The 56,391-nt window shown below is 74.4% G+C and carries 51 protein-coding genes, 3 tRNA genes and 1 other RNA gene (1 of these 55 running past the window's edge); 29 read left to right on the top strand and 26 right to left on the bottom strand.

Translation table 11 applies throughout. The annotated features are described in order from the left end of the window. Positions 1-105: 105 nt before the first annotated feature. Entirely contained in the window at positions 106-690 is a 585-nt protein-coding gene (locus tag ACZ4K2_RS15800; protein WP_467468623.1) for an isochorismatase family protein, read from the bottom strand. A gap of 72 nt (positions 691-762) precedes the next feature. Then, complete coding sequence (locus ACZ4K2_RS15795) at positions 763-2,232, bottom strand: MFS transporter (protein ID WP_467468624.1); 1,470 nt, start codon at positions 2,230-2,232, stop codon at positions 763-765. A 733-nt stretch (positions 2,233-2,965) separates the two neighbouring features. Here ACZ4K2_RS15795 and ACZ4K2_RS15790 point away from each other — a divergent pair. From ACZ4K2_RS15790 to ACZ4K2_RS15745, 10 genes are all read left to right on the top strand, one after another. Next, entirely contained in the window at positions 2,966-4,228 is a 1,263-nt protein-coding gene (locus ACZ4K2_RS15790; RefSeq protein ID WP_467468626.1) for a nucleotide disphospho-sugar-binding domain-containing protein, read from the top strand. A gap of 6 nt (positions 4,229-4,234) precedes the next feature. Beyond that, on the top strand, positions 4,235-4,834 hold the full coding sequence (locus ACZ4K2_RS15785) for a dTDP-4-dehydrorhamnose 3,5-epimerase family protein (protein WP_467468628.1): 600 nt from the start codon (positions 4,235-4,237) through the stop codon (positions 4,832-4,834). Positions 4,835-4,842: 8 nt separating this feature from the next. Continuing rightward, complete coding sequence (gene rfbH / locus ACZ4K2_RS15780) at positions 4,843-6,168, top strand: lipopolysaccharide biosynthesis protein RfbH (RefSeq protein ID WP_467468630.1); 1,326 nt, start codon at positions 4,843-4,845, stop codon at positions 6,166-6,168. Between the two features lie 60 nt (positions 6,169-6,228). Next, positions 6,229-7,665, top strand: a complete 1,437-nt coding sequence (locus ACZ4K2_RS15775; RefSeq protein ID WP_467468632.1) for an NDP-hexose 2,3-dehydratase family protein — start codon at positions 6,229-6,231, stop codon at positions 7,663-7,665. Beyond that, a complete protein-coding gene (locus tag ACZ4K2_RS15770) occupies positions 7,632-8,669 on the top strand; it encodes a Gfo/Idh/MocA family protein (RefSeq protein WP_467468634.1) in 1,038 nt (345 codons plus the stop codon). The genes ACZ4K2_RS15775 and ACZ4K2_RS15770 overlap by 34 nt, the downstream gene beginning before the upstream one ends. A 55-nt stretch (positions 8,670-8,724) precedes the next feature. Further along, positions 8,725-10,314 (top strand): MFS transporter, encoded by a 1,590-nt coding sequence (locus ACZ4K2_RS15765; protein ID WP_467468636.1) that lies wholly within the window; start codon positions 8,725-8,727, stop codon positions 10,312-10,314. A 1-nt stretch (position 10,315) separates the two neighbouring features. After that, the gene (locus tag ACZ4K2_RS15760; RefSeq protein ID WP_467468638.1) at positions 10,316-12,106 is read left to right on the top strand and encodes an FAD-binding oxidoreductase; all 1,791 of its coding nucleotides are present in this window, start codon (positions 10,316-10,318) and stop codon (positions 12,104-12,106) included. A gap of 593 nt (positions 12,107-12,699) precedes the next feature. Continuing rightward, positions 12,700-13,770, top strand: a complete 1,071-nt coding sequence (locus tag ACZ4K2_RS15755) for a glucose-1-phosphate thymidylyltransferase (protein WP_467468640.1) — start codon at positions 12,700-12,702, stop codon at positions 13,768-13,770. Beyond that, a complete protein-coding gene (gene rfbB, locus ACZ4K2_RS15750; RefSeq protein ID WP_467468642.1) occupies positions 13,755-14,720 on the top strand; it encodes a dTDP-glucose 4,6-dehydratase in 966 nt (321 codons plus the stop codon). The genes ACZ4K2_RS15755 and rfbB overlap by 16 nt, the downstream gene beginning before the upstream one ends. A gap of 61 nt (positions 14,721-14,781) precedes the next feature. Further along, positions 14,782-15,723: an NAD-dependent epimerase/dehydratase family protein gene (locus ACZ4K2_RS15745; protein ID WP_467468644.1), complete on the top strand. Its 942-nt coding sequence runs from the start codon at positions 14,782-14,784 to the stop codon at positions 15,721-15,723. Between the two features lie 87 nt (positions 15,724-15,810). Here the strand turns inward: ACZ4K2_RS15745 and ACZ4K2_RS15740 are convergent, their stop codons facing one another. Further along, positions 15,811-16,302 carry a MarR family winged helix-turn-helix transcriptional regulator gene (locus ACZ4K2_RS15740; protein ID WP_467468646.1) on the bottom strand — a complete coding sequence of 164 codons (492 nt, stop codon included), beginning with the start codon at positions 16,300-16,302 and terminating at the stop codon, positions 15,811-15,813. 89 nt (positions 16,303-16,391) lie between these two features. Here ACZ4K2_RS15740 and ACZ4K2_RS15735 point away from each other — a divergent pair, with 89 nt between their 5' ends. The 7 genes from ACZ4K2_RS15735 to ACZ4K2_RS15705 all read left to right on the top strand — a co-directional run bounded on the left by ACZ4K2_RS15735 (position 16,392) and on the right by ACZ4K2_RS15705 (position 24,589). After that, a complete protein-coding gene (locus tag ACZ4K2_RS15735; protein WP_467468648.1) occupies positions 16,392-16,769 on the top strand; it encodes an HGxxPAAW family protein in 378 nt (125 codons plus the stop codon). A gap of 50 nt (positions 16,770-16,819) precedes the next feature. Beyond that, positions 16,820-17,692 (top strand): DUF2797 domain-containing protein, encoded by an 873-nt coding sequence (locus ACZ4K2_RS15730; RefSeq protein ID WP_467468650.1) that lies wholly within the window; start codon positions 16,820-16,822, stop codon positions 17,690-17,692. A gap of 94 nt (positions 17,693-17,786) precedes the next feature. Then, positions 17,787-18,527 (top strand): response regulator transcription factor, encoded by a 741-nt coding sequence (locus ACZ4K2_RS15725; protein ID WP_467468652.1) that lies wholly within the window; start codon positions 17,787-17,789, stop codon positions 18,525-18,527. Further along, positions 18,524-20,149: a sensor histidine kinase gene (locus ACZ4K2_RS15720; RefSeq protein WP_467468654.1), complete on the top strand. Its 1,626-nt coding sequence runs from the start codon at positions 18,524-18,526 to the stop codon at positions 20,147-20,149. The genes ACZ4K2_RS15725 and ACZ4K2_RS15720 overlap by 4 nt, the downstream gene beginning before the upstream one ends. Positions 20,150-20,163: 14 nt before the next feature. Then, complete coding sequence (locus tag ACZ4K2_RS15715; protein WP_467468656.1) at positions 20,164-21,534, top strand: bifunctional glycosyltransferase family 2/GtrA family protein; 1,371 nt, start codon at positions 20,164-20,166, stop codon at positions 21,532-21,534. Then, a complete protein-coding gene (locus ACZ4K2_RS15710; protein WP_467468658.1) occupies positions 21,531-23,669 on the top strand; it encodes a glycosyltransferase family 39 protein in 2,139 nt (712 codons plus the stop codon). Before ACZ4K2_RS15715 ends, ACZ4K2_RS15710 begins: the two co-directional genes overlap by 4 nt. Before the next feature lie 161 nt (positions 23,670-23,830). Then, positions 23,831-24,589 carry a TetR/AcrR family transcriptional regulator gene (locus ACZ4K2_RS15705; protein ID WP_467468659.1) on the top strand — a complete coding sequence of 253 codons (759 nt, stop codon included), beginning with the start codon at positions 23,831-23,833 and terminating at the stop codon, positions 24,587-24,589. 32 nt (positions 24,590-24,621) lie between these two features. Here the strand turns inward: ACZ4K2_RS15705 and ACZ4K2_RS15700 are convergent, their stop codons facing one another. The 4 genes from ACZ4K2_RS15700 to ACZ4K2_RS15685 all read right to left on the bottom strand — a co-directional run bounded on the left by ACZ4K2_RS15700 (position 24,622) and on the right by ACZ4K2_RS15685 (position 29,111). Beyond that, positions 24,622-25,092, bottom strand: a complete 471-nt coding sequence (locus tag ACZ4K2_RS15700; RefSeq protein WP_467468661.1) for a PPOX class F420-dependent oxidoreductase — start codon at positions 25,090-25,092, stop codon at positions 24,622-24,624. Between the two features lie 53 nt (positions 25,093-25,145). After that, positions 25,146-25,967 carry a YceI family protein gene (locus ACZ4K2_RS15695; RefSeq protein ID WP_467468663.1) on the bottom strand — a complete coding sequence of 274 codons (822 nt, stop codon included), beginning with the start codon at positions 25,965-25,967 and terminating at the stop codon, positions 25,146-25,148. Between the two features lie 104 nt (positions 25,968-26,071). After that, the gene (locus tag ACZ4K2_RS15690) at positions 26,072-28,522 is read right to left on the bottom strand and encodes an MFS transporter (protein WP_467468837.1); all 2,451 of its coding nucleotides are present in this window, start codon (positions 28,520-28,522) and stop codon (positions 26,072-26,074) included. Positions 28,523-28,607: 85 nt separating this feature from the next. Further along, the gene (locus tag ACZ4K2_RS15685) at positions 28,608-29,111 is read right to left on the bottom strand and encodes a MarR family winged helix-turn-helix transcriptional regulator (RefSeq protein ID WP_467468665.1); all 504 of its coding nucleotides are present in this window, start codon (positions 29,109-29,111) and stop codon (positions 28,608-28,610) included. 206 nt (positions 29,112-29,317) lie between these two features. Between ACZ4K2_RS15685 and ACZ4K2_RS15680 the strand changes: the two genes are divergently transcribed. Then, on the top strand, positions 29,318-29,512 hold the full coding sequence (locus ACZ4K2_RS15680; protein WP_467468667.1) for a hypothetical protein: 195 nt from the start codon (positions 29,318-29,320) through the stop codon (positions 29,510-29,512). A gap of 387 nt (positions 29,513-29,899) precedes the next feature. On the opposite strand, the gene ACZ4K2_RS15675 is transcribed toward ACZ4K2_RS15680, so the two are convergent. The 8 genes from ACZ4K2_RS15675 to ACZ4K2_RS15640 form a co-directional block, all read right to left on the bottom strand. Then, complete coding sequence (locus tag ACZ4K2_RS15675) at positions 29,900-30,844, bottom strand: RNA polymerase sigma factor SigF (RefSeq protein ID WP_467468668.1); 945 nt, start codon at positions 30,842-30,844, stop codon at positions 29,900-29,902. Between the two features lie 352 nt (positions 30,845-31,196). Continuing rightward, the gene (locus ACZ4K2_RS15670; RefSeq protein ID WP_467468838.1) at positions 31,197-32,039 is read right to left on the bottom strand and encodes an RNA polymerase sigma factor SigF; all 843 of its coding nucleotides are present in this window, start codon (positions 32,037-32,039) and stop codon (positions 31,197-31,199) included. A 169-nt stretch (positions 32,040-32,208) separates the two neighbouring features. Next, entirely contained in the window at positions 32,209-32,502 is a 294-nt protein-coding gene (locus ACZ4K2_RS15665; RefSeq protein ID WP_467468670.1) for a Dabb family protein, read from the bottom strand. 10 nt (positions 32,503-32,512) lie between these two features. Continuing rightward, complete coding sequence (locus ACZ4K2_RS15660; RefSeq protein WP_467468672.1) at positions 32,513-32,692, bottom strand: hypothetical protein; 180 nt, start codon at positions 32,690-32,692, stop codon at positions 32,513-32,515. A gap of 169 nt (positions 32,693-32,861) precedes the next feature. Next, a tRNA-Ser gene (locus ACZ4K2_RS15655) sits at positions 32,862-32,946 on the bottom strand. Between the two features lie 52 nt (positions 32,947-32,998). Then, positions 32,999-33,430: a tRNA adenosine(34) deaminase TadA gene (tadA, locus tag ACZ4K2_RS15650; RefSeq protein WP_467468674.1), complete on the bottom strand. Its 432-nt coding sequence runs from the start codon at positions 33,428-33,430 to the stop codon at positions 32,999-33,001. A 59-nt stretch (positions 33,431-33,489) separates the two neighbouring features. Next, on the bottom strand, positions 33,490-34,023 hold the full coding sequence (locus ACZ4K2_RS15645) for a tRNA adenosine deaminase-associated protein (RefSeq protein WP_467468676.1): 534 nt from the start codon (positions 34,021-34,023) through the stop codon (positions 33,490-33,492). 302 nt (positions 34,024-34,325) lie between these two features. Then, positions 34,326-34,571 carry a hypothetical protein gene (locus ACZ4K2_RS15640; protein ID WP_467468678.1) on the bottom strand — a complete coding sequence of 82 codons (246 nt, stop codon included), beginning with the start codon at positions 34,569-34,571 and terminating at the stop codon, positions 34,326-34,328. A gap of 95 nt (positions 34,572-34,666) precedes the next feature. Between ACZ4K2_RS15640 and upp the strand changes: the two genes are divergently transcribed. Next, positions 34,667-35,302, top strand: a complete 636-nt coding sequence (gene upp, locus ACZ4K2_RS15635; protein ID WP_467468680.1) for a uracil phosphoribosyltransferase — start codon at positions 34,667-34,669, stop codon at positions 35,300-35,302. Between the two features lie 108 nt (positions 35,303-35,410). Here upp and ACZ4K2_RS15630 read toward each other — a convergent pair whose 3' ends face one another. Both ACZ4K2_RS15630 and ACZ4K2_RS15625 read right to left on the bottom strand, forming a co-directional pair. Next, the gene (locus tag ACZ4K2_RS15630; RefSeq protein ID WP_467468682.1) at positions 35,411-36,046 is read right to left on the bottom strand and encodes a LytR C-terminal domain-containing protein; all 636 of its coding nucleotides are present in this window, start codon (positions 36,044-36,046) and stop codon (positions 35,411-35,413) included. A 98-nt stretch (positions 36,047-36,144) separates the two neighbouring features. Further along, complete coding sequence (locus tag ACZ4K2_RS15625) at positions 36,145-36,441, bottom strand: type II toxin-antitoxin system VapB family antitoxin (RefSeq protein WP_004943146.1); 297 nt, start codon at positions 36,439-36,441, stop codon at positions 36,145-36,147. A gap of 112 nt (positions 36,442-36,553) precedes the next feature. On the opposite strand from ACZ4K2_RS15625, the gene ACZ4K2_RS15620 reads away from it, so the two are divergent. Further along, a complete protein-coding gene (locus ACZ4K2_RS15620) occupies positions 36,554-38,119 on the top strand; it encodes a helicase HerA-like domain-containing protein (RefSeq protein WP_467468684.1) in 1,566 nt (521 codons plus the stop codon). A gap of 33 nt (positions 38,120-38,152) precedes the next feature. Here ACZ4K2_RS15620 and ACZ4K2_RS15615 read toward each other — a convergent pair whose 3' ends face one another. The 5 genes from ACZ4K2_RS15615 to ACZ4K2_RS15595 all read right to left on the bottom strand — a co-directional run bounded on the left by ACZ4K2_RS15615 (position 38,153) and on the right by ACZ4K2_RS15595 (position 41,100). Then, entirely contained in the window at positions 38,153-38,410 is a 258-nt protein-coding gene (locus tag ACZ4K2_RS15615; protein ID WP_467468686.1) for a hypothetical protein, read from the bottom strand. A gap of 53 nt (positions 38,411-38,463) precedes the next feature. Beyond that, complete coding sequence (locus ACZ4K2_RS15610; RefSeq protein ID WP_467468688.1) at positions 38,464-38,784, bottom strand: hypothetical protein; 321 nt, start codon at positions 38,782-38,784, stop codon at positions 38,464-38,466. Between the two features lie 95 nt (positions 38,785-38,879). Next, positions 38,880-39,575, bottom strand: a complete 696-nt coding sequence (locus ACZ4K2_RS15605; RefSeq protein ID WP_467468690.1) for an HdeD family acid-resistance protein — start codon at positions 39,573-39,575, stop codon at positions 38,880-38,882. Between the two features lie 82 nt (positions 39,576-39,657). Continuing rightward, the gene (locus tag ACZ4K2_RS15600; protein WP_467468692.1) at positions 39,658-40,251 is read right to left on the bottom strand and encodes an HhH-GPD-type base excision DNA repair protein; all 594 of its coding nucleotides are present in this window, start codon (positions 40,249-40,251) and stop codon (positions 39,658-39,660) included. 126 nt (positions 40,252-40,377) lie between these two features. Beyond that, positions 40,378-41,100, bottom strand: a complete 723-nt coding sequence (locus ACZ4K2_RS15595; RefSeq protein ID WP_467468694.1) for a siderophore-interacting protein — start codon at positions 41,098-41,100, stop codon at positions 40,378-40,380. 77 nt (positions 41,101-41,177) lie between these two features. On the opposite strand from ACZ4K2_RS15595, the gene ACZ4K2_RS15590 reads away from it, so the two are divergent. The 3 genes from ACZ4K2_RS15590 to ACZ4K2_RS15580 all read left to right on the top strand — a co-directional run bounded on the left by ACZ4K2_RS15590 (position 41,178) and on the right by ACZ4K2_RS15580 (position 44,856). Then, complete coding sequence (locus ACZ4K2_RS15590; protein ID WP_467468696.1) at positions 41,178-43,685, top strand: penicillin acylase family protein; 2,508 nt, start codon at positions 41,178-41,180, stop codon at positions 43,683-43,685. Then, a complete protein-coding gene (locus ACZ4K2_RS15585; RefSeq protein ID WP_467468698.1) occupies positions 43,675-44,265 on the top strand; it encodes a GNAT family N-acetyltransferase in 591 nt (196 codons plus the stop codon). The genes ACZ4K2_RS15590 and ACZ4K2_RS15585 overlap by 11 nt, the downstream gene beginning before the upstream one ends. A gap of 237 nt (positions 44,266-44,502) precedes the next feature. Then, entirely contained in the window at positions 44,503-44,856 is a 354-nt protein-coding gene (locus tag ACZ4K2_RS15580) for a hypothetical protein (protein WP_467468700.1), read from the top strand. Between the two features lie 123 nt (positions 44,857-44,979). Here ACZ4K2_RS15580 and ACZ4K2_RS15575 read toward each other — a convergent pair. Then, positions 44,980-45,067, bottom strand: a tRNA-Ser gene (locus ACZ4K2_RS15575). A 119-nt stretch (positions 45,068-45,186) separates the two neighbouring features. On the opposite strand from ACZ4K2_RS15575, the gene ffs reads away from it, so the two are divergent. The 6 genes from ffs (at position 45,187) to ACZ4K2_RS15545 (ending at position 54,816) form a co-directional block, all read left to right on the top strand. After that, positions 45,187-45,283: signal recognition particle sRNA small type (gene ffs, locus ACZ4K2_RS15570), an RNA gene on the top strand. 57 nt (positions 45,284-45,340) lie between these two features. Further along, the gene (locus ACZ4K2_RS15565; protein ID WP_467468702.1) at positions 45,341-47,623 is read left to right on the top strand and encodes a DNA polymerase III subunit gamma and tau; all 2,283 of its coding nucleotides are present in this window, start codon (positions 45,341-45,343) and stop codon (positions 47,621-47,623) included. Positions 47,624-48,630: 1,007 nt separating this feature from the next. Beyond that, positions 48,631-49,914, top strand: coding sequence for a phosphoribosylamine--glycine ligase (gene purD, locus ACZ4K2_RS15560; protein ID WP_467468704.1), 1,284 nt, complete (start codon positions 48,631-48,633; stop codon positions 49,912-49,914). Between the two features lie 317 nt (positions 49,915-50,231). Then, entirely contained in the window at positions 50,232-52,016 is a 1,785-nt protein-coding gene (locus ACZ4K2_RS15555) for a M48 family metalloprotease (RefSeq protein WP_467468706.1), read from the top strand. 329 nt (positions 52,017-52,345) lie between these two features. Then, positions 52,346-53,845: a N,N-dimethylformamidase beta subunit family domain-containing protein gene (locus tag ACZ4K2_RS15550; RefSeq protein WP_467468707.1), complete on the top strand. Its 1,500-nt coding sequence runs from the start codon at positions 52,346-52,348 to the stop codon at positions 53,843-53,845. 71 nt (positions 53,846-53,916) lie between these two features. Then, entirely contained in the window at positions 53,917-54,816 is a 900-nt protein-coding gene (locus ACZ4K2_RS15545; RefSeq protein WP_467468709.1) for a phosphoribosylaminoimidazolesuccinocarboxamide synthase, read from the top strand. A 68-nt stretch (positions 54,817-54,884) separates the two neighbouring features. Here ACZ4K2_RS15545 and ACZ4K2_RS15540 read toward each other — a convergent pair. The 3 genes from ACZ4K2_RS15540 to ACZ4K2_RS15530 all read right to left on the bottom strand — a co-directional run. After that, a tRNA-Gly gene (locus tag ACZ4K2_RS15540) sits at positions 54,885-54,960 on the bottom strand. A 23-nt stretch (positions 54,961-54,983) separates the two neighbouring features. Further along, entirely contained in the window at positions 54,984-55,598 is a 615-nt protein-coding gene (locus ACZ4K2_RS15535) for a response regulator (protein ID WP_467468711.1), read from the bottom strand. Further along, positions 55,595-56,391, bottom strand: the 3' portion of a protein-coding gene (locus ACZ4K2_RS15530; RefSeq protein WP_467468713.1) for a sensor histidine kinase. It continues 490 nt past the right edge of the window; the window shows 797 of its 1,287 coding nt (coding positions 491-1,287); the start codon falls outside the window, past its right edge — the gene reads right to left on this strand; its stop codon occupies positions 55,595-55,597. The genes ACZ4K2_RS15535 and ACZ4K2_RS15530 overlap by 4 nt, the downstream gene beginning before the upstream one ends.

Raw genomic sequence — 56,391 nt, 5'->3', positions numbered from 1 at the left:
TCATCCGTACTCCTCGGTTTCAAGATCGGATACATGCGCCTGTTGGTACGAACCGTACTGAAGGGGCCTACGGCTGCTCGGCTCGATCGGCGGCGCCGGGATCGATCAGCCGGGCGCCGCTCGGCGTTCCCGGCGGTCGCCCCCGTCCGGTGCCGGTGGGGTGAAGTCGATCTCTGTGGCGGGCAGGACCCGGACGGTGCGGGTGGGGAAGTCGATGTGGCGGTAGATCTCGTTGTGGTGGGCGATCGACCGGTCCGGCGGGGCGAAGTCCGTCGGCTCGGAGCGGACGGAGGTGGTGTGCCCGTCCGCCACCAGCACCAGGTCGTAGCCCTGGCTGAGGGCCCGGCGGGCGGTCGTCTCCACGCAGTTCTCCGTGGCGAAGCCGGTGATCAGGACCTCCGTCACGCCGAGGCGGCTCAGGGCCAGGTCGAGACCGGTGTCCAGGAAGGCGTCGGCGGAGGTCTTGGTCACCACCTGCTCCCCCTCCCGCGGCGCCAGTTCGGGCAGGGGGTCGCCGCATCCCTCCTGCCGGACCGTGATGACGGGGACGTCCGAGGCACGCGCCCGGCGGCTGAGACCCGCGATGGTCCGGACGGTCCGGTCGGGGCGGTGCATGAGGGGCAGCAGCGCGTCCTGCATGTCGATGACGAGGAGCGCGGCGCGGTGCGGTGCGGGCGGCGTCGGTGGCATCGGCCAACCGTAGCGGTGGTCGTCCCTCGGTGGCCGGGGCCCGACGTGGTCGGAGTTGGGTCCGTGCGTTCCTCAAACGCCCTCGTGGGCCCCGGTGTTGGGCGCCGGGGCGGGGCGTGCCGTGTCGCCGTGCGGGGGCGTGGACGCGACGCGTGTCCGGCCCGCCAGGCACGCGGCGCCGGTGATCGGGAGCAGCAGGAGCGCGAACGCCCCGGCGAACGCGGGCAACTGACTCGACGACGCCGCGGAGACCACCGTGAACAGGGCCGACGTCACGGCGAGCACCAGGGTCTGGCCGAGGTTCTGCGAGGTCTGCATCGCACCGCTCGCGTAGCCCTGCCGGTCGGCCGGGGTGTGCGCGAGCGAGAGCAGGGTGAGGGAGGGCGCCGCGAGGCCCATGCCGACCGCGGCCAGGACCATCGAGGAGACCGCCGCGGCCGGCGGCACGGCCGGGACGGTGCACAGCGCCGCCACCGCCACCGCGGCCGCCATGATCCCGGCGCCGACGGCGACCAGCCGGTGCCGTGGCACCCGGTTCCGCGGGCGGCCCTGGACCCAGGAGGCCCCGGCCCAGGCCAGGGCCGCCCCGGTGAACGCGGACCCCGTCACCGCGCCCGGCACGTGCCGCACCGTGCTGAGCATCAGCGGGACGAAGGCCTCCAGCGTGAAGTACGCCCCCGAGGTCAGCGCCCGCAGGAGCACGGTCGCGGGCAGCCCGCCCCCGGCCCGCCAGGTGCGCGGCGGCAGCAGCCTCGGCGCGAACACCACGAGCAGCACCACCCCCGTCAGCGCGCACGCCGCGTGCCACGCGTTCCAGACGGAAACGCCGTACTGGGTGAGGGCCGCGGCCACGCTCACCGCCGCCGCGGCCGGCAGGGAGGGCCGCCGTACGGACGCGCCGGGGCCCGGGGCGTCGCGCGGCACCCCCGGCGGCGCCGGCTGCCCGCGGAGCAGCAGGACCGCGGCCGCCGCGGGGACCAGGGTGAGCGCGGCGAGGCCGAAGAACACCGCCCGCCACGACCACGACGCGGCGACGAACCCGGCGAGCGGGGGACCGGCCAGGGACGGCACGATCCAGCAGGCACTCATCAGGGACAGGGCGCGGGCCCGCAGGTGCTCCGGGTACGACTGCCCGATGGCCGCGTTGACGGACACCGCCACCAGGCCCGCCGCGATCCCGTCGGTGAAGCGCCCCAGGCCCAGTTGCCAGATGGTGGAACTGGTCGCGGAGACGAGGAGCGTGACGACGGTCAGCAGCACCCCGGCTGTCAGCGGACGCCGGGCACCGGCGCGGTCCGCCCAGGTCCCGCCCAGCACCCCGCCGAGCAGGCTCGCCGCCACGAACGCCCCCGCCACCAGCGGGTAGAGACCGATGCCGTCGAGGTCCCGGGCGGCCACCGGGAGCACCGGCATCACCGCCAGTGCCGCGAACCCGGTCAGGAACATCACCGCGGCGAAACTCGCCGTGGTGGCCAGGTAGGTGCGAGAGAGGAGTCCGGGGGCGGGAGGCGCCTCGGCCGGTGCGCGGTGGTCGCTCGTCACCGGCAGCACCGTAGGGTCCGGCCGCCTGCTCGGCCACTGGTTTTCGGGCGGAGCCGCCGGGTACGGGGGAGCGCGTGCGGCGGGCGGGCACCGGGCCCCTCCGGCGTGCGGGGGAGAGCCGCGAACCGCGCGACGGGCTTCCGGGCCGCGGCGGGAGGGCGCGAGTTTTAGGCGGTATGGCCGTGACGAGCACCGGGTTCCTCACCGAGTTCACCTCGATCTGCGCGTCCGTGCCGTCGGCGGGGCCCGACCGCTTCGGCGGGCGTGCTTTTCACGCCAGGCCGTCGAAAGAATTCGGCCGTGATATCGGACCGTATCCGCGGGCGGTTCCACCGTGCACGAGCGGTCTCCGGTGCGTCCTGACGGGGCGGTCCGCGCAGGCCGGGAAGAGTGGTCGGTCATGGCGTCCCTCACCCCGTGACCAGCGGCTTCGTGCCGCTCTTTGCGTCCGCCTTGCAGTGCCGTGACATTCGGCGAGACGACTGACGCCGGCCTTGCGGAACCCTGACGCGATCGATCTTGTGCGCCCGACCTGCGGCGAAGATACTCGTTATCAGACTCCGGTGCATTATCTTCGAGATCCTCGCTGGGCCCCTTTTCGGTAATGCCTTTTCGGGAGTTCGCAGCCCTTCCGATCCTGCTTCGGAAAGGCCCGGGGATTTCTCCCCGACGGGCTCGCGCTCCGCCCCACCCCTTCACCCACCGAACCACGGACGATCAGAAGGAACTCACCATGCGGGTTCTCATTGCAGTCGCGCCGCTGACCGCCCATCTCTACCCCAGCATCCCGCTGGCGTGGGCGCTGCAGAGCGCCGGGCACGAGGTGCGGCTGGCCAGCAACACGGTACTGGCCGAGCAGATCACCGCGACCGGTCTCACCGCGGTCCGTCTCGGCGACGATCCGTCATCCACGCCGCCGCGCATCCCCGAGGACCAGCTGGACCGGTTCAGCGAGGCGCTCGGGTTCGAGCCCGGCTCCGACTTCGGCCGGCTCTGGGAGGCGATCCGCTACTACACGGTGGCGGCCTGCGCCCGGTACTACCCCGACGCCGAGGGGCGGCAGCCGCTCACCGACACCCTGGTCGAGTTCGCCCGGGACTGGCAGCCGGACCTCCTGATCTGGGACCCCGCCTGCCCGGCCGGGTCGGTCGCGGCCCGGGAGTCCGGGGCCGCCTCCGCCCGGCTGATGTGGGGCCCGGACTACTTCGCCTGGGTCCACGGACGGCTGGCGGAACGGACCGCACGGGGCGAGACGCGGGCGAACCCGCTGGCCGAGACCCTGGACCCGGTGTTCGGGCGGTTCGGCTACGACTTCTCCACGGAGATGCTGCTGGGCGACTTCACCGTGGACCCGCTCCCCGCGCAGTTGCCGAGGCCGGGCGCGCTGCGCGACGTGCCGATGCGCTGGGTGCCGTACACGGGGACCGCCCCGGTGCCGCAGTGGCTGTCGCAGCCGCCGTCGCGGCCCCGGGTGTGCCTGTCGCTGGGCGTCACCGCGCGCGGGGTCTTCGCCGGCCGGGACGAGCGGGTCGCGGCCGTGCTGGAGGCGGTGGCCGGCATGGACGTCGAGGTGGTGGCGACGGTCAACGCCGACCAGCTCGGAGAGGACCCCAAGGTCCCCGACAACGTGCGGATAGTCGACTACCTCCCGCTCACCCAGGTCATGCCGACGTGCTCGGCGATCATCCACCACGGCGGCTTCGGCACCTTCTTCGCCGCGGCCGCGCACCAGGTGCCGCAGATGATCGTCAGCGAGGGGTTCGGCAGCGGCCTGTCCAGTACCCGCTACCTGGAGGCCACCGGTTCCGGCGTGGCCCTCTCCGCCGACGGCCTGACCGCGTCCCAGGTGGGCGACGGGCTGTCCCGGCTGCTGACCGAGCCGGCGTTCCGGCGGGGCGCCGCCGACGTGTACGCGGACATGACCGCCGCCCCGAGCCCCACCGAGATCGTGCCGATCCTGGAGCGGCTGGCCGCGCAGTACCGCACCCGGGTCTGACCGGGCATGGACGTGGTCGAGACCCGGGTGCCCGGCGCGTTCGTGTTCACCCCGCGGCAGATCCGCGACGAGCGGGGCTCCTTCTTCGAGGCGTTCCGCGGCGACCGGGTCGAGGCGGTCACCGGGTCGCCCTTCCGGCCCGAGCAGATCAACTACTCGGTGTCCCGGCGGAACACCCTCCGCGGCATCCACGGGGTGGCCGTACCGCCGGGGCAGGCCAAGTACGTCACCTGCGTGCGCGGAGCGCTCCGCGACATCGTCGTCGACCTGCGGGTGGGGTCGCCCGCCTTCGGCGCGCACCACGTGACCTCACTGGACGCCGAGTCCGGGCGGTGCGTGTACGTGCCCGAGGGGGTCGGGCACGGGTTCCTGGCACTCACCGACGACGCCTGCATCTGCTACGTGGTCTCCACGCGGTACGTGCCGGGCACCCAGATCGACATCAACCCCCTGGACCCCGACCTGGCGCTCCCCTGGGGGTACACCGAACCGCCGCTGATGTCGGAGAAGGACGCGCGGGCGCAGGGGATGCGCGAGGCGCTCGCCGCGGGCCGGCTCGCGCCCTGGCGGGACACCGCGCCGGAGAGCACCGACCGCAAGCACTGACGACGGAGATGGGGCAGGCAGACATGCAGTCCGACCAGTCGAAACAGCAGCTCTTGGAAATGGTCCGGAAGTACCACAGGGAGACGCAGACGGACCGGGGCTTCGTCCCCGGGGTCACGGAGATATGGCCGTCCGGCGCCGTGCTGGACGAGGACGACCGCGCGGCGCTGGTCGAGGCCGCGCTGGACATGCGCATCGCCGCCGGGCCCAGCTCCCGCAGGTTCGAGTCGCGGTTCGCCCGCAAGCTCCAGCGGCGCAAGGCCCACCTCACCAACTCCGGGTCCTCCGCCAACCTGCTCGCGCTGTCCGCCCTGACCTCACCGCAACTGGAGGACCAGCGGCTCCGGCCGGGCGACGAGGTGATCACGGTGGCCGCCGGCTTCCCCACCACCGTCAACCCGATCCTGCAGAACGGCCTCGTGCCCGTCTTCGTGGACGTCGAGCTGGGCACCTACAACACCACGGCCGAGCGGGTCGCCGAGGCCATCGGGCCGCGCACCCGGGCGATCATGCTGGCCCACACGCTGGGCAACCCGTTCCCCGCCGGGCAGATCCGCGAACTCGCCGACGAGCACGGCCTGTTCTTCGTGGAGGACAACTGCGACGGGGTCGGCTCGCTGTGCGACGGACGCCTCACCGGCACGTTCGGGGACCTGAGCACGGTCAGCTTCTATCCCGCGCACCACCTCACCATGGGCGAGGGCGGCTGCGTACTCACCTCGAACCTGGCACTGGCCCGCATCGTGGAGTCGATGCGCGACTGGGGGCGGGACTGCTGGTGCGAGCCGGGCGAGAACAACAAGTGCCTCAAGCGGTTCTCGTACCAGATGGGCACGCTGCCGGAGGGCTACGACCACAAGTACGTCTTCTCCCACGTGGGGTACAACCTGAAGGCGACCGACCTCCAGGGCGCGCTCGGGCTGACCCAGCTCGACAAGCTGGACGCCTTCTGCGACGCGCGGCGGCGCAACTGGCGGCGGCTGCGCAGCGGTCTGGACGGCGCCCCCGGGCTGCTCCTGCCCGAGGCGACCCCGGGCACCGACCCGAGCTGGTTCGGGTTCGTCATCACCGTGGACCCTCGGGCCCGCTTCACCCGCGGCGAACTGGTCGAGTTCCTGGAGGACCGCAAGATCGGCACCCGGCTGCTCTTCGCCGGGAACCTGACCAGGCACCCCGCCTACCTCGACCAGCCGCACCGGGTGGTGGGCGAGCTCACCAACAGCGACGTCATCACCGACCACAGCTTCTGGGTCGGCGTCTACCCCGGGCTCACCGAAGAGATGCTCGACTACGTGATCGCCTCGATCCAGGAGTTCGTGGCCGCCCGTGGCTGAGCGTGCCGGTCCCGGCGCGCCGCCCCGTCCACGACCCTCACCTGCTTAGGGAGTCCTCCCATGTCCCAGAACGTCACGCTGCGCCCCCGCGCCGACGTCGAGTTGCCCGGCAGGCTGGCCCGTTCGCTCGTCACCACGCAGGGTGCGGTGCTGCGCACCGAGGAGTTCCCCGGCTGGCTGGCCGAGCACCGGCGGGCGCACGCGTTCCGCGTGGACCGCATCCCCTTCGGGGAGCTGGACCGCTGGTCCTTCCGCCCCGACACCGGGAACCTGGTGCACGACAGCGGCCGCTTCTTCACGGTCGAGGGCCTGCACGTCACCACCGAGGCCGGGCCGCACCGCGAGTGGCACCAGCCGATCATCAAGCAGGCCGAGGTGGGCATCCTCGGGATCCTGGTGAAGGAGTTCGACGGGGTCCTGCACTGCCTCATGCAGGCCAAGATGGAGCCGGGCAACCCCAACCTGCTCCAGCTCTCCCCGACGGTGCAGGCCACCCGGAGCAACTACACCCGGGTGCACGCGGGCGCGCCGGTGCGGTACCTGGACTACTTCGTCCAGCCGGGGCGGGGCCGGGTCCTCGCGGACGTGCTCCAGTCGGAACACGGGGCCTGGTTCCACCGCAAGAGCAACCGCAACATGATCGTCGAGGTCGACGAGGACGTCGAGCCGCACGACGACTTCTGCTGGCTCACCTTCGGGCAGATCGGCGAACTGCTGCACCTGGACGACGTGGTCAACATGGATGCCAGGACCGTGCTGGCCTGCGCCCCGATCGGCGCCGTGGACCCCGGCCGGGCGCGTGACCCGTTCGTGGCCGCGCTGGCCCGGTCCCGCAACGCCGGGGCGCTGCACTCCGACGTCGAGCTGATGTCGTGGCTCACGGCGGAACGCGCGCGGCACAACGTGCGGGCCGAACGGGTGCCGCTGGCCGGGCTGCCCGGGTGGGTCAGGGGCACCCACTCGATCGACCGGCCCGACGGCCGGTTCTTCCGGGTGGTGGCGGTGTCGGTGGAGGCCGGCAGCCGCGAGGTGAGCCGGTGGACCCAGCCCCTGATCGAGCCACGGGGGCTGGGCATCACCGCGTTCGTCACCCGGCGGATCGACGGGGTGCTGCACGTGCTCATGCGGGCCAGGGCGGAGGCCGGCTTCCTGGACTCCCTGGAGCTGGGGCCCACGGTGCAGTGCGTGCCGGGCAACCACGACGACCTGCCGCCCGAGGACCGGCCCGCCTTCCTCGACCTCGCGCTCTGCGCCGACCCGTCGACCGTGCGCTACGAGGCGGTGCACTCCGAGGAGGGGGGCCGCTTCCTGAACGCCCAGAGCCGGTACATGGTGCTGGAGCCCGCGGAGGACCGGGTGCCCCTCGATCCGCCGCCCGGGTTCTGCTGGGTCACGGTGGGCCAGCTCAACTCCCTCGTGTTCCACAGCAATTACGTCAACGTGCAGGCCCGCAGTCTGCTCGCGTGCCTGAACGGGATGCTGGCGAGGGCGCGGTGAGCGGGCGCGGCCCGCGGCCGGTGCGCATCGGCGTGCTCGGCTGCGCCGACATCGCCGTGCGCCGGATGCTCCCGGCGATGGCCGCCCGCCCCGGCGTCGAGGTGGCGGCGATCGCCAGCCGGGACCCGGCCAGGGCGGCGGAGCAGGCCCGCGGGTACGGCTGCCCGGCCGTGCCCGGCTACGCCGAACTGCTGGCGCGCGACGACGTGGACGCGGTGTACGTGCCGCTGCCGACGGGGCTGCACGCCGAGTGGGTGGAGGCGGCGCTGCGCGCGGGCAAGCACGTGCTGGCGGAGAAACCGCTCAGCACGCGGGCGGCGCTGACGGAGCGGCTGCTCGACGAGGCCGCCGCGCGCGGGCTGGTGCTGATGGAGAACGTGATGTTCGTGCACCACTCCCAGCACGCGGAGGTACGGCGCCTGGTGGCCGCGGGCGCCATCGGCGAGCCGCGGTCCCTGCACGCCGCCTTCGCCGTGCCCGCGCTGCCCCGTGACAACATCCGCTACCGGCCCGAGCTCGGCGGCGGCGCCCTGGGGGACGTGGGCGTCTACCCGGTCCGGGCGGCCCTCCACCTGCTCGGGCCCGGACTGCGGGTGGCGGGTGCCGTGCTGTCGGCGGGGCCCGGCCGCCGGGTGGACACCTCGGGCGCCGCCCTGCTGACGACCGCCTCCGGGGTGACCGCGCACCTCACCTTCGGCCTCGAACACGCCTACACGTCGTCGTACCAGGTACGGGGCAGCGCGGGCCACATCACCGTGGACCGGGCGTTCACCCCGCCCGCGGACCACGTCCCGGTGCTGCGGGTGGAGCGCGGGTCCGGGGTGGAGGAGTTCCGGCTCGCCCCCGACGACCAGGTCGGCAACACCGTGGACGCGTTCGCGGCGGCGGTACGGGCCGGGGCGCACCACGATCCCGACTGCCTGCGGCAGGCGCGGTTGCTCGACGAGGTGCGGCAGGCGGCGCACCGGGTGCGGCCGGAAGATCAGCTCTTGACCTCAACCTGAGTTGAACTTTTAGAGTTTCGCTGCCCCAACGTCTTTGACAGGCAAGGAGATTGCGTTGAGCACCGACGTCGGTACGGCGGCGCCGTTACGGGCGACGAGAAAGGAATGGTTGGGGCTGGCGGTCCTCGCGCTTCCCACCATCCTCATCGCCATGGACCTGACGGTGCTGCACCTGGCACTGCCCACGCTCACCGAGGACCTGCGGCCCGGCAACACCCAGTTGCTGTGGATCGTGGACATCTACGGCTTCCTCATCGCCGGCTTCCTCATCCCCATGGGCGCGATCGGGGACAGGATCGGCCGCCGGCGGCTGCTGCTGATCGGCGCGGTCGCGTTCGGCATCGCCTCGGTGCTCTCGGCGTTCGCGGTCAACGCGGCGATGCTCATCGCCGCCCGGGCACTCCTCGGCATCGCGGGCTCCACCCTCATGCCCTCCACCCTCTCCCTGATCCGGGTCATGTTCCAGGACCCCAAGCAGCAGGGCGCCGCCATCGGGGCCTGGACCGGCTTCTTCGGTCTCGGCACGGTGATCGGCCCGTTGATCGGCGGCACGTTCCTGGAACTGTTCTGGTGGGGCTCGGTCTTCCTGATCGGCGTCCCGGTCATGGTCCTGCTGATCATCCTCGGCCCGATACTGCTGCCGGAGTACCGGGACGAGTCGGTCGCCCGGCCCGACTTCGTCAGCGCGATCATGTCCGTCGTCGGGATCCTCGCCCTGATCTACGGTCTCAAGCGGGTCGCCTCGGACGGCCTGCACATCGAGTCGGGCCTCGCCATCGTCGTCGGCCTGGCGGTGGTGGCGCTCTTCATCGCGCGCCAGCGCCGGCTCGAACAGCCGCTGCTCGACCTCACGCTGTTCCGCAGGAGCCTGTTCGGCACCGCCCTCGGCATGCTCGTACTGTCCACCCTGCTCTCCGCGGGGTCGCAGTTCTTCGTCATGCAGTACCTCCAGCTGGTGCGCGGGCTGTCCCCGATCCAGGCCGGACTCTGGTCCCTGCCCACCACCGCCGCGATCATGATCGGCGCCATGGGCGCACCCGGCCTCGCCGGCCGCGTGAAGCTGAGCACGCTGCTCGCCGGCGGCCTGGTCGTCGCCGCGGCCGGCATGGTGGTGCTCACCCAGGTCAAGGGCCCCTCCGACCTGTACGTCGCGGTCACGGGCGCGGCCGTCATCGGCCTCGGGCTCGGGCCGATGGTCTCCCTGGGCACCGGACTGATCGTGGCATCCGCACCGCCCGAGCGGGCGGGCGCCGCGTCCGCGATGGCCTCGGTCGGCACCGAACTGGGCAGCGCGCTGGGCGTCGCGGTGATCGGCAGCGTCGGCTTCGCGGTGTACCGGTCGAACCTGTCCGACACGCTCCCCGAGGGGCTCCCCGCCTCCGCGGGCGACGCGGCCAAGGCCACCCTCGCCGCCGCGGTGGACGTCGCCCACAAGCTCCCGGCGGCCGAGGGCTCCCGGCTGCTGTCGGCGGCCCGCGACGCGTTCGTCCAGGGCCTGCAGACGACCGCGATCGTGGGCGGCGCGCTGGCCGTGCTGCTGGCCGCGGCGGCCGCGACCATGCTGCGCAACGCCCGGATGCCCGGCCCTCCGCCGGTCGCGGAGGCCGACGACGTGGCGAAGCCGATCGAGAAGGCGGACAAGTGACATGCCTGACATAACCGCAACGGCCGACGCCGCCCGCACCCCCGTGGGCACCTGGACCGGCCGCGTGCACCACGAGGGCCGGGCCGACGAGCCCTCCACCCTCTCGTTCGCGGCCGACGGCACGGTCGCGCTGCGCACCCCGGGCAGCGTCGGCACCGGGACCTGGAGCGCGGAGCGGCCCGGTCGGTTCTCCTACGAGCTCACCGAGACCTTCACCCCGGCCGCCGGCCGGACGGGCGGGGTGACGTACCGGGTCGAGGCCGGCCTCGACGGCTCCGGGTACCGCGGGACCGGCACCGCCGAGGAGCACACCGGCGACGGCGCGCCGGTACGGTCCCACACCCCGGCCGAGTTCACCGGCGACCGCCTCGCGGCGGAGCAGGCGGACTGGCACGACGTCGTGGGCCTGGCCGCGCCGATCCACGGCCGCACGCTCCTGCCCGGAGACGACGGCTTCGACGAGGCCATCTCGGGCTGGCTGCTGACGGTCCGGCACCGGCCGGCGGCGGTGGTGGTCGCCGCCGACGCCGACGACGTCGTCACCGCCGTCCGGTTCGCGGGGCGGACGGGACGGCCCGTCGCGGTGCAGTCCACCGGGCACGGCAAGTCCGTGCCCGCGGACGGAGCCGTGTTCGTGGCCACCGGGGAGCTGCGCGAGCTGTCGGTGGACCCGGCCGCCCGCACCGCCAGGATCGGGGCCGGGCTGCGCTGGGGCGAGGTGGTCGCGGCAGCGGCCGAGCACGGCCTCGCGCCGCTGTGCGGCTCGTCCGAGCAGGTCGGCGTGATGGGCTACCTGACCGGCGGCGGCCTCCCGCTGACCGGCCGCACCTACGGCTTCGCCGCCGACTACGTCCGCTCGCTCGACATCGTCACGGCCGACGGCTCGCTGCGCACCGTCTCGCCCGACCAGGAGCCCGACCTGTTCTGGGCGGCCCGGGGCGGCAAGGGCAACTTCGGTGTCGTGGTCGCGGCCGAGATCGACCTGCTGCCGCTGCGCACCATCTACGGCGGCAAGCTCTGGTACCCGGTCGAGGACGCCGGGCACGCCACCCACCTGCTCCGCACCTACCTCGCCTGGATCGAGGAGCAGCCGGACGAGATGTCGTCCACGGTGACGCTGCTGCGCTTCCCCGACGTGCCGCAGCTTCCCGACGAGTTCCGCGGCCGTTCGTTCGTGCAGTTCCGGGTGGTCTACGCGGGTGACGAGGAGCGGGGCGCGCGGCTGGTTGAGCCGTTGCGCGCGCTCGGCCCGGAGAAGGACACCTGCGGCGCCATCCCGTACACGGAGATCACCGACATCTTCGACGACCCCAAGTTCCCGGTCATGGCCCACCTGCGCAGCGCGCTGCTGCGGGAACTGGACGACGACGCCGTGCGGGAGCTGGTCTCCTTCATCGACCCGGCCGTGCCCGGGACCCCGCCGTTCCCCAGCCACGAGATCCGCCACCTGGGCGGGGCGCTGGACCGCCGGCCCCGCCGCGCGCACGCGGCCAGCACCCAGGGCTCGGCCTTCCACCTGTGGATGCGGACGCAGGCTCCGGCCGAGCTGGCCGACGTGGCGCGCAAGGCAGCCGCCGAGCAGTTGGAGCGGCTCCAGCCGTGGGACACCGGCGCGATGCTCCCGGGGTTCCTGTTCGACCACGACGCGGACCCCGAGCGGGTCCGGCTGGCCTACACCGAGGCGGACCACCGGCGGCTGGCCGAGGTGAAGGCGACGTACGACCCGAAGCAGCTCTTCCGCATCAACCACAACATCCCGCCGCTCGACGACGGGGAGCCCCCGCTGTCCTGAACAGCCGGGGAACGAGGCCGAGGACGGCATGCCGAGAGGATCGGCATGTCGTCCTCGGCGTGTACGACCTCGGTACCGGCCGGAGCCCCCGGCCGAAGCCGGCCGCGGCGGGCCCGCGCACCGGCGAGGAGCACCTGGCGACGGCCGCCCGTACCGGCCGGCAGGGGTTCCCCCACTCCACCTCCCCGGCCCGCGCCGGCGGCCCCCGCCACCCCGCGCCGGGCGCGCCCCGGGTGCGCCGGCGGTGGCCCCCCGGATCAACGCGCTCGCCCGCCCGGCCCCGGGCGCGCGAGCACCAGGCGTGCCCCGCCTCGGGCGACGGAGCCCGCACGCCCTGAGCCGGCCGGAGGCCCGTCCGCCGGGAACCCTCCCTGTCGGGGCGACGGCCCGTACGGCGCGCGCACCGGGGACTGACCCGGCGGTGCGCTCCCCCCTCGGCGGCTCCCGCGGCGGAGCCGGCCGTGGGGAGACCCACGCGGAACCAGGCGCGGACGCGGCGGAGACTCCGCCGCGGTCCACGGTGCACCCGGCCCGGACCGGCCGGCGGTGCGGCCCGGCTGGACGTCAGCCGGGAAAGCGGAAGGAGAGACGAAGTGAAGGCATTGGTACTCGCCGGAGGGGCGGGAACCCGGTTACGGCCGATCACGCACACCTCGGCCAAACAGTTGGTGCCGGTGGCGAACAAACCGGTGCTCTTCTACGGACTGGAGGCGATCGCCGAGGCGGGCATCACCGACATCGGCATGGTGGTGGGCGACACCGCGGACGAGATCCGGCGCGCCGTCGGGGACGGATCGGCCTTCGGCCTGAACGTCACCTACCTGCCCCAGGAGGCCCCGCTCGGCCTGGCGCACGCGGTGCTGACCGCCCGCGAGTACCTGGGCGACGACGACTTCGTCATGTACCTGGGGGACAACTTCCTGATCGGCGGCATCTCGGAGCTGGTGGAGCGGTTCCGGAGCGAACGCCCCGCCGCCCAGATCCTGCTGACGAAGGTCGCCGACCCGCGGGCGTTCGGGGTGGCGGAGCTGGACACCGAGGGGCGGCTGATCGGGCTGGAGGAGAAGCCCGACAAACCCAAGAGCGACCTGGCGCTGGTCGGGGTCTTCCTCTTCACCGCCGCGGTGCATCCGGTCGTGGCGGGCCTGACCCCTTCGGACCGGGGCGAGCTGGAGATCACCCACGCCATCTCCGGGCTGCTCGACGCCGGCCACCGGGTGACGACGACCATCACCGAGGGGTACTGGAAGGACACCGGCAACGTCGCCGACATGCTGGAGGTCAACCGGCTCGTCCTGGAGGGCATGGAACCCGAGATCACCGGCATGGTGCGGGACTCGGAGCTGATCGGCCGGGTGACGGTGGCGGCGGGCGCGGTCGTGCGGAACTCGCGCATCGTGGGCCCCGCCATCATCGGACGCGGCACCGTGGTGGAGGACTCCTACCTGGGGCCGTTCACCTCGGTCGCGGAGGACTGCCAGATCGTCGACAGCGAGCTGGAGTACTCCGTCGTCCTGCGGGGCGCCGCCATCCGCGGAGTGCGGCGCATCGAGGCATCCCTCATCGGCCACGAGGTGGAGGTGACCCCGGCGCCGCGGACGCCCCGGGCTCACCGTCTGGTCCTCGGCGATCACAGCAAGGTGCAGATATGCGCGTCCTCGTGACCGGCGCCGCCGGCTTCATCGGATCGGCCTACGTGCGGGAGCTGCTCACCGGCGCCTACCCGGCCTGGCGGGGCGCTCGGGTGACCGTGCTCGACGCGCTCACCTACGCGGGCAACCTCGCGAACCTGGCCCCGGTGGAGGGCGGGTTCACCTTCGTGCACGGCGACATCGGCGACGCCGCCCTGCTGGCCCGGGTGGTACCGGGGCACGACGTGGTCGTGAACTTCGCGGCCGAGTCCCACGTGGACCGCTCGATCGAGGGGGCCGCCGACTTCGTGCGCACCAACGTGCTGGGCGTGCAGAGGCTCTTCGACGCCTGCCTGGAGGCCGGGGTCCGGCGCGTCGTCCACGTCTCCACCGACGAGGTGTACGGCTCCATCGACTCCGGGTCCTGGGACGAGACCGCGCCCCTGGCGCCGAACTCGCCGTACGCCGCGTCGAAGGCGAGCGGCGACCTGCTCGCGCGCGCCTACCACGTCACCCACGGGCTGCCCGTGGTCATCACCCGGTGCGGCAACAACTACGGGCCCTACCAGTACCCGGAGAAGGTCATCCCGCTCTTCGTGACCCGGCTGCTCACCGGCGGGAAGGTGCCGCTCTACGGCGACGGCGGGAACGTACGGGACTGGATCCACGTCACCGACCACTGCCGGGGGATCCAGATCGCGGCCGAGCGGGGCGCGGTCGGCGAGGTGTACCACATCGCGGGCACCCGCGAGCTGACCAACGTGGAGCTGACGGACCGGCTCCTGGCCGCCTGCGGGGCGAGCTGGGACCGGGTGGAGAAGGTGCCGGACCGCCTCGGCCACGACCGGCGGTACTCGCTCACCGACGCGAAGCTGCGGGCGCTCGGCTACGCGCCCGAGGTCTCGTTCGAGGAGGGGCTGGCCGGGACCGTCCGCTGGTACACCGAGAACACCGCCTGGTGGCAGGGGGCGGGACAGTGCTGACCCGGGGCGCGCCCGGAGCGGCCGGGTGCGCGACGGCATCGCCGGCCCGGGGAGCCCGGCGGTGACCGGCGACCGCTCCGGCGGCCCGCGACCGGTCGTCGCCGTCCTGGGGGCCACCGGCTCCATCGGTGCCCAGGTGGTCTCGGCCTTCGAGAGCACGGGTTACCGGGTCCTCGCGGTGGCGCGGAAGCGTCCGCCGGCGGCCGCCGGGCGCGAGTGCGCCGAGCTGGACCTGTCGGCGGCACCGAGCGCGGAGATCGCCGGGGTCCTGACGGCGGCCGGCGCCCGGACCGTGGTGAACGCCACCGGGGGCTGGCTCTCGTCGCCGGAGGAGAACCGGCAGGCCCATGACGGCCTCGTCCGGCACCTGATGGACGCCGCCGCGCTGATGCCCGCGCCACCGCGCTTCGTGCAGATCGGCACCATCCACGAGTACGGTCCGGTGCCGCACGGCACGGCGGTCGACGAGACGTACGAGCCACGCCCGCGGACCCCGTACGGGGTGACGAAACTGGCCGGCTCGAATGCCGTGCTGCGGGCGACCCGGGCGGGCCACGTGGAGGGCGTCGTCCTGCGCGCGGTGAACGTGTTCGGCCCGGGCGTGGCGGCCGGCAGCTTCCTCGGCTCGGTCGTGCGCCGGCTCCGCGGACTCGCGGCCGGTGACCGGCTGCGGCTCCAGGTGAGCGGTGCCGAGCGGGACTTCGTCGACGTACGGGACCTGGCCGATGCCGTCGTCCGGGCGGCGGAGTCCCCGCACGCCGGCCTGACCGTCAACATCGGGCGGGGTGAGGCGCTCGACCTGCGCCGGCTGCTCGTGCTGCTCGTCGCCGAGGCCGGGCAGGACCCCGGCGTCCTCGAACTGACCGACGGGCCGGTGGCCTCGAACGGAGGGGACTGGACCCAGGCCGACGTCCGGCTCGCCCACCGCCTCCTGGGCTGGGCGCCGAAGATCTCCGTCCGGCAGTCGTTGCGGGACATGTGGGAGGCCGCCGCCGAGCACTGACGGCGGCCCCTCGTCCTCCGCGCCCCCGCGGGCCGTGGCCGGGCCCGCGGGCGGGCGGGGGCGCGGTGCCCGGCGGGCCGGGACCGCTCAGCACTCCTCGGCGGGGTCGTTCCGGTTCAGCTTCTCCAGGTACTCGTGGGCGAGTGCCGTGGCGCGGGTGAACCAGTCCGTGACGACCGCCAGTTCCTCCGGGGAGCAGTCGGCGAAGAGGGCCGTCAGCCGCTTGTGGTGGCCGGCGTGGACCGCCTCGACGCGCGTGACGGCCTCCGGCACGGCGGCCACGCGGACCCGGCGGCGGTCCGCGGGGTCGGGGCGCCGGGTGACGTAGCCGGCGCGTTCGAGGCGGTTGAGGATGCCGGTCACCGCGCCGGTGGTGACATGGGCGCGGGCCGCGAGGTCGCCCGCCGTGAGCAGGTCCTCGCCGGCCTCCATGACGAAGGTGAAGCAGGTCAGGTCGGTGACGTTGAGGCCCATCCGCCGGGCCAGCTCCTGCTGTCCGATCAGGTGGGCGGCGATGAGGTGGTCCATCGCCGTCAGCGCCCGGGCCGCGGTGGCGGGCGGGCGCGGCGTCGAGTGCATCTGTACAGATCCCTTAGCTCGTGAGATATTCGGCTCATAAATGCCTTAGCCCGTGAGGGAAATGGGCTCCATCCCCTGGAGGCGGCTCCATGAGTCTGTACGACGAGGGTCACACGATCGCCGGCTGGACCGGCGCCGGCATCGCCACCGCGGGCAGCGGGGTGCTGGGCTGGGGCGTCTGCGCGGCCTCGCCGCCGGTCTCCGTCGCGGGACTGGCCGTCGTGGCGGCGGGCGTCCTGGCGACCTGGGTCCTGCACCTGGCGGGCTGGGGCAAGCCGCCCGGGGTCCGGCCGCACGACCAGTGGGGTATGCGGGTCCGCGACACCCTGGCCCGGCCGGGCCACGCCGGGTGCGTCTCCTGCCGGCTGGCGGGGCGCGGGCGGCGGACCGCGACGCCCGCCGCGGCACCCACCGCGGCAGCCGCGCCCGCGCCCGCCGCGCCGGCCCCGCTCGCCCCCGTCGACTGAGGACCTCGCCCGGCCGCCGCTGTCGGACCCGCGCCGTACCCTCACGAGTGATGGCACAGGTGTGGAAGTGCTCGGGGCTGCGCTGGTCCGCGGACGGCCCGGTGCTGAAGTGGGACGGCGGGCGGCGCAGCGCGCTGCCCCGGGGCAGACGGATCGCCTTCGCGGTGCCGGACACGGCCGTGCGGACGTGTACGGGGGCGCGGGGGCACCCCTGCCCGGTGGGCGCCGTCGTGCCGGGACGGAGCACCGGGGCCCGGTGCGAGGAGTGCGCGCGGCTGGACCGGGCGCACTCCGTGGCCGCCGACACGGTCGCGGACGACCCGCGGCCGTACCGCGTGTACCTGGCGTGGTTCGGGCCGGGCCTGGTGAAGGTCGGCATCACCGCCCTCGAACGCGGCCCGGCCCGGCTGCTGGAACAGGGCGCCGTCTGCTTCGGCTGGCTCGGCACCGGCCCGCTGATGGCCGCGCGCCGCACCGAGGAACTGCTGCGGGCCGCCCTGCGGGTACCGGACCGCGTCCCCTACGCCGAGAAGCGGGCCGTACGGTCGGCGCTGCCGTCGACGCCGGAGGAACGCGCCGCGGAGGTACGGGAGTTGCACGCCCGGGCCGTCGCGCTCCCCGGATGGCCCGAGTCCCTGCGCGCCGAACCCTGCCGCATCACCGACCACGTGGACGCCTTCGGGCTCGCGGCGGCCCCGGCGGCGTACGGCGAGGTCACCGCGCTGGTGCCGGGCGGCACGGTCAGCGGGCGACTGGTCGCGGCCGCCGGGCCCGACCTCCATCTGACGGCCGGCGCGCGCGGGACCGTCGTGCTGGACACCCGGCTCCTGACCGGCTGGCCGCTGCTGCCCGCGGATCCGGGAGCGCCCGGATGCGCCTTCCCCGTACGCGAGTTCAGGCGGGAGCCGGACGGACTGTTCTGACCCGGCGGCCCGCCGGGACGCTCCCGCGGGTTTCTCAGAGAAATCACAGAATCCGGAAAGCCTCTTCTCAGAGGGCCCCGACAAGGTGTCCAGCATGACCACGACCACGCCCCGGGGGCGCACCGAACTGCTGCGGCCGGACGGGAGCCCCGTCCGAGTGCTTGTGGTGGACGACGAGCTGTCGATCACCGAACTGATCGGCATGGCCCTCCGGTACGAGGGCTGGCGGATCAGGAGCGCCGGGGACGGGCAGGGCGCCGTCCAGGCGGCCCGGGAGTTCCGGCCCGACGCCGTCGTGCTCGACATGATGCTCCCGGACATGGACGGGCTCGCCGTGCTGGGCCGGCTGCGCCGCGAACTGCCCGACGTGCCCGTGCTGTTCCTGACCGCCAAGGACGCCGTCGAGGACCGTATCGCCGGACTCACCGCCGGCGGGGACGACTACGTCACCAAGCCGTTCAGCCTGGAGGAGGTCGTGGCCCGGCTGCGCGGACTGATCCGGCGCTCCGGCGCCGCCGACCGGCGCTCCGAATCCGTGCTCGTGGTCGGCGACCTGACGCTGGACGAGGACAGCCACGAGGTCACGCGGGGCGGCACGTCCATCCACCTCACCGCCACCGAGTTCGAACTGCTGCGCTTCCTCATGCGCAACCCGCGCCGGGTGCTCAGCAAGGCGCAGATACTCGACCGGGTCTGGTCCTACGACTTCGGCGGCCAGGCCAACGTGGTCGAGCTGTACATCTCCTACCTGCGGCGGAAGATCGACGCCGGGCGCGAGCCGATGATCCACACCCGGCGCGGCGCCGGCTACCTGATCAAGCCCGCCGTGTCATGAGCGGACGGCGACGGCCGCGCGCCCGCAGACCCGGTGAGGCGAAGCCGCGCACCCTGCGGACCCGGCTCGTCGCCGCCTCGATGGTGCTCATCGCCGTGGTCTGCGCGGTGATCGGGACCGTCACCACGCTGGCGCTGCGCTCGCACCTGTACGCGCAGCTCGACGGCCGGCTGGGCGAGGTCGCGATCCGGGCGTCCGGCCGGTTCGGCCCGGCCGACGGCGCCAAGGACACCGTCCCGCCCGGCGGCCGGCCGGCCGGACAGCAGCCCGGCCGCCCGTTCGACCTCGGCGGCTTCGTCAGCCGGGGCCCGCAGCCCTCGCAGAGCACGGTCGTGGCCCGGGTGGCCGGCGGGCGGACGACCGACGGCCGGGTCGGCCGCACGTCCGCTGACGACTTCTCGATCAGCCCCGCACCGCTGACCAGGGCGCAGCTCGCGGCGCTCGACGCGGTCCCCCGCGACCGCCACGGACACACCGCGGACCTGCCCGGCCTCGGCGGCTACCGCGCCCAGTACGTCAGCGGACCCAACGGCACCTACTACGTCGCGATCCCGACCAAGGACGTCGACGACAACGTCGACGCCCTGATCCTCATCGAGGTCAGCGTCACCGTGGCCGGCCTGGTCGCCGCCGGCATCGCCGGGTACGTCCTCGTCGGCGTCGCCACCCGCCCGCTGCGCAAGGTGGCCGGCACCGCCACCCGGGTCTCCGAACTCCCGCTGCACACCGGCGAGGTGAACCTCAGCGAGCGGGTCCCGGAGTCCGAGTGCGACCCGCACACCGAGGTCGGCCGGGTCGGCACCGCGCTCAACCGGATGCTCGACCACGTCCACGGCGCCCTGCACGCCCGCCAGCGGAGCGAGACACGGGTACGGCAGTTCGTCGCCGACGCCAGCCACGAACTGCGCACCCCGCTCGCCTCCATCCTGGGATACGCCGAGCTGACCCGCCGCGGCCGCGAGCGGATCGGGCCCGACACCCGGCACGCCCTCGGCCGCATCGAGTCCGAGGCCGGGCGGATGACCCTCCTCGTCGAGGACCTGCTGCTGCTCGCCCGGCTCGACGCCGGACGGCCGCCGCGGTGCGAACCCACCGATCTGGTCCCGCTGGTCGTCGACACGGTCAGCGACGCCCGCGCGGCGGGCCTGGACCACAACTGGCGGCTCGACCTGCCCGACGAACCGGCCGTCGCCCCCGCGGACCCGGCCCGCGTCCAGCAGGCGCTGGTCAACCTGCTGGGCAACGCCCGCAACCACACCCCGCCCGGCACGACCGTCACCGCGCGCGTGCGGCGGCGCGGGCCGTGGCTGTGCGTCGACGTCGAGGACGACGGGCCGGGCATCCCCGCGGAGTTGCTGCCGCACGTCTTCGAGCGGTTCGCGCGCGGCGACTCCGCCCGCTCGCGCGCCACCGGCTCCACCGGGCTCGGGCTCGCCATCGTGCAGGCCGTGGCCGCCGCGCACGGCGGCACCGTGACCGTGGACAGCGCCCCCGGACGCACCGTCTTCACCGTGCGGCTGCCCGCCGCCCCGGACGCGGCCGCGCCGGAGCCCGCCGCGGACCGCCGCCCGCACTCACAGCCGCGGCACAGTGCCACCACATGGGTGCGACAGGGCACCTGAGGACAGTCGGTGCCATGCGAACCGACTCTTCTCCCGGCACCCTGCCGGCGCGGGAGCACCTCCCGGCCGGGGACGCCGGCATCCCTGTCCTGGACGTGGTGATCCCCGTCCACAACGAGGAGAAGGACCTCAGACCGTGCGTCCGCAGCCTGCACGCGCACCTCACGCGGACCTTCCCCTACGCCTTCCGCATCACGATCGCGGACAACGCCTCCACGGACACCACCGCCGTGCTGGCGGCCGGCCTGGCCGCTGAGCTCCCCGAGGTCACCAGCTCCCGCCTGGAGCAGAAGGGGCGGGGCCGGGCCCTGCGGACCGTCTGGTCGGCGTCGGACGCCCCGGTCCTCGCCTACATGGACGTCGACCTCTCCACCGACCTCAACGCCCTGCTGCCGCTGGTGGCGCCGCTGATCTCCGGCCACTCCGACCTGGCGATCGGCTCCCGGCTCACCCACGCCTCCCGGGTCGTGCGCGGCCCCAGGCGGGAGATCGTCAGCCGGGCCTACAACCTGATCCTGCGCGGTTCGCTCCAGGCCCGCTTCTCCGACGCCCAGTGCGGCTTCAAGGCGATCCGGCGGGACGTGGCGCAGGTGCTGCTGCCGCTGGTGGAGGACACCGGCTGGTTCTTCGACACGGAGCTGCTGGTGCTCGCCGAACGGGCGGGCCTGCGGATCCACGAGGTGCCGGTGGACTGGGTCGACGACCCGGACTCCACCGTCCGCATCGTCCGCACGGCCACCGACGACCTCAAGGGGGTGTGGCGGCTCGGCACGGCCCTGGCCACCGGATCACTGCCGCTGGACCGGCTCACCCGGCCGTCCGGGGACGACCCGCGCGACCGCGAACCGACCGGCGTGCCCCGAGGCCTGGCCCGCCGGCTGGCCGGCTTCTGCGTGGTCGGCGTCCTGTCCACCCTGTTCTACCTGCTGCTGTACGGCGTCTTCCGGCACTTCTGCGGGGCGCAGCCCGCCAACGCGCTCGCCCTGCTGGTCTCCGCCGTGGCCAACACGGCCGCCAACCGCCGGTTCACCTTCGGGGTGCGCGGCCGGTCCGGCGCCGTCCGCCACCAGGCCCAGGGCCTGGTCGTCTTCGGCATCGGCCTCGCCCTGACCAGCGGCTCGCTCGCCGCCCTGGCGACGGCCACCGACCGCCCGGGGCGCTCCACCGAACTGGCGGTGCTCATCGCCGCCAACCTCGCGGCGACCGTGCTGCGGTTCCTGCTCTTCCGCGCCTGGGTCTTCCCGGACCGGCGCGAGCCCGCCCCGGCCGCCGCGTACCCGGTGACCGCCGTGCCCGCCCCGGCCGCCCGCGCCACCCGGGCCGGCGCGAGCGCGCGGACGCTGCCGGCGCGCCCCCACGACACCGGCCGGGGGGACCCGCGATGACCGCACCGTACGATCCACCGACCGCGGCGCCGGACGGTACGGCCGTCTGGGGGCCGCCGCCCACCGCCCCGGCGCGGGCCCCCGCGGCCGGCGAGCCCCGGCAGCCGTTCGGGCGCCGGCTGTGGCGCGGCCGGCCCGAGGACCCCCGCTGGGCGCGCCCGGCCCTGCTCGCCCTGCTGGCCGCCACCCTCCTGCTCTACCTCTACGACCTCGACGCCTCCGGCTACGCCAACTCCTTCTACTCGGCGGCCGTCCAGGCGGGCAGCACGTCCTGGAAGGCGCTGTTCTTCGGCTCGCTGGACGCGGGCAACGCCATCACCGTCGACAAGCCGCCGGCCGCGCTGTGGCCGATGGAGCTGTCGGTGCGGGTCTTCGGCCTGCACTCGTGGGCGATCCTCGCGCCCGAGGTGCTGATGGGCGTGGGGACCGTCGCCGTCGTGTACGCGGCCGTGCGCCGCCGGTCCGGTCCCGCGGCCGGCCTGATCGCGGGCGCGGTGCTCGCGCTCACCCCCGTCGCGGCGCTGATGTTCCGGTTCAACAACCCGGACGCCCTGCTGGCCCTGCTGACGTCGGTGGCGTGCTACCTCGTCGTCCGGGCCGTGGAGGACGGGCGCACCAGGTGGCTGGTGTGGGCCGGGGCCGTGATCGGCTTCGCGTTCCTCGCCAAGACGCTCCAGGCGTTCCTGGTCCTGCCGGCGCTGGCGTCCGTGTACGCGGTGTGCGCCCCGGTGCCGCCGAGGAGGCGCCTTCGGCAACTGGCCGCGGCGACGCTCGCGCTGGTCGTCTCGGGCGGCTGGTGGGTCGCGGTCGTCGAGCTGTGGCCGGCCTCCTCCCGGCCCTACGTCGGCGGCTCGCAGCACAACAGCTTCCTGGAGCTGACCTTCGGCTACAACGGCCTCGGCCGCCTCAACGGCGAGGAGACCGGCAGCGTGGGCGGCGGTGGCGGGGCGGGCGGCACCGGCATGTGGGGCGCGACCGGCTGGGACCGGATGTTCGACTCCGAGACCGGCGGCCAGATCTCCTGGCTGCTGCCCTCCGCGCTGATCCTGCTCGCCGCCGGGCTGGTGGCCACCCGCCGGCTGCGGCGGACGTCCGTGACCCGCGCGTCGTTCCTGGTCTGGGGTGGCTCGCTGCTGACGACGGCGGCGGTCTTCAGCTACATGGCCGGCATCTTCCACCAGTACTACACGGTGGCCCTCGCCCCCTACCTCGCGGCCGTGACCGGCATGGGCGCCGGGCTGCTGTGGGAGCGGCGGCGCGAGACGTGGGCGTCGGTCACGCTCGCCGCGGCCGTGGTCGCGGCGGCGGCCTGGGGGTACGTCCTGCTCCACCGGACCTCCGACTACCTGCCGTGGCTGCGCTGGCCGGTCCTGATCGGCGGGTCGGCGGCCGCGTTCGGCCTCGTCTTCGCGGGCCGGATCCCCCGGCGGCTCGCCCTCGGGGCGGCGGCGCTGGGCCTGGTGGCCGCGCTGGCCGGACCGACGGCGTACACCCTGAGCACGCTGCGCGAGGGCCACACCGGGTCGATCGTCACGGCCGGCCCGGCGGGCGCGAGCATGCGGGGCGGCGGTCCCGGCGGCGCGCCGCGGGGCGGCTTCCCCGACGGGCCGCCGGGCCGCGACCGGCAGAACGGCAACGGCTTCCCCGGCCCCGGCGGGACGCGGCCGGGCGGGCCGGGTCTGCCGGGCCGGACCGGCGGCGGCTTCCCGGGCGGCGCTCCGACGGGCGAGAACGGCACGGCCGGCATGGGCGGCGGCGGTGCCGGCGGCCTGCTGAACGGCGCCGCCGTCCCGACCGAGGCCGCGGAACTGCTGGCGGACAACGCCTCGCGGTACACCTGGGTGGCCGCGTCCACCGGCTCCCAGAACGCGGCCGGCTACCAGCTCGCCACCGGCCGGCCGGTGATGGCGATCGGCGGCTTCAACGGCACCGACCCGTCCCCGACCCTCGCCCGGTTCGAGGAGTACGTCGCGGAGGGCAGGATCCACTACTTCATCGCCGGCGGGGACATGGGCGGCGGCACGGGCGGCAGCGGCAGCGCCTCCGCCATCGGCGCGTGGGTCCGGAGCACCTTCGAGAAGGTGACGGTGGGCTCGGCCACCTTCTACGACCTCACCCGGCGCTCCGGCGGCTGACCGGCCGCCGGGTGGGGAAGCCGCCGTGCACCGGGTGCCCCGGCCACCCGGTGCACGGCCGCGTCCGCGACCCGCCGCGGCGGCCGGCCCGCGCGGCCGCCTGACCTGGTGGGTGTATGGGTATGCGTGCGACAGCGGACGCGAACGAGGAAGGGCCGCCGGTGACGAAGGCAGCAGGTCGGTCGGCGCGGGACAGCGTGTGGCTGGAGCGCGGGGCCCGCCGCGGGGGGCGCGGCGGACAGCCCTCCGGGCTCGACCGGGAGCGGATCACCGAGGCGTCCGTGCGGCTGCTGGACGCCGAGGGCCTCGACAGGTTCTCCATGCGCCGGCTGGCGGCCGAGCTGAACGTCACCGCGATGTCCCTGTACTGGTACGTCGACACCAAGGACGACCTGCTCGAACTCGCCCTGGACGCGACCTACGCCGAGCTGCGGCTGCCCGGCCCGGAGCAGCCGGACGAGGACTGGCGCGGCCGGTTGCGGGAGCTGGCCACGGCGTACCGGGCGCAACTGGTCCGCCACCCCTGGCTGTCGCCGCTGGCCGGGCGGTACCTCGACATCGGCCCGAACGCGCTCGCCTTCTCCCGCGCGATCCAGCGGGTCATCCGCCGGGCGGGACTGCCCGCCCACGGGGTGACCGGGGCCGTCTCGGCCGTCTTCCGGTTCGTGTACGGCTACGGCACGTTCGAGGGCCAGTTCCTGGCCCGCACCGCGGACTCCGGGCTCAGCCCGGACGAGTACTTCGCGCAGGCCATGGCCACGGCGGAGGAGGTGCCGGGGACCGCCGACGTCATGGAGGAGTCCAGGACGGCGATGGCGGCCCGCGGCGGTGACACGGTCGCCGAGATGCTGGACCGCGACTTCGCCTTCGCCCTGGAGCTGCTGATCGCGGGCATCGAGGCGATGGCGGCCCGCGGCTGACCGCCCCGCCGCGCCGCGGCCGGCGCCGCGGGTCAGCCGTCCGCGGCCAGGCGGGCCGGGAAGCCGCCGGTGGCGACCGGGCCCCAGCGGTCCGGGGTGACGCGGATGAGCGACTTGCCCTGCGCCAGCATCGCCCTGCGGTACTCGTCCCAGTCGGGGTGTTCGCCGGCGATGTTGCGGTAGTACTCGACGAGCGGCTCCACCGAGTCGGGGGCGTCGACGACCTCGGCCGTGCCGTCGACCTGGACCCAGGGGCCGTTCCAGTCGTCGCTGAGGACGACCAGGCCGACCCGGGGGTCGCGCCTGGCGTTGCGGGTCTTGGCCCGCTCGGGGTAGGTGGAGACGACGATCCGGCCGGCGTCGTCCACACCGCAGGTCAGCGGGGACGCCTGGGGCGAGCCGTCGGCCCGCCGCGTGATCAGCAGCGCGCGGTGGCGGGGGCGCACGAAGTCCAGCAGCTCGTCCAGCGACACACGGGTGTTGGTAGCGATGTTCGGTGCCATGGGGGCAGCCTGGCCAGGCGCGGCGCGTGCCCCCCTGACCGAACCCGCCGTGCCTACGCCTGGGGCAGCGTGTCGCCCTGCACGGCCTGGATGTCCAGCTCCACCCTCAGCGTGGTGCCGATGGCCGCGATGCCCGCCTGGAGGACCTGGTTGTAGTTCATCGCGAAGTCCTCGCGGTGCAGCTCGGCGGTGGCCCGGAACGCCGCCCGGGTCCCGCCCCACGGGTCCGCGCCGGTGCCGAGGTAGGCCAGGTCCAGGTCCACCGGCCGTACGACCCCGTGCATGGACAGCTCGCCGTGCACCGTCCAGCGGTCGGAACCGGCGGGGCTCACCCCGGTGGAGCGGTACGTGATCTCCGGGTGCCGCTCGACGTCGAGGAAGTCCCCGGACTTCAGGTGCGTGTCGCGCATGCCGTTGCCCGTGTCGATGGACGCGGCCCGGATCACCGCCTCCACCCGGGACTCGGCGACGTCGCCGGGCGCGATCTCGACGGTGCCGGCGAACTCCGTGAACCGGCCGCGGACACTGGAGATCCCCAGGTGCTGGGCGACCGCCGCGACGGAGGAGTGCGCCGGGTCGATGGTCCAGGGACCGGGCGGGGGCAGCTCGGTGCCGCCCTGCCGGGCCAGCGTGACGGTGCCGACCTCGGCCCGGCCGCTCGCGGTGACGATCGCGCTGGACGCGGCGGGCGCGTACCCGACCGCGGTCACGATCACGGTGTACGCCCCCGGGGCCAGCTCGGTGGTGTCCCGCACGGCCCCCTCGGCGTCCGCCTCGGCGCGCAGTACCTGCGTGCCGGTCATGTCGGTCACCGTGACGACCGCGTGCGACACGGCCCACCCGTCCCGCGTACGGATCTTCGCGGTCAGTCCCATCCCGTTTTCTCCCTGAAAAAGCTCAAAAATTGGTCGTATGAGACCGGCCCGCGGCGGGCGCGCCCTCCGCTCGGGGCACGCGCCGCCACGGGCCGGGGTGCCGACTACTCGCCGGGGTGGGCGAGCTCGATGTCGTGGCCGTCCACGCCCGTGCCGGTCACGGTCAGCGCGGTGGCCACCGGCGGGTAGCCGGTCGCGATGACGGTGTACTCGCCGCCGTCCAGGTCGGCGAAGGCGTACGCCCCGTCCTCACCGGTGGTGGCGGTGCCGACCACGTTGCCCGCCTGGTCGACCAGGGTCACCCGGGCGTCGGCCAGCGGGCCGTGCGGGGCCCGGACGACACCCTGGAGCCGGGCGCCGGCGTCCAGGTCGACCTCGATCCGGGTGACGCCGGTGCCGCCGACCTCGACCGGCAGGGCGCGCGGCCGGAACCCGCTCGCGTTGACCGCGACGGTGACCGTGCCCGGCACCAGGTCGGTGAGGGCGAAGTCGCCCTGCTCCCCGGTGGCGGCGGTGGCCAGCAGGTCACCGCGCACGTCGGTGACGATGACCATCGCGTCCTTGACCGGCAGCGCGCTCCCGGCCGCCCGGACGACGCCGGTCAGCCCGCTGGTGCCGCTGAGCAGGATGTCGTAGGCCAGCGCTTCCTCGCCCACCACGACGGTGGAGGCCTGCGGCTGGTAGCCGTCGGCGGAGGCGATCAGGACGTACGAGCCCGTGCCCGGGGCCCGCAGGGTGTAGGAGCCGTCGCCCTGGGCGACCGAGCGGCCAAGCTGGCGGCCGGACAGCGAGATCAGCGTGACCGCGGCCTGCGGGACCGGGACGCTCTCGGCGCCGCGGACGAAGCCGTGCACCGGGGTGCCGCCGAAGGTGCCGGCGTCCGCCGCCGTGGCGACGGCGGTCATCGGCCGGGTGTCCGCGGCGGCGGCCGCGGCCGGGGCGGCGTCGGCCACCGGGGCGGCGGCGACCGCGGCCGGGACCTGCGCCTCGGCGACGGCCGGGGTGGCGGCCGGGTCGGTCACGGGAGCCTCGCCCTCGGCGCTCTGCGCGAGCGCGCCCATGGTCCGCAGCGGGACCTCCTTGATGAACAGCGTGATCAGGAAGGCGACGGCGGCCAGGAAGCCGGCGATGAAGAAGACGTCCGCGATGCCGTGGCCGTAGGCGCTCTCCATCAGCGTCCGGATCGGGGCCGGCAGCGAGTTCATGTCCGGGATGCTGTCGGTGGAACCGGAGCCGGCCAGGGCGGCCTGGTACTTCGGGCTGAGGGTGGAGACGCCGTCCTTGACGTAGTCGGTGATCCGGTGGGACATCACGGCGCCGAGCGCCGAGACGCCGACCGCGCCACCGAGGGAACGGAAGAACGTGACCGTGGAGCTGGCCGAGCCGAGGTCGGACGGCGCCACCTGGTTCTGCGTGGCGAGCACCAGGTTCTGCATCATCATGCCGATGCCGAGACCCAGCAGGGCCATGTAGATGGCCATCTTCCAGTACTCGGTGTCGTACCGGATGCCGCCGAGCAGCAGCAGCCCGGCCGTGACCAGGACGCCACCGCTGACCAGCCACGCCTTCCAGCGGCCGGTGCGGGTGATGAACTGCCCCGAGACGGTCGAGGAGATGAACAGACCACCGATCATCGGGATGGTCATGACGCCCGACATCGTCGGGGACTTGTCCCGGGCGAGCTGGAAGTACTGGCTGAAGAACACGGTGCCGGAGAACATCGCGATACCGACGAACAGCGAGGCGAGCGACGCCAGGGTGATCGTGCGGTTGCGGAACAGCCGCAGCGGGATGATCGGCTCGCTCGCCCTGGACTCGATGAGCACGAAGATCGCGCCGAGCACGATCGAACCGGCGACCATCGTGTAGGTCTGCCAGGAGATCCAGTCGTACTTGTCACCGGCGAAGGTGACCCAGACGAGCAGCAGGGAGACGGCGGCGGATATGAAGAACGCGCCGGACCAGTCGACCTTGACATCCCGCTTGACCACGGGCAGGTGCAGCGTCTTCTGCAGCACGATCAGCGCGATGATCGCGAACGGGACGCCGACGTAGAAGCACCAGCGCCAGCCCAGCCAGGAGGTGTCGGTGATGACACCGCCGAGCAGCGGACCGCCGACGGTGGCCACGGCGAAGGTGGCGCCGAGATAGCCGGAGTAACGGCCGCGCTCGCGCGGGGAGATCATCGCCGCCATGACGATCTGCGCCAGGGCGGACAGACCGCCGACGCCGATGCCCTGGACCACGCGGCAGGCGATCAGCATGCCGGGGTTCTGCGACAGACCGGCCGCCATGGAGGCGACCACGTAGATGATCAGGGCTATCTGGACGAGAGCCTTCTTGCTGTACAGGTCGGCGAGCTTGCCCCACAGGGGAGTGGCCGCGGTCATCGACAGCAGGGCGGCGGTGACCACCCAGGTGTAGGCGGACTGGCCGCCGCCGAGGTCCCCGATGATGTGCGGCAGGGCGTTGGAGACGATCGTGGACGACAGGATCGCCACGAACATGCCGAGCAGCAGCCCGGAGAGCGCCTCCATGATCTGCCGGTGCGTCATCGGGGCGTCGCCGTGGGAGCCTCCCCCGTGCTTGGCGTGAGCCCGCACACCGGCTGGTGTGGTCGTTGCCATGGGCTTCCTTTTCTTACGTGCTTGCGGGTGTACGGGTGGTCTCTTCGAACACGGGGGCGGCGGCCGCGGTGTGCCGGACCGGGGTGGACCGGCAGTCGCCGAAGGACTCGCGCAGGCGCGTCATCAGCCGGATCAGCTGGCCGACCTCGTCGTCGGTCCAGTCCGCCAGCCGTTCGGCGAACAGGTGCGTGGTCCGCCGCGACAACTCGTCGAGCTGCTCCAGGCCCTCGGGCGTCAGGCGCAGGATGCGCGAGCGCTTGTCCGCGGGGTCCGGGTGCCGCTCGATCCAGCCGCGTGCCGCGACGTGCGCGACGTGCCGGCTGGTCACCGACATGTCGACGGCGAGCAGCTCCGCGAGCTTGCTCATGCGCATGTCGCCGTGGCGGCCGAGCAGGGTCAGCACGGCGGCCGAGCCGGCCGGGCAGTCGTGCGGCAGGATCCGCCCCATGTCCCGTTTCACGGCTCCGACGGCGCTGAGCTGACGCGCCAGTTCCTCGAACTGCGTCTGCGCGGCCATCCCACCTCCCGTATTCGTTGCTTGGGGCAACCATAAGACTGCTTGGTTGCTGAAGGCAAACAAACTGGGGGTGGCCGCCGCAAAAACTTGGCAAAGGCAAGTATTGCGATCGTAAATATGCAGGTGGCTGCGGGCGAGGTGCCCCCGTCTGTCCTGGTGGCCCCCCGCTTGGGGGCCCGGGCCCGTCTTCGCTAAGGTCTCGGGCCATGGCTAACACCCAGGGCCCGCAGGGCAATTACGACCCCGCCGGCAGCACCCAGATGTTCCGTGCGTTCGTCGACGACGCTCCCCAGGCACAGCAGCAGCAGGCGGCCCCCTCCGGTCCCCGGGTCGGCCTGATCGTCGGCGTCGTCGTGGTGCTCGCCGTGCTGGCCGGCATCGCCTGGCTGGCGCTGAAGTAGGGACCGCTCCCTCCGGCGCGCCCGGCACGAACGGTTCCGGCGGCCCCGCGGCCGTCGAGCAGGCCGCCGGGCCGCCGCGCGCGTAGACCTGTGTGTGTCGACCGGGCGCGTCGACCGCGTGCGTCCTCGACGACACCTCGGACGAATGTACGACCGCGCCGCCCCGGTGGAGGGGCGGCGGTGCGGCCGCCGCCCGGAGCGCCGCTCCCGCGGGCGGCCGGTGCGCACGCGGCCCGGACGGGCGACGGCCGCCGACGCTGCCGTCACGGCGCCTCGGCGGCCGGATGCCCGGGCCGGCGTACGGGGCGTGCCGGGCCGCGGCGTCCCGTCGTGGTGACCGGTACCCCGTCGGCCGGCCGCGTCCGTACCCGGCGCTCCGGCGGCCGGTCAGTCGGAGATGAGCCCGTCGCGCAGCTGGGCCAGGGTCCGGGTCAGCAGCCGGGAGACGTGCATCTGGGAGATGCCGACCTCCTCGCCGATCTGCGACTGGGTCATGTTGGCGAAGAAGCGCAGCATGATGATCCGCCGCTCGCGGGGCGGGAGTTTGGCCAGCAGGGGCTTGAGGGACTCGCGGTATTCCACGCCCTCCAGGGCCGTGTCCTCGTAGCCGAGCCGGTCGGCCAGGGAGCCCTCGCCGCCGTCGTCCTCCGGGGCGGGCGAGTCGAGGGAGGAGGCGGTGTAGGCGTTGCCCACGGCCAGGCCGTCGACCACGTCCTCCTCGGAGACGCCGAGCACGGCGGCCAGCTCCGTCACGGTGGGGGAGCGGTCGAGCTTCTGGGACAGCTCGTCGCTGGCCTTGGTGAGGGCCAGCCGCAGCTCCTGGAGCCGGCGCGGGACCCGGACCGACCACGAGGTGTCCCGGAAGAAGCGCTTGATCTCCCCGACCACCGTCGGCATCGCGAACGTCGGGAACTCCACGCCCCGTTCGCAGTCGAAGCGGTCGATCGCCTTGATCAGGCCGATCGTGCCGACCTGGACGATGTCCTCCATCGGCTCGTTGCGGGAGCGGAAGCGCGCGGCGGCGTACCGGACCAGCGGCAGGTTCAGCTCGATCAGGGTGTCCCGGACGTAGGCCCGCTCGGGACTGTCCTCGTCCAGCACGGCCAGCCGCAGGAACAGGGACCGGGACAGCGTGCGGGTGTCGAGGTTCGCCGTGGTCTGCGGGGCCGGCAGGACCACCTCGACGGCCGGGTCGGCGGCCTGGGACGGCACGGCTTCGAGGGCCGTGACGCCCTCGAAGCCGTCGAGGACGTCGAGAGCGTCGAGCTCCTTGGGCGCTGCCTCGCTCTTCGTGGGCGTCAGCACCTTCGAGCTGCCCTGGTCTGCGGACATGCCACCCCCTTTGGGTCGCGGGACGGTCGCGGCCGCGTTCTCTTCCGGGTAACGCGGCCCTCACCTGAATACCGGAGCCGGAGCCACGGCAAACGCGCTTCCCGCAGAATGTCACATGTCGGCAACGCGCTGTACCGACATGTCGACAAGGGTGAGGCGAATCGGCCCTGGAGAAACGGGGTCTGACGGACATTCGGGTCCTGGTTGTCGGCATCCGCCCTGGTGAGCGATTCGCCCGCGCCGGTTATCGATCGATCGGGCATGCGATGCAGGGCCGTTCGGGGGATGTGCTTCCGTGCGCCCGCCGGACGCCCCCTGCGCTCGGGCGCGGCGCCCGCGGTGCCGCGTGGTCCTACGCGTCGATCCGGTTCGCCGAGCGCAGCCGCTGGAAGCTGCGGGCGAGCAGGCGGGAGACGTGCATCTGGGAGACGCCCAGCTCCGCGCTGATCTGCGACTGCGTGAGGTTGCTGTAGTAGCGCAGGAGGAGGATCCGCTGCTCGCGCTCGGGGAGTTGGACGAGGAGGTGGCGGACCAGGTCGCGGTGTTCCACGCCGTCCAGGGCCGGGTCCTCGTAGCCGATCCGGTCCAGCAGGCCGGGCAGTCCGTCGCCCTCCTGGGCGGCCTCCAGCGACGTGGCGTGGTAGGAGCGCCCCGCCTCGATGCAGCTGAGCACCTCGTCCTCGCCGATCCGGAGCCGGTCGGCGATCTCGGCGGTGGTCGGTGAGCGGCCGTGGAGCGTGGTCAGGTCCTCGGTCGCGCTGTTCACCTGCACCCAGAGCTCGTGCAGCCGGCGCGGGACGTGGACGGTGCGGACGTTGTCGCGGAAGTACCGCTTGATCTCGCCGACCACGGTGGGCATCGCGAAGGTCGGGAACTGCACGCCCCGGTCCGGGTCGAAGCGGTCGATGGCGTTGATGAGGCCGATGGTGCCGACCTGGACGACGTCCTCCATCGGCTCGTTGCGGGAGCGGAAGCGGGCGGCGGCGTAGCGCACGAGCGGGAGGTTCGCCTCGATCAGCGCTCCCCGCACCCGGTTGTGCTCCGGCGTGCCGGGGGTGAGCTCCTTCAGTTCGGTGAACAGCACCTGGGTCAGTGCCCGGGTGTCCGCACCGCGGCGCTTTTCCGGGGCCGGCGGGGTCGAGGCTGCCGCCTCGTCGTGAGGCGGCGCAGTACTGGCCGACACGGTCAACGCCACCTCTTCGTCCGTCAATCATCCGTCAAAAGCGGTCATAGCATCACAAGACATGTCCACTGTGCGCAAGCACCGCATAATGCCGTGTTGACCTCAAACTCCAATAAGTTGGGGCGTATAACGAAGGAAAGCCCCCCACCGGAACGGCGGGGGGCTCGGGCGGTTACGGCGCTCAGACCACGTAGTCGGCGATCACCCAGGTGGCGAACTCGCGCCACAGCGCGACGCCCGCCTGGTGGGCCGGGTGCTCCAGGTAGCGCTTGAGCGCGTCGGCGTCCTCGACGGCCGAATTGATCGCGAAGTCGTAGGCGATCGGCCGGTCGGTGATGTTCCAGGCGCACTCCCAGGAACGCAGCTCCTCGATCTGGCCGCCGAGCGCCCGGAAGGCCTCCACGCCGGCCACGACCCGCGGATCGTCGCGCTCGACGCCCTCATTGAGCTTGAAGAGGACAAGATGGCGGATCATTCGGTGTACCTCAGCCCTTTCCTCCGTCGGCGGCCCAGGTCATGAAGTCCCCGATGGCCCTGGCCGCGTCCGATATGCCTTCGAAGCCTATCTGGACGTAGTCGGCCGCCTTGGCCGGGTCCGTGATGATCACGTACAGCGCGAAGACCACGAGCATGTACACGGCGATCTTCTTGGCGTTCACCGTCACCGCGGCCTCCCCTGTCCCTGTGCCCCCGTGGGCCCCTGCTGCCGGCCGCGAGTGTAACCGCCGGGCCCCGCCGGAGCGCCAACAACCCGGCGGTGCGGCGCCGTTGCGGCCGCACCGGGGTGGGGAAAAGGCGAAAGGCCCCGCCGGTTCGACGGGGCCTTTCCACAAGCGGTAGCGGAGGGATTTGAACCCTCGGTGACTTGCGCCACACTCGCTTTCGAGGCGAGCTCCTTCGGCCGCTCGGACACGCTACCGAGGGAGACCCTACAGCACAGTGCGGCGTGGTTCGAAATCGATGGCCGCCAGTCAGCGGTCCCGGAAGAAATCGGTGAGGAGCCGGGCGCACTCCGCCGCGAGCACGCCCTCGACGACCTCGGGCCGGTGGTTGAGCCGGCGGTCGCGCACCACGTCCCAGAGGGAACCGGCCGCGCCCGCCTTGTCGTCGCGGGCGCCGTAGACCACCCGGTCCACCCGGGACTGGACGAGCGCGCCCGCGCACATCGTGCAGGGCTCCAGCGTCACGACGAGCGTGCAGCCGGTCAGCCGCCACTCGCCGAGCCGGGCCGCCGCCCGCCGGATCGCGAGGACCTCCGCGTGCGCCGTGGGGTCGCCGGTCGCCTCGCGCTCGTTGTGCCCGGCGCCGAGCACCGTCGTGCCGTCCGGTGCCAGCACCACGGCGCCGACGGGGACGTCGCCGCCCCGGTCGGCGAGCCCGGCCTGGTCCAGGGCGAGCCGCATCGCGGCCCGCCAGGGGTCCCGGACCGGGTCCGGCGTACTCCGCGGGTCCCGTGACGTGGTCAGCGGACGGTCTCCAGCACCTCCGAGGCGCCCAGCGCCTCGGCGATCGCGCCCAGCGCGTCGTCGGCGTCCAGGGAGCGCAGCTCCTTCTCACCGATGCCGAGGTCGTCCAGGATCTCGCTGTCGCCCACCGGGCTGTGCGGCACCGAGTCGGCGCCGCCGCCCTCCTCGTCGTCGTCCTCCTCGGACTCACCGTCCTCGGTGCCGTCGAGATCCAGCTCGTCCAGGTCCGGACCGTCGTCCGAGCCGGGCTCCCGGCCGAGCAGCTCGTCGGTGAGCAGCAGCTCCCCGTACGCGCTGCGCCGGGCGGCGGCGGCGTCCGAGACGTAGATGCGAGGGTCTTCCTCGCCGTCCACGCGCACGACGCCGAACCAGGCGTCCTCCTGCTCGATCAGGACGAGCACCGTGTCCTCGTCGGGAGAGGCTTCCCGGGCCAGGTCGGCCAGATCCGACAGGGTCTCCACATCGTCGAGCTCTGTGTCGCTCGCTTCCCACCCGTCTTCGGTGCGCGCGAGCAGTGCGGCGAAGTACACCGTGACTCTCCCACTGGTCGTAGGCGTGCCGGTTGGGGGTCCCCCCGGCGGAGGTACTGGGCGGGGAGAGCCTGGGCTCCGAGCCCCACCCACTCGGAATCGTGGCAGAAACAAGGCGTCCAGGGGACGTCTTCGGCACCCTGTGTCCGGCTGTTTCGATCGCGGACGCGCGATCGGCTCAGCACCGCGCTCATTGCCGCCACCTGCGGATCGTACGCGGCTTTTCCCCGCGCACACGCACCTCCGCGTCCCCAACACCGCCCCGGACGTGGATCTTCCGCGCCGGGCCGGGTCCCGCCGGGCTACCAGCGGAACGTCCGCATGCGCATCGCGTGGCGCAGCCGGGCCGCCTTGGCGCGCCGGGGCTGCACCCGGGCGCGCAGGGCCCGGGCCTCGGCGAGATCGCGCAGGAACTGGGCGCGCCGCCGGCGCCGCTCGGCCTCGCTCTCGCCTCTGTCCGGATCGGTCCGTGCGGGTCCCGCCCCCCGGCCGGCCGTGCCGGCGGTGGGCCCGGAGGTGTCCGCTGGAAGGTCAGGCAGGTCAGGCACGTCACACCACCCCAGTCCGTCCTTCCCGTCTTCCCCCGGACGGTCGGTTTGACGCCAGGGAGAGGGCGGCCGGGGACGCAGGTACCGTTAGGGGCATGCGTCTCCATGTCGTCGACCACCCCCTGGTCGCCCACAAGCTCACCACGCTGCGCGACCAGCGCACCGACTCCGCGACCTTCCGGCGGCTCGCCGACGAACTGGTCACCCTGCTCGCCTACGAGGCCACGCGGGACGTGCGTACGGAGGCCGTCGACATCCGGACGCCGGTCGCGCGGACGACGGGCGTCAAGCTCGCCCGCCCCCGTCCGCTGGTGGTGCCCATCCTGCGTGCCGGCCTCGGCATGCTGGACGGCATGGTCCGGCTGCTGCCGACCGCCGAGGTGGGCTTCCTCGGCATGATCCGCAACGAGGAGACGCTCCAGGCGTCCACGTACGCCTCGCGCATGCCGGAGGACCTCTCGGGCCGCCAGGTGTACGTCCTGGACCCGATGCTGGCCACGGGCGGCACGCTGGTCGCGGCCATCCAGGAGCTGATCAAGCGCGGCGCGGACGACGTGACGGCCGTGGTGCTGCTGGCCGCCCCCGAGGGCGTCGAGGTCATGGAGCGCGAGCTGGCGGACACCCCGGTGACGGTCGTGACGGCGGCGGTGGACGACCACCTCGACCAGAACGGCTACATCATCCCGGGCCTCGGCGACGCGGGCGACCGGCTCTACGGAGCCGCCGAGTAGTCACCGCGCCCACCGGGGCGCGGCCCGTTCACCGGGCCTGCCCCGCACGGCCGCACCCGTTCGGGGCGGCTGCGTCCACCCGGCCGAGCCGGCCGGCGGGACCGCCGGTCAGCAGCCCTTCTTCAGGACCGTCGGCGGTTCGGGGGCCGTCAGCGCGGTCATGGCCTGGTCGGCGGTCGCCTGCCCGGCCAGCCCCTTGAAGCCGTCCCCGATGATCAGGTCGAGGTCCGCGCCCCTGCGGCCGTCGGCGCGCGCCTGCGCACCGGCGAGCTGGGTGCCGAGCACCCGCAGCGAGGTGTCCTGTGCGGCGGGGGCGCCGAGGAGGAGGCCCGTCCCCTTGACCTTCCGGTCGTACTGCTTGGTGGCGTTGCCCACGGTGCCGATGCGGAAGCCGCGCTTCCTCAGCTCGTCCGCGGTCTGCTTGGCGAGCCCGGAGCGGGTGGTCGCGTTGTAGACGTTCACGGTGATCCGGCCCGGCTCGGGCAGGTCCTCGGCCCGGGCCGCCGGGGCCGCGTCGGCCTTGGTCCGGCAGTCCGCCGCGGGGGCGGCCACGGTACCGCCGCCGCCCCCGGTGAAGACGTCGATGAGCTGCACGGTGCCCCAGCCGATCAGGCCGAGCACGGAGACGGACGCGACCGCGGCGGCCACTCGCCTGCCGTGCCGGCGGGGCGGACGCATCCGAGGGTATTTGTCCCCCGTGACCCGGTACTGGCCGCCCATGCCGGGGGGAGTGAGCATGCTCATGAGCGCAGCGTAGTGTGCCCGAGCGGCGATGCCTATCAGATGATCAGCCGATGGGGCCCAGGGGAACCCGAAAGGGCCAACGGCCGTGTCGTGCCGGGTCAGTCCAGTTCGAGCACGCGCGCGTGCAGCACCTGGCGCTGCTGGAGGGCCGCGCGGACCGCGCGGTGCAGTCCGTCCTCCAGGTACAGGTCGCCCTGCCACTTCACGACGTGCGCGAAGAGGTCGCCGTAGAACGTCGAGTCCTCCGCCAGCAGGGTCTCCAGGTCGAGCTGCTGCTTGGTGGTCACGAGCTGATCGAGGCGGACCGGGCGCGGCGCGACGTCCGCCCACTGCCGGGTGCTCTCCCGGCCGTGGTCGGGGTACGGCCGGCCGTTTCCGATGCGCTTGAAGATCACACGGAAAGCCTACCGGCCAAGACGTTCCGGGCGCAGCCATGGCGGTGGAGTGCAACGCTTGAAAAGGTGGAGCAAAACGGACATAAGGGTGCCTACCGAACAGGGGCCGGAGATGAGTGACAGCGAGACCGCGCCCCCCGCGGACCCCCGGGGCGCCGACGCCCCGCCCGGCCCGGTGCGGCGGATCGCCGACGGCTACGCCTTCACCGGCCCCGCGCTCGACCTCGGCGCCGTGCTGTGGGAGGGGCGCTGCCACCCCGGTGCGCGGGTGCGCGTCCCGCTGTCCGCGCTCAACCGGCACGGCCTGGTCGCCGGCGCCACCGGCACCGGCAAGACCAAGACCCTCCAGCTCGTCGCCGAGCAGTTGTCGGCGCAGGGCGTGCCGGTGTTCCTGGCGGACGTCAAGGGCGACCTGTCCGGCATCGCCCGGCCCGGGCGGCCGGACGCCCGGGTGGAGGGGCGGGCCGCCGACGTGGGCCAGCGGTGGCACCCGGCGGGCTGCCCGGCGGAGTTCCTCGCGCTCGGCGGCCTCGGCCACGGCATCCCGGTGCGGGCCACCGTCACCAGCTTCGGGCCCCTGCTGCTGGCCAAGGCGCTCCGGCTGAACCGGACGCAGGAGCAGTCCCTCGGCCTGATCTTCCACTACGCCGACACCAAGGGCCTGGAACTGGTCGACCTCAAGGACCTCAGGGCCGTCGTCGCCTTCCTCACCTCCGACGAGGGCAAGGCCGAGCTGCGGGACATCGGCGGCCTGTCCACCGCCACGGCCGGGGTGATCCTGCGCTCGCTCACGGCCTTCGAGGCGCAGGGCATGGCCGACTTCTTCGGCGAGCCGGAGTTCGACACCGCGGACCTCCTGCGCACCGCGGAGGACGGCCGGGGACTCGTCACGGTCCTCGAACTCCCCGCCGTGCAGGACAGGCCGCTGCTCTTCTCCACCTTCCTGATGTGGCTGCTCGCCGACCTCTTCCACGACCTGCCCGAGGTCGGCGACCTCGACAAGCCCCGGCTGGTGTTCTTCTTCGACGAGGCCCACCTGCTCTTCGACGACGCCTCCGAGGCGTTCCTGGAGTCCGTCACGCAGACGGTCCGGCTGATCCGCTCCAAGGGCGTCGGCGTCTTCTTCGTCACCCAGACCCCCAAGGACGTGCCCGGGGACGTCCTCGGCCAGCTCGGCAACCGGGTCCAGCACGCCCTGCGTGCCTTCACCCCGGACGACGAGAAGGCCCTGCGGGCGACCGTGCGGACCTTCCCGAAGTCGGCGTACGACCTGGAGGAACTGCTCACCGGCCTGGGCACCGGCGAGGCCGTGGTGACCGTGCTCGGCGAGACCGGGGCGCCGACCCCGGTCGCCGCCACCCGGCTGCGCGCCCCGGAGTCCCTGATGGGCCCGGTCGACGCCGCCGAACTGGACCGGGAGGTCCGCGCGTCCCCGCTCCACGGCCGTTATGCACAGGCTGTGGACCGAGAGTCCGCGTACGAGCGGCTGGCCTCCGCCGCCCCGGCCCCGCGTACGGCCGGTGGGCCGGAGCGCGAGCGGGCGGCCCGCGAGGAGCCGTCCCTGGTCGAACAGGTCGTGGGCAGCGGAATGTTCAGGTCCCTGGCCCGCTCGGTCGGCACCCAGCTCGGCCGGGAGATCACCCGCTCCCTGTTCGGCACCGCCCGGCGGAGACGGTAGCCGCCCCCGCCGGTCCCCGCGCGGCACCTGGGGTCAGCGGCTCCGCTCCTCCGGCACCCGCCGCGGCGGTGGCTGCTCCCCCGGCGCCTGCTCCTTCGGTGTCCGCTCCTCGGATGCCGGTTCCTCCGAGGTCCGCTCCTCGGATGCCGGTTCCTCCGAGGTCCGCTCCTCGGGTGCCGGCTCCTCCGGTTTGCGCTGCTGTGGTGTCCGCTGGTCCGGCCGGGGCGCCGCGGCGCGCCGGGCCTCCGCGCGCAGGAGTGCGCGCAGGACGGCGTAGGGGTCTGTGGGCATGACCGTGCTGCTCCTCGCGTCGAGCCGACTTTCCTCGCGGTGGCGCGGGTCCGTCAGCAGCGCAGGACCACCGTGCGCGGCAGGAGGGCGGTGTACGGCGTCCCGGGCGTGCCGGGGCACGGGCGGGTCGCCGGGCGGGCGGGCGCCGGGCCGGGCAGGGGCGCGAGGCGGTCGGGCGCGTCCTCCCGGTGCACGGCACGGGCGGCCGGCCGGACGGCGGTGTCGGGATGGTCGTGTTCGCCGGCCCCGGCGGCCGCGGCGAGGGCCGGCGCCGTCTGGACCGGCACCGGGGCGGCGGGCACCCACAGGGCGAGGAGCAGCACGAGGGCCCGCAGCCAGGTGTGGCCGCGGACCGTGCTCCTGCTCCCGCTCACGGGAGGTGTCTGCCCGGGGCGGGCGGGGAGGGCAGCACGCCCGGCATGAGATCCGCCCGCTCGGCGTACCCGCGGAACGCGTGGTTGACGGCCGGTCACACCGCCCGCGGCACGCGGCGCGCCCGGCCGCGGATGCCGAACGCGGTGACGATCTCCACGACGCCCACCACGACCAGCCAGATGCCGCCGACGAGGGTCAGCACCGCGACCGACCTGAACGGGGAGTCGATGAGCACGATCCCGGCGACGAAGGTGACGATCCCGAGGAAGATCTGCCAGCCCCGGGCGGGCATGCGGGAGTCGTGCACGGCGGCCAGGGTCTGGGTGATCCCGCGGATCAGCCAGCCGATGCCGATCCACAGGGCGAGCAGCAGGATCGACTGCATGGGCCCGCGGAAGCAGAACAGGCCGAGCATGATCGACAGCGCGCCGCTGAGGAAGGCCAGCACGCGCAGCGAGGTCCGCCGGTGCGTGCCGAACGCGGACACGAGCTGGAAGATGCCGCTGATCACCAGGTACAGGCCGAAGAGCACCCCGGCGGCGAGCAGGGACGGGCCCGGCCAGACCAGTACCAGGATGCCGAGCACCAGCGAGCTGACCCCGGTGACGAGGACGGCCTGCCAGGCGGCCCGGGACAGGGCGTGCAGCGGGCCCTCCAGCGGCGGCTCCGGCTCGTGGACGTCGTGGTGCGGTTCCGTCGCGGGGCGGCCACCGGGCGGCGCCGCCTCGTGGACGTGCCGGTCGTCGTACGGGCGGTCCCGTTCGGGGCCGCTGCTCGGTATGTCGGTCATGCCCCATGCTGGGACCGACCGGGCGGCGGGGGCCACCGGTGTGGGCCGACCGGGTGACGCGCGGCCCCGGCCGGGGGGAGCCCTACTTCTTCGCCGCCTTGGCGGCCTTGGCCGCCGCCTTCATCTCCTGCTTGTGCGCGCGCACCTTGGCCAGCGACTCGGGGCCGGTGATGTCGGCGACGGACCGGAAGGACTCCGGCTCGCCGTAGGCCCCGGCGGCCTCCCGCCACCCCGCGGGGGCGACGCCGAGCCGTTTGCCGAGCAGGGCCAGGAAGATCTGCGCCTTCTGCCGGCCGAACCCGGGCAGCGCCTGGAGCCGGCGCAGCAGTTCGGCCCCGCTGCCGGCGTCCCGCCAGACCGCCTCCGCGTCCCCGTCGTAGTGCTCGACGAGGTACTGGCAGAGCTGCTGGACGCGCTTCGCCATCGATCCCGGGTAGCGGTGCACCGCCGGCTTCTCGGAGAGCAGCGCGGCGAAGGACTCCGGGTCCATCGCGGCGATGTCGTGCGCGTCCAGGTCCTCGGCGCCGAGCCGGTCGGCGATGGTCCGGGGGCCCTTGAACGCCCACTCCATCGGGATCTGCTGGTCCAGCAGCATCCCGGTCAGCGCGGCGAGCGGGGACCGCCCGAGCAGCGCGTCGGCCGCGGGATCCTGGGCGAGGTGCAGGGTGACGTCCATGCGTCGATGATCCCGCGCGGCCGCCCGCTCCGCTCATCCGGGCCGGGGGCGGGCGTTCGTCGGGGTCGGGGTGCCTGTCGGGGCCGGGGCGCCCGTACCCGCCCGCCGTCGTGCGCGGTCGCCCGTTCAGTCCGCGCGCCAGTACCCCAGGGCGTGCACCCGTTGCTTCGGCACGCCCAGCTCCTTGCGGACGTAGGCGGCCAGGGTGCGGGTGGTCGTCGTGTCGCAGGCGATCCAGACGTACGGCTGCGGGGTGCCGGCGAGGACGGCGGGCAGCTCGGCGCGGACCCGTTCCACCAGGTGGGCGCCCGCGTCCCGGCGGGGCACCGGCCGCAGCTCGTGCCGGTCGGCCTCGGCGCGGCACGGCAGCCCCGCCGGCTCGCCCTCGAACCACACGGTCGCCGGGGCGGAACCGAGCGCGCCGAGCAGGGAGTTCAGCGCGGGCAGCGAGGCCGGGTCGCCGATCGCGACGAGGTGGGAGGGCGCGGGCTCGGGCTCCCGGAAGCCGGTGCCCTGGACGGTGGCCTCCACGGTGTCGCCGGGCCGCGCGGTCCGGGCCCAGTCGGAGGCCACGCCCGCGTGCAGGGCGAACTCCAGGCCGAAGGTGCCGGTGGCCGGGTCGGGGTCGACCAGGGTGTACGCGCGCTGGTGCGGCCGGCCGCCGTCGGAGAACCACAGCCGGACCCACATCGTGGGGTGGACGCCGGCCGCGGCGAGCAGCCCGCCGTCGCGCAGCCGCAGCCGCCGGTAGTACGGGGTCACGTCCTCGGCGTCGAGAACGGTCAGCACGAAGTCCTTGGCGCGCATCAGTCTGAGGACCGCGCCCTCCCAGCCCCGCCCCTGCCCCATGGCCCCTCCCTCGGTCGCGTACGATTCCGCCACGAAAACTACTTAGGCAAGGCTAACCTAAAGATCGGGGTCTCCGGGTGGCCATCGAGATCTACCGCGACGCCTGGGGCATCCCCCATCTGCGCGCGTCCGACGTCCACGAACTGGCCCGCGCGCAGGGCCGGGTGACCGCCCACGACCGGGCCTGGCAACTGGAGGTCGAGCGGCACCGGGCCCGGGGCACCTCCGCGTCCTTCCTCGGCGCCGGGGAACTCTCCTGGGACGTCCTCGCCCGCCGGGCCCGGCTCGACGACACCGCCCGCCGCTGCTTCGCCGCCCTGGAACGCCGGGACCCGGAGACGGCCGCGTGGGTACGGGCGTACACCGACGGCGTCAACGAGGGGCTCGCCGAGGGCGCCCGCCGCGCCCCGGAGTTCGCCCGCACCGGCCTGGCCCCCGGCCACTGGGAGCCCTGGACCCCGCTCGGGATCTGGCTCGCCACGCACATCCTGTTCGCCGGCTTCCCGGCCAAGCTCTGGCGCGAGCAGGCGATACGGCACCTCGGCCCCGGCGCGGCCGGGCTGTTCGCCACCGACGGGCCCGGCACCGCCGGCAGCAACGGCTGGCTCGTCACCGGCGAGCGCACCGCAACCGGCCAGGCCCTCATCGCCGGCGACCCGCACCGCTTCATCGAGGACCCCGGGGTCTACCAGCAGATCCGCCTCTGCTGCCCGGAGTTCGACGTGGTCGGACTGGCCGTGCCCGGCGTCCCCGGCGTCGCCCACTTCGGCCACGCGGGCCCGGTCGCCTGGGCCATCACCAACGCCATGGCCGACTACCAGGACCTCTACCGGGAACGGCTGCGGCGCACCGGCGCGGGCGTGGAGGCGCTCGGCCCGGACGGCATCTGGCGGCGGGCCGCCCGCCACACCGAGACGGTGGAGATCGCGGGCGAGCCGTCACTGGAGATCGAGATCGTCGAGACCCCCCGCGGCCCGGTGATCGCCGGGGGCCCGGACGGCCTGGAGGCGTTCGCGGAGCACGGCACCGAGCCCCGCCCCGGGCCGGCCGCCGGCGACGCCCCGCCCCGGGAACCGGCCACACCCGGCGCCGGGGACCTCGGTGACGGGGTGGCGGCCGGGATCGGTGGCGCGGGTCTTGGTGGCGAGGGCGCGGGCGGACCTGTTGGCGGGAAGCTCGGTGACGGGATCGGTGACGCGGGCCTCGGTGACGGGGTGGCTGCCGGGTCCGGCAGTGGGGCCTTCCCGGCCGAGGTGGCGGCCGGGTCCGGCAGTGGGGCCTTCCCGGCCGAGGTGGCGGCCGGGTCCGGCAGTGGGGCCTTCCCGGGAGGGGTGACCACCGGTCCCGGTAGTGGGGCCTACCCGACCGGGACGGCGGCCGGGGCCGGCGCGGCCGAGGCGCTCGCCCTGCGCTATCCGCCCCGGGTGACGGAGGACCTCGGCTTCAGCGCCCTCCTCCCCCTCCTGCGCGCCCGCAGCGCGGGCGACGTGGACCGGGCCCTGGACGCCTGGACCGAGCCGGTCAACGTCGTCCAGGCCGCCGACACCGCCGGAGGCACCCTGCACCGCGTCGCCGGCAAGGTCCCCGTCCGCGCCGGGGCCAACAGTCTCCACCCGGTCCCCGCCTGGGAACCCGGCCACGACTGGCACGGCATGCACGAGACGCCGTACGCCGAACCGGCCGACGGCCTCGCGGTGATGGCCAACGCCCGCGGCCTGGCCGCACCCCTCGGCGTCGAGTTCGCCCCACCCCACCGCGCCGACCGCATCCGCGCCCTGCTCGACGCCGGCCGCGACTGGACCGCCGACGGCATGCCCGCGATCCACACCGACACCCACCTCGGCTCCGCCGCACCCCTGCTGGACCACCTCGCCGCCCTCACCGGGCTCAGCCCCGCCGCGGCGGAGCTGCGCGGCCGGCTGCTCGCCTGGGACCGCCGCATGGACGCGGACAGCACCCGCGCGGCGGAGTTCGCGGCGGTGCGCGGCGCGGTCGTACGGCGGCTCGCCGCCCACCCCGTGTTCGCGCCGCTCACCGAGCCCCCCGCCTACCCGGACGTCCTGCTGCCCTGGCTGGCCCTCGTCCCCCGCATCGGCTACGCCCTCGAACACCTGCTGCGCGCCCCGGACCTGTACGGCATCGACCGCGAGGCAGCCGTCCGCACCGCCCTGGAGGAGGTCGCCGCCGCACCGCCCGCCCGGCCGTGGGCAGCCACCCACCGCCTCGCCGCCTGGAAGGCGCTGCCGGACGACCCGCACACCGCGCCGGACGCGGACACCGCGCCCGGTCTCGCCGGGGACCACGACTGCGTGCTCTGCACCTCGGCCGTCCCTGGTCTCACCGACCGCGCCGCGCGCGGCCCGGCCGCCCGCTACGTCTGGGACCTGGCCGACCGCGACAACAGCCGCTGGGTGGTCCCCTTCGGCGCCGACGGCGTACCCGGCGCCGCCCACCACCGCGACCAGCTCCCGCTCTGGCTCGACGGTGACCTGGCTCCGGTGGTCACCGACTGGACCCTGCTCACCCCCGAACCACCCGCAACTCGCTCAACTCCCGCGACTCCCGAGGAAACCCATGACGACTGACCTGCACGTCCAGCACGTCGACGGCTACGGCACCGTCCGCGTACGCCCCCTCGACCCGGAGGGCGACGCCGACGTCGTCCACGCCTGGGTGAGCGACGAACGCGCCGCGTTCTGGGGCATGAACGGCCTGACCCGGGAGCAGGTCGTGGAGATCTACGCCCACCTGGCCACGCTCGACACCCACCACGCCCACCTGGTCACCAAGGACGGCGCCCCCGCCGCCCTCTTCCAGACGTACGAGCCGTCCGCCGACCGCGTCGGCGAGTGCTACGAGGTCCTCCCCGGCGACATCGGCGTGCACCTCCTCCTCGCCCCCGCCGGCCCCGGCGGACAGCACCCCGGCTGGACGAAGGCCCTGCTGGAGGTGCTGACGGCGTACGTGCTGCGCGTCCTGGACCGCCGGCGCATCGTGGTCGACCCGGACGTGCGCAACGCCAAGGCCATCACCCGCTTTGAACGCCAGGGCTTCAGGCGCGGGCCCGCCGTGGTCCTCCCCGAGGTCGACCTGCCGGACGTGTACCTGCCCGAGAAGCACGCCCAGCTCGCCTTCCTGGACCGGTCGGCGGCCTTCCCCGCGTGACGTCCGCCGCGGCGGGGTGACGGAGGACACGGGCCGGGGCCGGACCGGTCCCCGGCCGTGCCTCCCGTCGGCAGTGGGTACTCGCGGAACTGTCGCGGACCGCCGTCCCCGCCTGCCGGGGACACCCCGGCGGCCCGCCGCGCAGAAGGGTCCTCCCGCATGACACGACAGACGCGGAGGGGGACACGGACTCCGAGGGGGCCGGGGGCCACGTGGGCGGCCAGGCTGACGGGGGCCGTGCTGTGCCTCGTGGTGGCCGCGATCCACGTCGTGGACCAGGGCGGCCTCACGACGACCAGAGACCCCTACTACATCGGTGTCGCCTACCACGTCCTGGAGATCGCCGCCGTGGTCGCCGCCGTGCTGCTCCTGGGCGGTCTCGTCCGCACGGGCTGGCTGCTGGCGGCCGGGGTCGCCGTCGGCCCCCTGCTGGGCTACGTCCTCTCCAGGGGCCCGGGGCTGCCCGCCTACAGCGACGACATCGGTAACTGGACCGAACCCCTGGGACTGGCCGGCCTGGCCGCCGAAGGCGCCCTGCTCCTGCTGTCGCTACCGCTCCTCACCAGAACCCCCCACCGCCCCCGGCGCTGATCCGCAAACGCCTCCCGGCTCCGAGGGAAAAACCATCCGAGGGAAAAACCGACTGAGACGGGCAACGTCGAAGGGCCCCACTGCGAACAGTGGGGCCCTTCGACAACGTGCCCGGTGAGGCACTGGCGGAGGATACGAGATTCGAACTCGTGAGGGGTTGCCCCCAACACGCTTTCCAAGCGTGCGCCCTAGGCCTCTAGGCGAATCCTCCGCCGGGAACATTACATGACCGAGGGGGGTGCTCGCGAACTCGTTCCCGCAGGCCGCCACCGGGAGGACCCCGGGACGGGACCGGGTACGGACCAGGGTCCGCCATCGGGTACTGTGGGGCACAGCCCCTCACGCGGCGCTATCTGACTGAACTCCCCCAGGGCCGGAAGGCAGCAAGGGTAGGTCGGCTCTGGCGGGTGCGTGGGGGGCCCTTGCGTTCCCGGGGTCCGTGGGCCGGAGCCCGTTGTCGGTGGGCGCCATTAACCTCGTATGCGTGTCGTCTCTCGCGCTGTACCGCCGCTATCGCCCGGAGACCTTTGCCGAGGTCATCGGGCAGGAGCATGTCACCGACCCGCTGCAGCAGGCGCTGCGGAACAACCGGGTCAATCACGCGTACCTGTTCAGCGGGCCGCGCGGATGCGGCAAGACGACCAGCGCGCGGATCCTGGCCCGCTGCCTGAACTGCGAGCAGGGCCCCACGCCGACCCCCTGCGGGGAGTGCCAGTCGTGCCGTGACCTGGCCCGCAACGGGCCGGGCTCGATCGACGTCATCGAGATCGACGCGGCTTCCCACGGTGGTGTGGACGACGCCCGTGAGCTGCGCGAGAAGGCGTTCTTCGGGCCCGCGAGCAGCCGGTACAAGATCTACATCATCGACGAGGCCCACATGGTCACGTCGGCCGGTTTCAACGCGCTGCTGAAGGTCGTCGAGGAGCCGCCCGAGCACCTCAAGTTCATCTTCGCGACCACCGAGCCCGAGAAGGTCATCGGCACCATCCGGTCGCGCACCCACCACTACCCCTTCCGGCTGGTGCCCCCGGGCACCCTGCGGGACTACCTCGGCGAGGTGTGCCGGCAGGAGGACATCCCGGTCGACGACGGCGTGCTGCCGCTCGTCGTGCGCGCCGGCGCGGGATCCGTGCGTGACTCCATGTCCGTCATGGACCAGCTCCTCGCCGGCGCCCGCGAGGACGGTGTGACATACGCCATGGCGACCTCCCTCCTCGGCTACACCGACGGCTCGCTGCTCGACTCCGTCGTGGAGGCCTTCGCCACCGGCGACGGGGCCGCGGCCTTCGAGGTCGTCGACCGGATCATCGAGGGCGGCAACGACCCGCGGCGCTTCGTCACCGACCTGCTGGAGCGGCTGCGGGACCTGGTGATCCTCGCCGCCGTGCCGGACGCGGTGGAGAAGGGGCTGCTCGACGCCCCGGCCGACGTCCTGGAGCGGATGCAGGCCCAGGCGGAGACGTTCGGCGCGGCCGAGCTCAGCCGCGCCGCCGACCTGGTCAACGAGGGCCTGACCGAGATGCGCGGCGCCACCTCGCCCCGCCTCCAGCTGGAGCTGATCTGCGCCCGCGTCCTGCTGCCCGCCGCGTACGGCGACGAGCGGTCCGTCATGGCCCGGCTCGACCGCCTGGAGCGCGGCGTCTCCTTCTCGGCCGGCGCCGGCGCGCCCGCCATGGCCTACGTCTCCGGTCCCGAGGCACACGGCGGCGCCCTCGCCCCGGGCGCGGGCGCCGCGCCCGGGCCGCCCGGCGGCGGCCCCGCCGCGGCCCGCGCGGCCGTCCGCGCCACGGGAGGCCCGGGCACCCCGCCCGGCCCCGGGCAGGCGGCCCCCGCGGCCCCCGCTCCCGTCCAGCCCGTCGCACCCGCCACCCCGGCCGCCCCGGCGGCCCCCGCCGCCCAGGCCCCGGCCCCGGCACCCGCACCGGCGGCGCCCGCCCCGGCCCCCGAACCCACCCCCGCGGCCCAGGCGCCGGCCGCGGCCGCGCCCGGCGCCTGGCCCACCGCCACCGCCGCCGGCAGCGGCCGCCGCCCCGGCGGCTGGCCCACGGCCGCCGCCCCGGCGAGCGGCCGGCCCGCCCCGGGCCCCGGTCAGCCGCAGCAGCCGGCCCGTCCCGCCCCGGCGGCATCCGCCGCCACCGCCCCGGCGCCCGCGCCCGCCGCACCGGCCGGTGGCCTCGACCCGCACGCCCTGTGGCCGAACATCCTGGAGGCCGTCAAGAACCGCCGCCGCTTCACCTGGATCCTGCTCAGCCAGAACGCCCAGGTGACCGGTTTCGACGGCACGACCCTCCACCTCGGCTTCGTCAACGCCGGAGCCCGGGACAACTTCTCCGGCAGCGGCAGCGAGGACGTGCTGCGGCAGGCGCTGGCCGAGCAGTTCGGCGTGCAGTGGAAGATCGAGGCGGTCGTCGACCCGTCCGGCGGCGGCTCCGCCCCGGCGCCCCCGGCCGGTCAGGGCGGCGCGGGCGGTGGTTACGGCGGCTCGCCCGCGGGCGGTTACGGCGGTGCGCCGGGCGGCGGTTCCCCGGCCGCGCCCCGCCCCGCGGCCCCCCAGCCGTCTCCGCAGGCGTCCGGCGCCCCGGGCGGCAGCGCGCCCGCGCCCGCCCCGGCGCCCCGGCCGGCCGCCCCCGAGCCGCCGCCGGTCGCACCCGAGGACGACATCCCCGAGGACGACGACCCGGACCTGGACGAGTCGGCCCTGTCCGGCCACGAGCTGATCGTGCGGGAACTGGGCGCGACGGTGGTGGAGGAGCTCCACAACGAGTAGCGGGACCACGGGGAGCGGCCGAACCCCGAGGACCGGCCGGACCACAAGGAGCAACCGGGCAGCCCCGCGCGTCAGGCCGCCACCGGCCGCACCGGCTCCGCTCCGGCGCCCCAGCCGGTCAGGGCGGCGCGGGCGGTGGTTACGGCAGCTCCTCCGTGGGTGGTTACGGCGGCGCGCCGGGCGGCGGTTCCCCGGGGTACGGCGCCCCGGCCGCGCCCCGCCCCGCGGCTCCCCAGCCGTCTCCGTACGCGTCCGGTGCCCGCGGCAGCGCGCCCGCGCCGCCCCGGTCGGTCAGGGCGGCGCGGGCGGTGGCTACGGCGGCTCCTCCACGGGTGATTACGGCGGCGCGCCGGGCGGCGGTCCCCCCGGGGAACGGCGCCCCGTCCCGCGACCTCCAGCCGTCTCCGCAGGCGTCCGGCGCCCCGGGCGGCAGCGCGCCCGCGCCCGCCCTGGCACCCCGGCCGGCTGCGAGCCGCCGCCGGTCGCACCCCCGGCCACACCGGCGGCACCAGTCGCCACCGATCGCCCCGGTCACCATCGATCGCCCGCCCGCCGCTGTCCGCCCCGCCCCGCTCCGCAGCCCCCAGCCGTCTCCGCAGGCGTCCGGCGCCCCGAGCCGCCGCCGGTCGTACCCCCGGCGGCACCGGCCGTCACTGCTCACCATCGACCGCCCCGCCCGCCACTGTCCGCCCCGCTCCGCAGCCCCCAGCCGTCTCCGCAGGCGTCCGGCGCCCCGGGCGGCAGCGCGCCCGCGCCCGCCCTGGCACCCCGGCCGGCCCCGAGCCGCCGCCGGTCGCGCCCCGGCCGCAATCCCGGCCGCATCGGCCGCATCGGCGGCCCCCGACCACACCGCCCGCACCCGCCGCCCACCCGTCACCGCCCACTCGTCACCGCCCGCTCCGCCCACTCTCGTCCCGCCCGTTCCCGCCCCACCCCGGCACCTTTGGAGGAACGCCCAACCCGACCGGCCCCCGTTCCTCGGCGACCTTGCCATTAGGCTGACCCCCGTGAAGGTCCTCGTCATCGGCAGCGGCGCCCGCGAACACGCCCTGTGCCGCTCCCTGTCCCTCGACCCCGACGTCACCGCGCTGTACTGCGCCCCCGGCAACGCCGGCATCGCCGAGGTCGCCGAGCTGCACCGGGTCGACGCGCTCGACGGCGCCGCCGTGGCCGAGCTGGCCACCGGCCTCGGCGCCGAGCTGGTCGTCGTCGGCCCGGAGGCCCCGCTGGTCGCCGGCGTGTCCGACGCCGTCCGCGCGGCGGGCATCCCGGTCTTCGGCCCCTCCGGGGAGGCCGCGCTGATCGAGGGGTCCAAGGCCTTCGCCAAGGACGTCATGGCGGCGGCCGCGGTGCCGACCGCCCGTTCCTACGTGTGCACCACCCCGGAGGAGGTCTCGACGGCCCTCGACGCCTTCGGCGCCCCCTACGTCGTCAAGGACGACGGCCTCGCGGCCGGCAAGGGCGTCGTCGTCACCTCCGACGTCGAGGCCGCCCGGGCGCACGCCGCCGGGTGCCTGGGGGAGTCCCCCGCGAAGCGCGGGAGCGTGGTGATCGAGGAGTTCCTCGACGGCCCCGAGGTGTCCCTGTTCGCCGTGACCGACGGTGTGACGGTCGTCCCGCTCCAGCCCGCCCAGGACTTCAAGCGCGCCCTGGACGGCGACGAGGGCCCGAACACCGGCGGCATGGGCGCGTACTCCCCGCTGCCGTGGGCCGACCCGAAGCTGGTCGACGAGGTGCTCGACACCGTGCTCCAGCCGACGGTGGACGAGATGCGCCGGCGCGGCACGCCCTTCTCCGGGCTGCTCTACGCCGGGCTCGCGATCACCTCGCGCGGGGTCCGGGTCATCGAGTTCAACGCCCGCTTCGGCGACCCGGAGACCCAGGTCGTGCTGGCCCGGCTGCGGACCCCGCTGGCGGGGGTCCTGATGGCCGCCGCCACCGGCAACCTCGCCGACCTGGCGCCGCTGCGCTGGAGCGAGGACGCGGCCGTCACCGTCGTCGTCGCCTCGCACAACTACCCGGCCACCCCGCGCACCGGCGACCCGATCACCGGCCTGGACGCGGTGGCCGCCGAGGACGCGCCCGACGCGTACGTGCTGCACGCCGGCACCCGGCACGACGGCGACGCGGTCGTCAGCGCGGGCGGGCGCGTGCTGTCCGTCACGGCCACCGGCAAGGACCTGTCCGAGGCCCGCGAACGGGCCTACCGGGCGGTGGGCCGGATCGGCCTGGACGGCTCGCAGCACCGCACCGACATCGCGGCGAAGGCGGCCGAGGCGGCACGCGCCTGACGGAACGGGCGGCCCCCTGGAACCACCGCGCCACCCCCTCGGCGCCGCCCCTCGGGCGCGCCCCCGCCGTACATCAGGCCCCGGAGGAATCCGGGGCCTGACCTTTGCTTGCCGTCATCCAGCTCTGACCAGAGCCATTCCATCGAGTGAGCAATCGGCTATCCGGCTGACGTGCGCCCGGGCCCCAACTAGGGTGCCGCGCAAGCGTTCCGGCACTTGGCCCACCGGCATTGCGATGTCGGCGGCGGGTGCCACAGTGGGGGAGTGAGCAAGACCAGGGCGGCACGCGATCGGCAGGGAGGGGGCGAGGTCGGCACGTGACCGGAATCGGTGTGGAGGCGGGTGCGCGGGCCGCGCGCTCCCGGGCCCTCGGCGTGCTGCGGGTCCGGGGCCGGGCGCTGGCCGTGGCCGTGCTGCCCGCGGGCGCCGCGGTGATCCTGCTGGCCGGCGCCGCCACCGGCCGTCTGGCCGGCCCGGGCTGGGACACGGCCCGGTGGCTCGTCGGCGTGCTCGCGGTGCTGGTGCTGCTGGCCGCGGCCGGGATCGCGCTCGTCGTGGCCCGCGCCCGCCCCGCCACGAGCCCCACGGTCCCCGTCCCCGAGGCGTCCGCCCCGGACCTGTACCGGATGGTGCGCGACCTCGCCGACCGCCTGGACGTGCCGGCCCCCTCGGCCATAGCGCTCACCCCGGACTGCGACAGCTGGCTGGAGGACCGGGCCCACTCGGCGCACGGCCCGCCCCCGCGTCCCGCGCCCGACGAGGCGGCGGGCCGGGGCGCCCGCCGCGCCCCGGTCGCGCCGGTCCTCGTCATCGGCTCCCCGTTCCTGTGGTGGATGCGCGTCGGCGAGCTGCGCGCGGTCCTCGCCCCGGTCATCGCGGGTACGGGCCCCTCGGCGCACCCGGACATAGCCGCCGCCCGCCGCTTCGTCCGCGGACTGGACGCGGCCGTGGCCGTCGCCTCGGAACCGGGCCGCCGCCCGCCGGTCCGCTGGGTGTGCGCGGTCCTCGGCCGGGTGGCCCGGCTGCTGCTGAGAGGCTGTCGGGAGCACGCGACGCAGATGGAGCGCGGGGTCGCCGCCGCGGCCGCCGAACGCGCCCAGGCGGTGGACTACGGCGTGCGGATCGTCGCCCAGGAGCAGGTCGGGCTCGCCTACGCCGGCTGGGACCGGCTGCTCACCCGGGTCGCCCTGCCCGCCTGGCGCATCGGCCGCTGGCCGTCCCGGCTGGACGCGGGCGTGGTGGCGGCGCTCACCGAGCTGTCCCGCCGCGACCGGCTCGCCGAGGGCTTCGCCTCCCGGCTCGGCGAGCGCCCGGCCTGCGACCTGCTGGAGGAACCCGGCGCGGTGGACGAGGCCGCCTCGCTGCTGGCCGCCCACCTCTTCCACGGCGGTCCCGCCGAGGCCCGCCCCGGCTGGACGCCGGTGGACTGGCAGGCGTACCCGGAGGAGGTCGTGGACCGCACCTGGCGCGCCGACGCCGCCCGGCTGCACCGCGTGCTGGACTCCCTCGGCGTCCTCCCCTCCCGCGACCCCGCGGCTCCCGGCCCCGGCGGCCCCACCCTGGCGCGGGTGCTGGAGCACCTGGCGGAGCCGGCCGCACCGGCGTCCGGCGGCCCCGCGGGCAGCGGCCCGCGCGAGCCCGCCCCCGGGCCCGGCCTCCGCCCCGCGTACGACGACGAGGAGGACGCCGACCGCGCCACCGAGCGCAGTGCCGCCCTGGCCGCCCGGCTGAGCGCCGAGCTGGCCCGGGAGGAGGCCGCCGCACCGGACGGCGGCCCGGCGGCCCGCCCGGACCCCGGGAGCCACCCGTGGAACGCCGGGGACGGCGTCCTGCCGCCCTTCCCGCCGCAGCCCCAGCGCACCGCCCGGGAACTGCTCGCCGACCACCTCACGGCGATGGTCTGCTGCGCGGCCGTCGACACCGCCGGCGCGGTCCCCGCGCTGGACTGGCTGGACGGCCCGTCCCTGCTGCTGGGCGGCGTCCGGGCCGCCGATCTGGGCCCCAAGGTGCTCAGCCTGATCGAGGAGGGAGACCCGGGCCCGCTGCGCGACTGGCTGGTCACCTCCGGCATACGTCCCGAGAAGCCCGTGCGGCTCGTCTGAGACCACCGCGTCCGGGACCGCCGCGCACCCCCTTTTCCCCACGTAACGGAAAGACGTCTTCCACTTCAGGTCAATTCGCAACGAGTAGTGACCGAGCCCGTGCGTTATGTGATGTGCTGGGACCGCCCACGCCTTTGGCAAAGGCGCGCGACATACGACGGCGCGGCCGGGCGCGGCGAACACCGCCGCAAGGAGCACCGCGAGAACGACAGCGAGAACGGCCGTGAGAACCACCGCGGGACCGACCGCCGTACCGGCCGCGAGTACGACAGCGAGAACAGCGAGCACCGCCGACACAGGCACGGGGGGCATGAGCGAGGGGAGCGACCATGGCCTCGGACCACATCCGCCGCTGGGAGTCCGGAGCGCTCGCGCACGCCGTCACGGACCCCTTCGGCCTGGGACCGGTGCCCTGGCTGCGCGGCAGTGAGACGTACTTCGACGACACCGGCCACGTGGTGCCCTGGTACGTCGACCCGAGCCCGCCGCAGGTCACCACCGGCGGCCGGGCACGCGTCCCGGCGCCCCGCTCGGCCGGCCCGGGCCCCCGCTCGGCCGACGACGTGCACCGCCAGATCAAGGGCTTCACCTCCACCGGCGCGGTCACGCCCGGCGAGGCGATCGACTTCCACGTCACGGTCGACCCGCCGCAGGAGTTCAGCGTCGACATCTACCGCATCGGCCACTACGGCGGCGACGGCGCCGCCAAGATCACCACCAGCCCCCGGCTGTCCGGCATCGTGCAGCCCGCGCCGCTGACCGCCGACCGCACGGTCTCCTGCCACCACTGGTGGCTGTCCTGGCGCCTCCAGGTGCCCTCCTACTGGAGCATCGGCGCCTACGTGGCCGTCCTCACCACCGCCGACGGCCACCGCTCGCACGTGCCCTTCACGGTCCGCGACGACCACCCCGCCGACCTGCTCCTGCTGCTGCCCGACATCACCTGGCAGGCGTACAACCTCTACCCGGAGGACGGCCACACCGGCGCCAGCCTCTACCACGCCTGGGACGCGGAGGGCCGGCTGCTCGGCGAGGCCGACGCGGCCACCACGGTCTCCTTCGACCGGCCGTACGCGGGCGCGGGCCTGCCGCTGCACGTCGGCCACGCCTACGACTTCATCCGCTGGGCCGAGCGCTACGGCTACGACCTCGCCTATGCCGACGCCCGCGACCTGCACGCCGGCCGGGTGGACCCCACCCGCTACCGGGGCCTGGTCTTCCCCGGCCACGACGAGTACTGGTCGGTGCCGATGCGCCGGGCCGTCGAGGACGCCCGCGACCGCGGCACCTCGCTGGTCTTCCTCTCCGCGAACACCATGTACTGGCAGGTGGAGCTGGGGCCGTCCCCGTCCGGCGTCCCCGACCGGCTGCTGACCTGCCGCAAGCGCAAGGGCCCCGGCCGGCCGGTGCTCTGGCGCGAGATCGACCGGCCCGAGCAGCAACTGGCCGGCATCCAGTACGCGGGCCGGGTGCCCGAACCGCACCCGCTGATCGTCCGCAACGGCGGCCACTGGCTGTGGGAGGCGACCGGCGCGCACGAGGGCGACGGGATCAAGGGCCTGGTCGCCGGTGAGGCGGACCGTTACTTCCCGCGCACCCCGCTGCCCGCGCACGACGAGCGGATCCTGCTCGCCCACTCCCCGTACACCGACGGCGAAGGCGTCCTGCGCCACCAGGAGACGTCCCTCTACCGCGCGCCCTCCGGCGCCTGGGTGTTCGCCTCCGGCACCTTCGCCTGGTCACCGGCGCTGGACCGCCCCGGACACGTGGACCCCCGCGTCCAGCGGGCCACGGCGAACCTGCTGGACCGCATCTGCAAACGGGACTGACCCCTGACCGCACCGCGATCACCCGCATACGGGAGAATCGAGGCACTTGGACAGAGCCACGGGGAGGAACCGTGTCCGGATTCGTAGAAAAGCCCGAGCCGATCGAGGTTCCGGGCCTGGTGCACCTGCACACCGGGAAGGTGCGCGACCTGTACCGGAACGAGGCGGGCGACCTCGTGATGGTCGCCAGCGACCGCATCTCCGCCTACGACTGGGTGCTGCCCACGGAGATCCCCGACAAGGGCCGGGTCCTCACCCGCCTCTCCCTGTGGTGGTTCGACCAGTTGCGCGACCTCGCCCCGAACCACGTGATCGGCACCGAGCTGCCCGCGGGCGCCCCCGCCGACTGGGCGGGCCGCACGCTGGTCTGCAAGTCGCTGAAGATGGTCCCGGTGGAGTGCGTGGCCCGCGGCTACCTCACCGGCTCCGGCCTGCTGGAGTACGACGAGTCCCGGACCGTCTGCGGCCTCGCCCTGCCCGAGGGACTCGTCGACGGCTCCGAACTGCCCGCCCCGATCTTCACCCCGGCCACCAAGGCCGAGGTCGGCGAGCACGACGAGAACGTCTCCTACGAGGAGGTGGCCCGCCAGGTCGGCGCGGAGACCGCCGCCCGGCTGCGCCAGGCCACGCTCGCGGTGTACTCGCGGGCCCGGGACATCGCCCGCGACCGGGGCATCCTGCTGGCCGACACCAAGTTCGAGTTCGGGTACGACGGCGACACCCTGGTCCTCGCCGACGAGGTCCTCACCCCGGACTCCTCCCGCTTCTGGCCGGCCGACCAGTGGCAACCGGGCCGCGCCCAGCCCTCGTACGACAAGCAGTTCGTCCGCGACTGGCTGACCTCCGCCGAGTCCGGCTGGGACCGCCGCGGCGAGCAGCCCCCGCCGGCGCTGCCGGAGCGGGTCGTGGAGGCGACCCGGGCCAAGTACCTGGAGGCGTACGAGCGGCTGACGGGCACGAGCTGGGCCTGACGGAGGGCCCCCGGCTCCGGCCGGGGGCCAACGCGAGAAGCCCCCGGCCGGAACCGGGGGCTTCTCCATGGAGCGGACGACGAGGCTCGAACTCGCGACCTCAACCTTGGCAAGGTTGCGCTCTACCAACTGAGCTACGTCCGCACTGCGCCGTGGCGCGAGAGCAACTATACCCAACCTCGCTCCCGTGCGAGACGCACTGCCGCATGACGGTTCTCGGCACCGAGTTTCGTGGCGGCCGAGGAGAGGTAGTTCCGCACCGTCCCCGGGGACAGCGCGGCCCGCTCGGCGATCTCCGCGACCGGTGCGCCGTCGGCCGCCAGCTCCAGCACCTCGGCCTCCCGCGCGGTCAGCGGCGAGTCCCCGGCGGAGATCGCGTCCGCGGCCAACTCCGGATCGACGTAACGGTTTCCGGCGTGCACGGTCCGGATGATCTCGGCGAGCCGCCGGGCGCTGAGCGTCTTCGGGACGAATCCGCGCACACCGGCCGCCAGCGCCCGTTTCAGATGCCCGGGCCGCCCGTGGCCGGTGACGATCAGCACCCGGCAGCCGGGCAGTTCGGCACGCAGGGATGTGGCGACCCTCACACCGTCCGCGCCCGGCATCTGGAGGTCCAGGACGGCCACGTCGGGTTCGTGCGCCCGCGCCATGGCCAGCGCCTCGGGTCCGCTCGCCGCCTCCGCGACGACCAGCAGGTCGTCCTCCAGTGCCAGCAGCGCGGCCAGCGCGCCCCGGATCAGATGCTCGTCGTCGGCCAGCAACAGCCGTACCGGACCGCTCATGACGCGACCCCACCCACTGCCTCCCGTGCCGGACCCGCGGCGCTCCCGTCGGCCAGCGGCACCTCCGCCACCACCCGGAACAGGTCCGCGCCGGCCGGCTCCGCCGTGAGGCTCCCGCCCACGGCGGCCAGCCGCTCGCGCAGCCCGGTGAGCCCCGAGCCCCCGCCGGGCGCTCCCGCCGCCCCGCCGCCCGCGGCGGTCCGCGCCGCGGACACCCCGTCGTTCTCCACCGTCAGCACCACAAGCCCCTCCTGCGTCCGCAGCCCCACCGTGCACCGGCGCGCGTCCCCGTGCCGCAGCACGTTGGTGGTGGCCTCGCGCACCACCCAGCCGAGCGCGGACTGCACCTCGGCGGGCAGCCCGGCGGTGTCCGCCCGTACCTCGCACACGATGCCGGCCGCCGCCAGCACCCCCTGCGCACCGGCGAGTTCGACCCCGAGGTCGGCCGCGCGGTAGCCGCGGACGACGGCCCGCACCTCCCGCTGCGACTCCTGCGCGATGCGCTGCACCTCGATCATCTGCTCCACGGCCTCCGGCCGTCCGCGGCGGGCCAGTTGGACGGCCAGCTCGCTCTTGAGGGCGATCACGGACAGGTTGCGCCCCAGCACGTCGTGCAGGTCCCGCCCGAACCGCAGCCGTTCCTCGGCGACGGCGAGCCGGGCCTCGACCTCGCGGGCCCGCTCCGCCTCCCAGAGCACCGACAGCGTCCAGGCGCCGCAGCGGCAGGCGAGCAGCGAGAAGAGCGTGTGGAAGGCGGTCATCGCGCCGGTCGCGAGGAGGCCCGCGGCGCTGT

The sequence above is a fragment of the Streptomyces sp. NPDC025833 genome (genome assembly GCF_055558055.1).
This window is presented reverse-complemented; position numbering and strand designations above follow the sequence as displayed.

Bases quoted from the DNA above. Each gene is read 5' to 3' on its own strand.
- ACZ4K2_RS15685 (WP_467468665.1), bottom strand. From the start codon at position 29,111: ATGGCCGCGCAGACGCAGTTCGAGGAACTGGCGCGTCAGCTCAGCGCC.
- ACZ4K2_RS15730 (WP_467468650.1), top strand. From the start codon at position 16,820: ATGGCACAGGTGTGGAAGTGCTCGGGGCTGCGCTGGTCCGCGGACGGC.
- ACZ4K2_RS15695 (WP_467468663.1), bottom strand. From the start codon at position 25,967: ATGGGACTGACCGCGAAGATCCGTACGCGGGACGGGTGGGCCGTGTCG.
- ACZ4K2_RS15725 (WP_467468652.1), top strand. From the start codon at position 17,787: ATGACCACGACCACGCCCCGGGGGCGCACCGAACTGCTGCGGCCGGAC.
- ACZ4K2_RS15720 (WP_467468654.1), top strand. From the start codon at position 18,524: ATGAGCGGACGGCGACGGCCGCGCGCCCGCAGACCCGGTGAGGCGAAG.
- ACZ4K2_RS15620 (WP_467468684.1), top strand. From the start codon at position 36,554: ATGAGTGACAGCGAGACCGCGCCCCCCGCGGACCCCCGGGGCGCCGAC.
- ACZ4K2_RS15665 (WP_467468670.1), bottom strand. From the start codon at position 32,502: ATGATCCGCCATCTTGTCCTCTTCAAGCTCAATGAGGGCGTCGAGCGC.
- ACZ4K2_RS15535 (WP_467468711.1), bottom strand. From the start codon at position 55,598: ATGAGCGGTCCGGTACGGCTGTTGCTGGCCGACGACGAGCATCTGATC.
- ACZ4K2_RS15735 (WP_467468648.1), top strand. From the start codon at position 16,392: ATGAGTCTGTACGACGAGGGTCACACGATCGCCGGCTGGACCGGCGCC.
- ACZ4K2_RS15715 (WP_467468656.1), top strand. From the start codon at position 20,164: ATGCGAACCGACTCTTCTCCCGGCACCCTGCCGGCGCGGGAGCACCTC.
- tadA (WP_467468674.1), bottom strand. From the start codon at position 33,430: ATGCGGCTCGCCCTGGACCAGGCCGGGCTCGCCGACCGGGGCGGCGAC.
- ACZ4K2_RS15690 (WP_467468837.1), bottom strand. From the start codon at position 28,522: ATGACGCACCGGCAGATCATGGAGGCGCTCTCCGGGCTGCTGCTCGGC.
- ACZ4K2_RS15775 (WP_467468632.1), top strand. From the start codon at position 6,229: ATGTCCCAGAACGTCACGCTGCGCCCCCGCGCCGACGTCGAGTTGCCC.
- ACZ4K2_RS15550 (WP_467468707.1), top strand. From the start codon at position 52,346: ATGGCCTCGGACCACATCCGCCGCTGGGAGTCCGGAGCGCTCGCGCAC.
- ACZ4K2_RS15785 (WP_467468628.1), top strand. From the start codon at position 4,235: ATGGACGTGGTCGAGACCCGGGTGCCCGGCGCGTTCGTGTTCACCCCG.
- ACZ4K2_RS15600 (WP_467468692.1), bottom strand. From the start codon at position 40,251: ATGGACGTCACCCTGCACCTCGCCCAGGATCCCGCGGCCGACGCGCTG.
- ACZ4K2_RS15790 (WP_467468626.1), top strand. From the start codon at position 2,966: ATGCGGGTTCTCATTGCAGTCGCGCCGCTGACCGCCCATCTCTACCCC.
- ACZ4K2_RS15630 (WP_467468682.1), bottom strand. From the start codon at position 36,046: ATGAGCATGCTCACTCCCCCCGGCATGGGCGGCCAGTACCGGGTCACG.
- ACZ4K2_RS15675 (WP_467468668.1), bottom strand. From the start codon at position 30,844: ATGTCCGCAGACCAGGGCAGCTCGAAGGTGCTGACGCCCACGAAGAGC.
- ACZ4K2_RS15710 (WP_467468658.1), top strand. From the start codon at position 21,531: ATGACCGCACCGTACGATCCACCGACCGCGGCGCCGGACGGTACGGCC.
- upp (WP_467468680.1), top strand. From the start codon at position 34,667: ATGCGTCTCCATGTCGTCGACCACCCCCTGGTCGCCCACAAGCTCACC.
- ACZ4K2_RS15760 (WP_467468638.1), top strand. From the start codon at position 10,316: ATGCCTGACATAACCGCAACGGCCGACGCCGCCCGCACCCCCGTGGGC.
- ACZ4K2_RS15585 (WP_467468698.1), top strand. From the start codon at position 43,675: ATGACGACTGACCTGCACGTCCAGCACGTCGACGGCTACGGCACCGTC.
- ACZ4K2_RS15615 (WP_467468686.1), bottom strand. From the start codon at position 38,410: ATGCCCACAGACCCCTACGCCGTCCTGCGCGCACTCCTGCGCGCGGAG.
- ACZ4K2_RS15800 (WP_467468623.1), bottom strand. From the start codon at position 690: ATGCCACCGACGCCGCCCGCACCGCACCGCGCCGCGCTCCTCGTCATC.
- ACZ4K2_RS15605 (WP_467468690.1), bottom strand. From the start codon at position 39,575: ATGACCGACATACCGAGCAGCGGCCCCGAACGGGACCGCCCGTACGAC.
- ACZ4K2_RS15680 (WP_467468667.1), top strand. From the start codon at position 29,318: ATGGCTAACACCCAGGGCCCGCAGGGCAATTACGACCCCGCCGGCAGC.
- ACZ4K2_RS15595 (WP_467468694.1), bottom strand. From the start codon at position 41,100: ATGGGGCAGGGGCGGGGCTGGGAGGGCGCGGTCCTCAGACTGATGCGC.
- ACZ4K2_RS15700 (WP_467468661.1), bottom strand. From the start codon at position 25,092: ATGGCACCGAACATCGCTACCAACACCCGTGTGTCGCTGGACGAGCTG.
- rfbB (WP_467468642.1), top strand. From the start codon at position 13,755: ATGCGCGTCCTCGTGACCGGCGCCGCCGGCTTCATCGGATCGGCCTAC.
- ACZ4K2_RS15740 (WP_467468646.1), bottom strand. From the start codon at position 16,302: ATGCACTCGACGCCGCGCCCGCCCGCCACCGCGGCCCGGGCGCTGACG.
- rfbH (WP_467468630.1), top strand. From the start codon at position 4,843: ATGGGGCAGGCAGACATGCAGTCCGACCAGTCGAAACAGCAGCTCTTG.